We start from the raw sequence: 57,671 nt of genomic DNA on the forward strand, positions 1-57,671 counted from the left end.
CTATGGCTGCCTCGCCTCACACGTAGAACACAGGAGCCGCTTTGCGGAGCGGGCGATCGATCATGCTGAACGCTCGTACGCGACCAGAGGCGCGGGGGAGGAGCGGAGCCGCACGTTTGACGCGATCAGCATCACCACTGGCTACGTCCTCGACGCCCAGCCGGACCGCGCAGCGGCAGCCGGACATCTGGCCGTCGACATGGCCTCGGCTACCGACTCCGTGCGGGCTGGCGATCGACTGCAGGCAATGGCATCCCTGGCGCGTCCGTACGCTACGCATGACGGGGTGAGCGGGATGCTCGAGCGCGTCGATGCGATGGTCAGCACCTAACTGCCACACCGTGATGAACGTTGTGGTGCGAACAAGACGGCAAGATGTTGGGACAGGCTCGAAGGCTCGACTCCGATTCGCGGAAGGCTCCTGCGTCTGAGGTCCGAGCGGCCGACGGAGGCGGAGTACTCCGCCTCCGTCGGCCGCCGATCCAACTACGGCGATCTCAGCCTTGACAGAGAAGAGACCGTCCTCATGGCTCTAGCGAGGACCACGTCGAGTCGGAGGCGGGTGGCGGTGCGACCATTGTCCGGAAGGCCCGCTGTGAGGAGCGAAAGTGTCAGACGATGAAGCAGCCGTACCGACCTGGCATGTCCCACCATGGGTGCAAGTCCCGCACCTAGAAGCCGTGCTGGGTCGCAGGCTGTCCGACTTGACGTGGGCGGATGTGGAGCAGCTCGTCGCCCAGGGCGTATCCGAAGGCCCGACGCTCGAGTTCAAGGGGGAGCCGTACCGGCGCAACGACGATGGCCGCAAGGAGTTGGCCAAGGACGTCGCGGCTTTCGCAAACGCGAGTGGCGGTCTCGTGATCATCGGCCTGACCGAGGACGAAGCTGGGCGCGCGAACGGCGTGCCGAAGGTTGCCCTGCTTGACGACGAGCGCAATCGGATGCGGCTCGTTCTTTCGAGCAGCGTCGCGCCTTTGATACCTGACCTGCAGATCGGCGAGCTGCGTGATCCCGATGAGCCGGGCACCGGAGTGTTTCTGATCCTGGTACCTGCAAGCGGTGCTGCCCCGCACGGTGTCCAGTACAACCAGCGCTTCTACTGGCCAGTACGGGAGGATCGCACGACACGGCCGATGCATGAGCCGGAACTCGCGTCACGGTACCGCGAAAGGTTCGACGGTGCCGACCGGCAATCGGCACGACTGAACACCGTGAATACAGAAGGGCTCGAACGCCTCCTTCAGCCCGAAGGATGGCTGGCGATGAGTCTTGTGCCAGCCAAGCTCGGACGACTCACGGCAGACCGGGAGAGTTACCGTGGGTGGCTCCGATCGTTCTTCGAGACGAGGCCATGGGGAATCGCAGTCGACTCCGGCCTGGCATTGGGACGGCGGCGGGTCATCTTCACTGACCAGTATCAGTTCCAGGGGGAGAGCCACGACCACCATCTGGAGCTTCATTCCGATGGCTCGGGCTTTGCCGCCATCGCCCTGACTTCCCGCGAGCAGAGCCCCGCAGACGCGGCTCGCCTGGATCACCCGGAAGGAACCCAGTACTTCCACGTTGACAAGGTCGCCGTTTGGTCGTTCGTGTTCCTGGAGGTTCTCGCCGCGCATGCGGTCCGTACGGGCGCGGGTGGCGATCTGGCGATTCGGGCGCAACTCGTCGCAGCTGAGCCGGATCCAGTTGGCTTGGCTAACGAAGCCGGAACGCTTGCCGTCCTCGAAAACGTCCGGGACATCGGGATGGCGCGCGTGGTGCCGGGCAGCCGACTGCTCTCAAGAACCACTTCACTCGACGGGACGGTTCCGGCCAGCATCGTCCTATCGTCGAGCGATTTGGTCGCAGCAGCAGCGGATGTTGCCCAGGAACTGGTCGTCGAGTTCGGCGCAGAGCCCACGCGACCACTGCTCCGTACCGACGGGCGCGTCAACGACATGCCGAGTTGGCCCGCATCCACTCTGAGGCAATGGGCCGCCAGCCACGATCTCTTGGCCTCGGACGTTTAATGCGGTCCGGCCCGCCGGACCGACAGTGCCATGTATGCCAGTTCTACCGCGCCGATGGAGGTCAGTCCTCACCGACGTCGACGGCAATCTCGGCGGACAACCGACCGTGATCGGTTTTTGACGTGACCGAAGCAGGCCCTACTGACCGCCCGGATCGGCCGGCGCCGCCGGACCGTCGGGCAGTCGAGGCGTGGATCGAACACAATCCGGGTGCTCAGGCGCGGTTCAGTACGGTCGTTAGCCCCGTAACTGGCCAGGAGATCCTGGTCGTTAACGTGCCGGAACGAGACGAGATGCACCGGGCACGGCAGGAACTGCTCCAGGTCCTCCAGGGCCCGGAGCAGCTACGCGTTCGTCGCTGGCGACCACCCGCGGAGGAGCTCGACCGGATCATGCGCTGGGCATTGGACACCCTGCTCCCACTCCATGGCGCCAGCACCTCCGTGACGTCAGTAGGCCCGGATCCCGAATCGGGACTGGTCATGATCACGCTCGGCACAGTCGACGCCGCCTACGCAACAGAGCTGGAGACCGCAACCGACGGGCTCGCATTCGTGGCCGTCGACCCCGACCTTCCCGAAGCCCCAGTTGGGCCCCCCAAGCCTGGCGGGTGAGCTGGTCGCCCGACGATTGCTGGGTACTGTGGCTGGCGGAGATGCTGGCACCACCATGATGTGCCTCCATGGAGACCGCAGTTCGGCTCGAGCTGCCTGCGGGTGGTCGATGACGAGCATCGGCATTATGTCTCAGACGGCGCCGATTCGTTGACCGGGCGGGACGCCGTACTGGTCCGCAGCCCATCTCATCGGCGATGATTCTCGACGACCTGACAGTTGGCGTCATCTGGGCCGCGACGAATACAGATGTCGCGCTGCTGGCCGACGATGCACAGTTGGCACACAGTCAAGCAAGGGCTTGCGCACTACGAACGGCGGCGCGCGTCCGACGTACCGCTGACCGAGGTGCCGAGGCTGAATCCGGTCGCTGGCCAGTGGCTGGGGTCTCGATTCTGCGCCCGGCACATCACCCGCAACTTCGATCGGTTATCGGAGCAGCTGTTCTTCTGGACCCGGGAGAGTCGGGGCGAGGAGGCGATGTCCTGGTCGCTGTGGCGGCACAAGTTTGAATACCTCCGTCGTTGATCACGTTGGTTCCCGGAGATGCGCCGAGGGTTATGCATCTCGGAGGCAGATGTCGCGGACTCCCCGAGGTACGAACGAGTCCTGCTGTTGCTCGCGATGGCGTTGATGGAGGCGTTCGGGATCACCGTTGTGCTGAGCCCCGAGCACGCGACGGTCGAGGGATTCGTGCTCGGTAATGAGGCGATCGTCGCGAACTGGCTCGGCGGTTCCGGGCTCTGGCACGTAGATGCGAGCGCGCCGCCGTCCCGAGATCTGTCTTCCGCGACGTAGCCGGCCAGGTGTCCGCCGCCTCAGTGGCCGCGGAGCACGCCTCCGGACGCCGTCTGGAGGCGATCGCCGGCTGTCTGAACATCCCCTGGACTTGGTTCCAGCGCCGATGCGAGGAGCTTTCGGCTGCGGGTATCGACGACCTTGCTAACCCGCGGAGCCGTCGACACGCTCGACCGGGCCCGGCTCGCATCACGTCCGCGTTGCTCCCGCTCGGGTTCGCCGTCTGGGTGCGGGTTCAGGTCATGGGCTCATGCAGGACTGGGAATTTCTGAACCCACACGACGAAGGAAAGCGGTTCGGATTCTCCGACACTCGCCGTCACCCGCTAACAACCAGACACCGACCAGTAGAGACCGCTTGGGACGAATCAGCGCGCTTGCGTCGGCCGAACGGGGGACATCCGTCGTCTTGCTTTGTCATCCGATTACCCGCTTACCAGCTCTCCACGCATGACGGACTCTGTTCCCGGAGGCTCACCACGGCTTTGCTGCCCAGGTCGCGGTCCAGCTCCAACGGCTGCCATGTACGCCAATGCCCAGATTGGGGGACTGAACGGTGACAGACCAGAGCGACAGGGCCATACAGGTGCGTGCCTCCCAGCAGCGCTCGGCCGACGTCCGTCGTGAGATCGATCTCAAATACGGCAGGGCCGAGATCTCGGATCGCGCCGCGGTGACCGTGGCCAGCTGGCATGCCTCGAGTGGCACCGCCCTTGCTGGCTTCGCCTCCGGCGCCCTGGTCGAGGAGCAGGATCTGCTGAACGACATCGCGCGCGTCCGCGTGAAGTGCACGGCGAACGAGAGCACTGCGGACGCCCGGGCGCTGGACATGCTCACCAGCTACGTGCGCAACACCAGCGTCGCGAGTCGGGTACCTACGGCCGGTGGCCGCCCGCTGCTTCTCGTGTTTCTCGTGATCGCCCTGATCTTCGGGCTCGCCTGGGTGTCCAGCCGGCTGGCCCCTGAGCCCACGTCAACCGGGAGCGTAGGAGGAGGCTCAGCCCTCGACGTACGCACCGCCACCTGCTCGGAGGTAATGGCGCTCCCGCAGGTAGCGGACGTCGAGAAGCGGACCCTGAGGACGATGGCCGACAACGAGGGCCTGACAGTGACGACACAGATGCAAAACGCCTTCATCGCCGAGGTCAACTCGCTATGCGGCCGGAACCCAAGCACCGTCTACGCGGTGGCGGCCTCATCCGCCTACGTCGACGTGACCGGGGGCCCGTGAGCGCGGCGGCAATCCCGGCACCTGCCGCCGTAGGCTCCCCGTGGGCCTGCCAAACCGCCCGCCGCCCGGAAAGAGGTCACGGTTCGTTGAGTGTCTGGGCATTGTGGTCGCCGCAACCGGGGAGCTCGGTTTCAGTCGGGCCAGCGGGCGGTCACGTCGGTGAACGTCCGGGCCGGAGAGGAAGTCCTTCAGCCTTAGGGCTGTCGTGTCCTGGACGACCTCGCTGCCGACGCCGAAGGTCGGCGGTAGGTCCCAAGCGTCGGGGTCGATGATGTGGTCTCGCATCGTGCGCCGAATGCGCAGCTCCGCGGCGACGACTTGCTGATGGGGCGCTCGCAAGACCTCGATCGCCTCACAGCCCGCGCTGAGGTGTGCGTGGACGCGGTTCCCGTCGCCGTGGCCGAACTTGAGTAGATCGAGATACCGGATCAGGTAGAGCAGCTGAGGTTGGTCTATCTTCGCACGATGCGTCCGTGAGTCGGCCGCCGGCGGGCAGGTCCGGCACTCCGGGCGAGCCATGCCGATCTTCTGCACCGTCCCGCAGACCTCGTGAGTCGCCCACGTTCCGTGCGACCTGCTGGGATCAGGAGATCCCCATGGCATGCCGGCGCAGTCGCCGGCAAGGACAGTCCAGCCCGGCCGGGTGAACTCATCCTCGCGCTGCGCGAGCCACAACACCGACTGTGCCATCAGTAGTTGCTCTGCGGTGACATCCGCGGCAGGGATTTCGAAGGTCTCCGCGGCAAGAGCGCGGAACGCTGGTTCAGTCTCTGCATGGTCCTCGAGGTTCTGAACGACCGCCTTACCCGGCGACGTGCGACTGTCCAGGCAAATCGGGCACCGCGTGCGCCATCCCGGGCGGCATGCCCGCGTGGACCGACACGATCTGCATTCCCAGATTACGATGGGCGCCCCGCCAGGTCTGTCCTCGACGATCACGATCGAGTCCTCCACCAGCCGCGCACAGTCTCGGCAGTGGCACATCCACGCGATGTCCGGTCCACGCGAACCTGTGTTCGCCCGTGCTGGTAGCGGGATCTGGCAGTTCGCGCACCGCTTAGGCAGCCTGGACATGAAACCTCTCTACACCGACACCAGGCCAATATCGGCACCGCCTACTGCACACCGTCATCGACGATCGCTCCCGCGTCGCCTTCGCCGAGATCCACACCGACGAGAAACAGGCCCGGCCCGTCGGCCGCCGAGGACTGGACCGCTGGTCTATTCGCTGAGTTCTTTGCTGGTGCGCACTGCGTCGGCGAGGGTTGGTTGGACGAGTAGTTGGTCGAGCAGGCACCAGACGCGGCCGGTGGCGTAGGTGCCCTTGGTGCTGATCGCTGGAATCGGGATGTCGGGGCCCAGGTCGTAGACGATGTGCGGCCCGTCCTCTGCGGGTGTGACTGCCGGCCAGCGGTCGCTCAGGTGCGGGACGACCTCGAAGCGCTCGACGCGATTGACCTGCCGCACCCGACCTCCCCACCGGAAGCAAAGCAGGTTCGGCGCCCTCTTCGGCCACGTGTTGTTTCCCCCGAACGGATGAAAGTAGACCCGTTCGTGCAGGACGTAGTCCCGAAAGGTCATGCCGCCGAAAAGGGTGTCGGAGACAACGACGCAGAACACCCACTGGCTGTCGTACGGCCTCGTCGAGGTTGCCCTGCCCATGTAGGCCTCCAGTTCTTCCAGCCAGAGCCGCTCCCGGCCGTGGGCGGTGCCCAGGCTGGTCCGGATCGCGGCCCGGACAGTGTCCCAGGGGACATGTCGCACCGGGATTCCGTCGAGGTCCGGCGGGAGCTGATCGCGGGCCCACCGTTGCGAGGAGTCCGACATGCTCACCAGCAGGCGGTGCTCGAACCCGTCGAAGCGCCCCCGGTACTTGGTGAGCTGTTCCTCGCCCGGCACCAGCCAGCCCTGCTTGGCCTCGATCACAACCTTGGTCGCCGGGGCGGTCAGCTCGATGTCGGTCCGGCCCTGCGCGTCGGCGACCTCCAGTGCCACGGCGACCTGGTCCGCGTTGACCTCGAGGCAGAGCTGCTCGGCGACGACGCCGAGCATGGTCGGCGAGTGCGCCAGGACCCAGCCGAGCGCCGCCGTCAGGTCGACCTCGTTACGACCGAGCAGGTCGAAGACTGATCCCGCACCCATGCCGTACCTGCTCAACACAGGGATCCCAAGGCCCGAACTGCGGTTCGAACGGACGCCGTGGGTGCTGGTGTTGGTCACCGCGATCTCACAGGCCTGTCGCGCCGAGGGCGGCCTCTAGGTCGCGGAACTCGTCGCGCTGCTTTCTGCGGAAGTGCAACTGGCACCTGGCACCGTCCTTGGTCGTGATGACGAGGTTGCCGTTGACCAGCGCGCTGGCCTTCTTGAACGTGACCGCCTCCAGGTCGTCGCGGGTGAGGACGAGCGGCCCGTCGCCGTGCGCGTGTCCGCGCGGCGCCACTCGAGAGGCGGTCGTCGTACCCGTGACTGTCAGGGTCGGGTCGTTCCAGTCGAGAAGTGGCGCATTCACCAGGGCCACGATCGAGTACCCCACAGCGCGATCGCTGCGGTCGCTGCGAGCAACAGGACCAGAACGCCAAGAATGCCGCCCCCAGCGCCCGGTTGCCCGGGCCGCCCGGCTCTACCTCGCCCACCACAACCGCCTCCCGTGACACCACCCCCGAGGTCCATCTCGGATGCTGCCAACCGAATCGCCAAGTTGGAAGGAGATACCAACCCCGGCGGCGAATTCTGCAGGTTGTTGCCACGTCAGGCTGCCCTGGGTGACGCTGCGGTGATCAGCAGTTTGCCGTTGTCAGCCGCTGGCGTTCAGTCCTTCCAGTGCCAGTCCTGGATCGTGACATCGGTGGAAGCGGCGGAGATCTTCGTGATCAGGACCCCGGTCAGGTGACGGTCCTTCGAGTTTCCCCAGGTGACACACAGTTGCATCGGTGGCCGGAGGGTAGTCCACTGGAACGTCTTCTCGTCGTAGTCGTCCGCCGACTCGCATCGTTCGTAGGCGTTGGAACCGAAGACGGGGTTTGTGCTGACGCTGGCGGCCTCCGTTGCGCCGGTGAAGGTTATCGCTTGCCGGGTTACGCGCGCCGTCGGCGCCATCTCGTCGCCCGGGACCAGCGAACGATTCGTGCCGAACTTCAGCGTCAACGGCCGGGCGGGACCGACGGTGACGTCCTTGTCGCCGGCGAGGTGCAGTGAGCGGTCGTCGGACTCCCGCTGCGGCTCGTGCTTCCAGGGATTCGCGTGGTAGACGATGACCGCAGCGGTGACGAGGACGAGCACAAACATCAAGAAGCACCCGAAACCCGGGCCTTGGTCCCCGCCTGCACGCCGTCGCTCAGCCGCTTTGCGGTTGAGATTGGCGAGCTCCCACTTCGCGTTTGAACGGTCTTGCCACGACTGGTTTCCGGACATGCACTCACCTCTCGACGATGACTCTCCTTGCTCACCTCATCGATCCGGCCGCTGAGCTAGGTGCCGGTCACCACATTCGAGATCTCGAACGACGAGCCCCAAACCCTGATGAGCTGGCCGCCGCAGCTGTTGTTCTGCGTGACCTAGCGAGCGACTACCGAACCGTCGATGGACCTCCTGATGGTCGTCCCCTGTGCGTGAACCTCCACGTGGCGAGGTCAGCCGTCGGAAGTAATCACCGGTCGCACCGTCAGCCTGTCTGTTTGGCCACCGCAATGGACATCGCGAGAGCCCCGATGGGGGCCGGGGCCCTCGCGGCGGACTTGATGGTGTTTATCGCTTCGGGATGACGGCGAGGAAGGCTTTGGCGTAGGCGAACTGGCCGTCGGTGTTCGGGTGGAAACTCCGACGGTCGGGGTGGTGATTCGAGCCGTTGAAGATGGCGCCGTTGATCCAGTTGTCGTTCGCGTCGCAGAGGCGATGGCTGTGGAAGTAGCGGTCCGCCGGCGCGTAGACAACCGAGACTCCGAAAGGCTTGAGAGCCGCGTTGGCTTCGATCGCCGCGTTCTCGATCAACTGGTCGCCTCTGTCGATGATCGAGTTGATCCACTTCGCGTCCTTGTACTCGATGCCGACGCGGTAGATCCTGCTTCCCACCACCTTGACGCGACCGACGACGCATGCGGCGTACGCGACGCGCCCGCTCGACGTAGGGAGCAGGTCGTACCTCGTGATGTTCTCGCCGAAGAAGCGCGGATAGCCGCTCACGATCAGCTTCCCGCCTGGTGCCATCCGGAGACCGATCGCTGTGTAGAGCTTCGTCAGCCGCCCATCGCCCATGTCCTGCAGACCAGCCTCGGCGCGGTTGTAGCCGAGACGACCCGGCTTGCGGCAGCCCGGTCGGCCATCACCTACATCCCCGGGATCGTAGGTGCAGTCGGTCACGATGTCGGTGAAACCCACATCGTTTCCACCCATCGTCATCGTCACGTACTTGGTCGACTGTGGGGACACTGCGGCGATCTGCGGACCTTCGACCTCCATCGGGTAGCTGGAGTTGGCGCCGAACACGTTCTTGATCTCCGCACCCGAGCAGGCCACGAACTGCCACTTGGCGCCTGGCAGGCCAAGCCGTGAGGCCACCGCGAGCGGGTAGGCCGTCTTGGAACGGTGGCAGCCTGTCTGGCCGCCGGTCTCGGGGTCGTAGAACGAGGTTTCGGGGAAGTACGCGTCGTTGGGCGCACCTTCCCCCGACGAATAGGAGTCGCCCATGCCGACATAGACCGCACCCGAGGCCGGCGGCGAACCGGGCGCACCGAACGACCAGCTGGTCACGTCGGTGTCCTGGTAATTGCTGCCCGTACCCCCAGTGAAGCCGGCGTACGCCGGTGCGGTCCCGAGCACCGAGCCGACGTCCACCGTCGTCGACACGACCGGCGAAGCCGGCTTGACCGAGCTCGGCGACGCGTAAACGGAGAGCACGTGGGCCGTCGCGTCGTAGCTCACCCAGGCCGTCAACGGCGTGCCATACAGCTGGAACGGCGGCGGAGCCAGCACCAACGGTGTCGACACCTCGCCGTTGGTGCTGATCGCGATGTGGTTGGCGTCCGGATCCCACTCGTTCTGCCAGTCGTCGAACTCGACGTCGACGCTCGGGCTGATCCCGCTGTAGCCGATGCCGGCGCCGTACTCACCGACGGTGGATGTGCCTGTCGCGGCGGACTGGATCACGAACGCCAGCCCGTCGGCGGGAAGATCCGGACCGCCGTGCTGCATCGCGACGGTGAACTTCGACTCAAAGGACTGCGTGCCGTCGACGGCGGTGCCGTGCCATGCCGACCGTGACTCGTAGCCGTTCTGGTCACTCAGTCTCAGGGCCGAACCGACGATCACCGCTCCGGCGTTCATAATCAAGTCACTCGGATTCGAGAAGTTCGGATAGTTGAAAGAGACCTGGGTGGTCGCGGCAATTGCCGGCTCGACCTCCCCGATCGCCGCCCCGGTCAAGAACACACTCAGCGCCAGCGCGAAAAACCCCCCACGAGTCATCGACCCGTTCCCCCCTTTGGTTAGATGCTGCGACACTCGGTTCCCCTCGACCGAGTTGTCTCCCTTCCCCAAAGGGTTAATCGCCGACCTGTACGCAGCGTTACAGCAACGATGTGGTGCGGGCGCACGTGGCTCCAGGCCCCGATTCGAAAGAGCTTTGGTCCGCGGAGCTGACCTCGTCCCTGCTGGGTTCTGGAAAGCTCGAACGGGGTTCGAGATGAGTCGGCGCGGTGTCCGGCCAGGCGTTCAGGACGGTGACTGGCGTAACGGACCAGCGCGTGCGGCCGATAGGTCGGTCGGGGGAGGGGGTGGAAAAATGCTTTGCGAGAATCCGCGGCCGTCCAACAGGTCACACGCATGTCGGGGTTGATCGTTGGTCCCATCGTCCTGGTCATATCGGCATGCGGCGGCACAAGCCACCCGTCCACCGTGGACACAGGACCATCGCCTTCGAACAAGGTCGATAAATACACGGTCGAGTTCAAGGCCTGGATACCTCAGTTGACTGCGCCTGCCGGACCCGGGTCTCCGTCGGTGTGTCCGGAGGGCGCCTATATCAACGGGCCTGAGGAATGGAACAGCGAGCGATACGGAGGCGACGGTCATGTCGGCTACGCCGGCTCCCACCGCGTACTGATCACATACTCCTTCAACTGGGATGGCTCAGTGATGGCCGACCTCGACGGCGATGGACCCATCACCCAGATCGGCGCGACGCACCTCTTCGAAGACGGCTGTGATGCTCCCCTGGTCAAGCAGGCGACAAAGGACGGAGGCGTGAAGGCTATCTCGCCGACGACCGCGGAGCTGTGGATCTCCTCGGCCAACCCGATTCAGGCGCACTCGCCCGCGATCGACGGTGCGGCCAGATTCGCCTTCACGTCTCCGGATCGGTTGCAGGTAACGATGGAGACCGACAAGTTCCCGAGCTACGGCTTCGATATCAAGAAGAACGGCCGCGAGATCTACAACAGCGTCGACTTCGATGCCTCCTGCAAGAGCAGCGCTGCGGACATCGCGGCCGGGCTGACAGCCGGTCTGCGGAACGAACCGCACAGACGCCTCTACGTGATCGACACCGCCATTCCAAACCAAAGCGCCTTCTACGCCTGTGAACAGAACTCTCCATCGCCTGCACCGACCAACCCACAGTTGGCCTTCGAGCCTTTCGGCTTCTCAAGGCAGCGATTCGAGTGGTCCTACGACGGCTCCGGCCTGCGGATCGATCCGCCGGAAGTGAACCCGTACGAGGCGCTGTGGGGAGTCATCGACGCTGAGAACCGTTGCCGCGTCGACATCAGTTTCGACGAGGTCGTCGCCGAGAAAACGGACCTCGGAAACTACGGATTCGCGGTCGCTCCGAGAGCGTCGGTTGTGAATGACCAGCCGCAGGGCGCCTCCATCCAATACGAGCACGAGGCCCGGCCGGACTTCGAGGCGGCGGGCAGCTTCGTCCGTCCGGCGGAGCTTCCGGCCGGCGCCTGGTCCGTCGAGGTTAGGCCTGCCGTCGCGCCAGACATCAGGCAACCACATCACATCGAGATCCATGCGACCGGGAGCCACATGACGATGACGATCGACGGTACTCTCGCAGGTGCGTTCAGCGGCTCGGCCGAGTTCGGTGCTATGGCGATCAGGACCTGGGGTTCCGCGTTCAGTTTCACCAACCTCAAGGTCACAGACTGAGGCCTGGATCAGGGGCGGGCACAGAGGAAGGCTCGCCCCGGGAGTGACGGGACGAGCCTGAGTTTGGATCTCGGGAGGCGGTCGGTCGGCTCACTCCTTGTCGGCCGGGTAAAGGTGACAGAGCAGCTCTGATGCGCCACTGATCAGTAGGAGTCCTACGCCCGGGAGCAGAGGCAGGATCGTCAAGGTCAACGTTGCGTGCGAGGTCACGGGCTGGGGTGCCAAGGCTGGAAGGGTCGGAGCTGCGGTGAACGCGACGAATCCGAGGATCGCCGTGCAGATCTTGGAGAACCGGATGCGTTCTGCGGTGAGTTTCGCTGCCGCACCCGCCATCAAAGAGCAGGCGAGGTAGGCGACCCCCACGACCCAGGGGTTGGCCAAGCCGACGGTGTGGAACGTCGTGCGCGTGAGGCCCGCAGTGCCCACATAGAACACGAGTGAGGTCCAGTTGGATCGGCCGCCGCTCAGCCAGAACGGATTCTTCCCGGAACCGAGCCAGGGAAGGTCTCGCCTCCAGCGGTCCTTCAGCCTATTGTGTTTCTCGGGAGAGTCACCCATGTCAGTGTCCTTTCACTGGGGTGGTGGAGGGCGCCGGCTCCGACTGCTGATCAGGGCTCGGTGTCTTTGGCTCTCGTCGCGACCCCTTTCGGCCAGTGGCTGAGGGGGTCGCTTCATTTAGAGTGCCTGAATACGGAGAATGCGCACAAGCCTCGGCGCACTGATACAGGTCACGTTTCCGCAGGTCAGAGGCATATTGGTGTGCGGAATGATCCGGCCGGTTGAAGAAGGTACAACGTGGCCCTGGTGTACGCACAACAACAGCGCTAAGTTCGCACAATGAATGGGCTGCCAGGAAACAAGGGACTAGAGCGAGACGTTAGCGACGTGAGTAGTCCTGACCAGCTCATAAGCTTTGCCGTTGCGACACAGCTCGCTGGGCTTGAGGAACGAGGCATCGCGCAGAACGTGGTGGCGAGGACCGGAGGGCCAGGTACGGGGCGAGCTGGAGACCTTTCTCGGATACGAAACGGTAAGAAGCACGCGACGGATCGTTGGTTGTGGGAGCTCGACGAGACGGTTGTTGCCCTGGCTGGCGACCTCAGTGGCGCCGGCAGCTTGACGTCACTTGCGAGTCGCCTGCGGCGGATCACGGATCGAAAGATGCTCACCGCCCAGACTCCGCCGGAGTGGACCAGGCAGTTGCTGTTGACCGACACCAAGAATGACTTCGGTGTCTTGATTCGGTCGTCCGCGTTGCTGGCAGCTTTCGATACGGCTAGCCGTGCTCCGAATAGTGCTGAGCGTATTGAGGCTGTCCGCGGCCGATACGCCGACAGCATGCGCCGATTAATCAAACAACTGATTCTGATTGGTGCGGCCCCGCCGACCTTCAGGAACTTCGATGCTCTGATCATGCTTGGCAGCCTTGGGCCGTACGCATTCACGCTGGTTAATGACGAATTGGAGCACGCCTTGCTCCAATCCCCGTTGGGATTCAGAGTTTGGCGTGCCTACACCAAGCTCGTTCGGCTCGCAGAGCGCGACCCGAGCGGTGCGCCCGTGGACTCCGCGGGAAACCGGGCTCTACTGTCCACGGTAAGACGACTTCTCACCGAGAGCGCGAAGACGCTCCGCAAGGTCAGCCTGTACCCCGGCAGATCACTGGACCTCGAGCTGGCGATCGCCGTCCCGCACGAATGGTCGCCCGCAGCAGATGACTGGGTCACGCATGTCCTCCTAGGGCGCGCGCGCAACCAGGATGCGACCCTGAGAGAACGCTGCACGGCAGCTCACGGAGTGTGGCAGAGGGCCGTCCAGGGCCCCAGCCACACCACGCGCGCCAAGCGGACCCCCGAGGCCAAGCGCGCCCTCAACGCCAAGCGGGCCCTCGAGCTCGAGCAGGCCAGACGCACCCTCGAGCCATTGATCTCCGACTTCCGCACCAGCGAAGCCAGGCACCGGCCGGACATCGCCCACGGACTGGAATGGGGCGCCGCGACTCTGGAGTACGTCGTCGAGACGAAAGTTGCTACTTGCAACGCTTGGCCGGACGTCCGTCACCCGTGGCTTGCCGAGATCAAGGCGATCGCGCAGTCGCTCGACCACACCGCGATCCCGTCGGTCCTGTTGCCCGGAACCAAAACACTGTTCCTGCACACCCTGCTGCAGAACGCCGGGGTCGAACGGCGCAAGGCCATCGACACCCTGGTCGCCGGCGGCATGACCGGCCCGATCGTGACGGCGATGGGTAAGGTTCTCGAGGAACTGGGTGACGAGGACGCCTGGCTGCGGATCCGCGCTATCTTCGCCGTCGGATTCCTGCAGAACACGTCGCAGGCCACCATTCGAATTCTTGCCGGTGCGTTCATTCGTGCCCACGATCGCGCGATGCGCGACGGGCCAAGTCATGCGGATCTCACCGAACTGCACGCATCACTGTTCGCGATCGGCGACTGTCTCGGCGCCCAGAGCTCAAGAGATGGAATCGACGATCTGCGCGAGATGATCGACAGTCGGCTGCAACTCCTGGCCGCAAGCCGCCAGCTGCAGTCGCCGGAGTTCTACCCTGCCGCACGAGCCATGGCCTACATGCTGACCGTCACGGCACAACCCCGCACCGAGTCGGCGCGGAACGACCTATCTCAGGATCTCCTTGAGAAGCTCGAACAACATCCCGACAACGTGACGAGCGCCCTCAGCCGCAAAGCACGCGCCAACCGATTCGCGCTCGACGGCAGCATAAACAGCGTTCTTGAGTCGCCCCCTTGGTAGGCCTGGCCACTCTTCCCGCGGCTCCGCATACTGCTCGATCAGGCTGGTGCGAAGCTCGGGCCGTTGCCTCTCCGCTAACCTCACGGTTGATCCGTGACCGCCCTAGACGGTATGACGTGACGCCGTCGTCGTGGCGGGGTTGCGGGCCGGGGCCTCACTCACACAGATTGGACCTGGCCCGTTTTGAGGGACATCCGAGATCGGGAGCGGTTGCTCCGGAAGGATGTTCATCATGGAGTCCATGGGCAAGAAGAAGCCAAGGCCTCGTCGTTCGTTCACGCCTGAGTCAAGGCCGAGATCGTGGAGTTGTGTCAGCGCGGTGAGCGGACGGTGGGTCAGGTCGCGAAGGATTTCGATCTGACCGAGACCGCGGTCCGCGCATGGGTAAAGCAGGCCGAACTCGATGCCGGCACCCCCGACGACGGCATGACCACGACCGAGCGCGACGAGCTGGCGCAGCTTCGGCGCGAGAACCGCCGGCTGCGTGAGGATGTCGAGATCCTCAAGCGGGCCACGGCTTTCTTCGTGTCAAGGAGACCCGGTGAACGTCTACCCGTTCATCGAGGCGGAAAGCAGGGCAACCACAACGTCAAACGGGCGTGTGAGCTGCTGAAGGTCTCTCGTTCCGCCTACTACACCGCCCGCGCCGCCGGCCCGTCACGTCGTTATCTGCGCGATGCGGAGCTGACCGTCAAGATCATCGAGATCCACGACGACTCGAAGTCGACCTACGGCTCACCGCGGGTCCATCACGAACTGCGTGCCCAAGGCGAGCGGTGTTCCCGCAAGCGGGTCGGGCGCCTGATGCGAGCCGCCGGCCGGTACAGGCGAGCACCCAGACAGTGGAAGAAGACCACCACCCCCGACCCGCCCGCCGCCAGACGCCCGGACCTGATCGGCCGCGCCTTCGGCCTCGACCCCGCCCAGCCCGCGCCGCCGGATACCCGCTGGTGTGGCGACATCACCTACATCCAGACCTGGCAAGGCTGGCTCTACCTGGCCACCGTCATCGACCTCGCCTCCCGCCGGGTCGTCGGCTGGGCCGTCGCCGATCATCTGCGCACCGACCTGGTCGCCGACGCCCTCACCAACGCAGTCACCAGACGCCGCCCTACACCCGGCGTGGTCTTTCACTCCGATCGTGGCTGTCAGTACACATCGACTCAATACGCCAACCTGGCAAGAGATCTAGGCATCACCTTGTCGGTCGGCCGCCGCGGCCAGTGCTGGGACAACGCTGTCGCCGAGTCATTCTTCGCGACCCTGAAAACCGAACTGATCCACCGCCACACCTGGCCGACCCACACAGCCGCAACCAGCGCGATCTTCGACTACATCGAGACATCTCACCAACTCAACTTGTCAAGCCGCAGTTGATTGATCTTCGGTTGGCATCCGTGGTGGAAACGCAGTGGAGGCGTCGTAGACCTGACCGGTAGCCAGGCAATGGTGCAGCTTGCCGAGCATGAGGTTGAACAGGTTGCGCAGCGCGGCGGCGTGCCGGTCACCTGCGGCCCGGCGGGCCCGGTAGCGGGCCTCCCAGTCGGGGTCATGCCGGATGGCCGCGAGAGCCCAGACGTATCCGGTCGCGGCGATCCGGTCGTTCTTGGCTCGCCGAGCGTGTACGAAGCTGGACTTGCCCGACGCCCGCGTGACCGGCGCGGCGCCAGCGAATGCCTTCAGCCCCCGCGCATCAGCAAACCGAGTGCGGTCATCGCCGATCTCGGCCAGAAGCCGAGCACCGAGCGCGGTCCCCAGACCAGGAAAGCTGGCCACAACCTTGGCATCGGGATGCGCGCCGAACGCGAGATCGATCTGTTCCTCCAATTCGGCCAGGACCTGACAGACCGCGTCCAACTGCCGCACCAGACCCCGTAGTTGCATGCCCATGGCCTGTTCGACATTCTCCGGCTGACGAATCTGTTCGCTGCGCAACAACTCGCGGAGCAGCAGGGCCTCGGCGTCGATGCCGCGTTGCCGACCGGCACGCCTGAGCAGCGCCGCCAGCTGCCCTGTCGACAGTGCCCGGGCGGCCTGCGGTGTGCACGCCGCAGCCAGGATCACGCGGCAGGGAGCCGAATCCAGACGATGCCTACCACCACGCTCGAACGCTGCGATCGCGGCCGGGAAGAATGTCTTGAGCAGAGATCGGATCCGGTTGGTTAACGTGATCTTGTCCCAGATCACGTCCTGCTGCGCGCGGGTCAGTACCTGAAGTGCCTGCGCTCCAACGCTGTCGGTTGGCAAGGGCCGGTGCGCGTCGCGGTCGGTGCGCATGATGTTGGCCAACACCATGGCGTCGAAGGCATCCGATTTCCCTCGCGACGACCGGTAACGATCCCTATAGCGCGACACCGCCAAAGGGTTGATCGCAAATACCCGGCGGCCGGCCGCACGTAGCCCTGCGACGAGCAGACCTTTGCTGGTCTCGATCGCTACGGCCAGTGCGCCTTCGATCGGGTCGTGTTCGGTCAGAATCTCCAGCAACCGCGCCAATCCCGCAGCGTCATTGTTGATCCGCTCAGCCACGATGACCGCACCGTGTTGGTCCACGATCGCCACATCGTGGTGGGCTTCTGCCCAGTCGATCCCACATCCTGCTGCCGGCACCCGAATCTCCTCGTCGTTGGATCCCTAGCGGGGCACCGGCGCCCTAATGGACAGTGCTCTGGGCACGACATCTCACCAGCCGTCTCGCCCCGCAACCAGCAGCGCCCGAACTCGTTCGAGACTCGAGGTCTAATGAAGATGATGGCTGGTCCCTGCTGGTGTCAAGGATGCGATCATCCTCGCGGCAGGGGTGCTGCCACCGGCATCTTGCCCTGGTGATGCACGACGTCCGGGCTCAGCCCTGGTCACCGGGTTCCACGCCGGCAACAGCACTCCGTCCGCAAAGGCGCCGCTCTCGATGCCCTGACTCGGTGGCCACTGGCTGGTATAGGCGTCCCCGCGGTTGCCATTAAGGCTGGTACAACACCCGCCGCCGACACTCCACCCTCGGCTACCTCAGCCCCGCCACCTACGAGACCACCATCGCCACCACCGCACAAGTAGCGTGAACCAGCCACATCAAACCTGTCCGTCAAAACGGGTCAACGCCATCCCGGCAGTGTCCGTGGCTAAGCAGCATCAGGGATCGCTCCGAGGTCGTCAGCGAGCCACTCGTGCCAGTCAGACCCGCCGGGGCAGCCCCAGTCAAGCGCCACAGATGTCGGAAATGTCCACGGGTGGGGTCGCGATGTCTTGCGCACGTGGGAAGTCTGGAGGACCAGCAGACATGAGCGCACTCGGCAGCCGTCGAGGCACGCACTGACCAGACTAGAGAGGTACGCCGTTGTCTCGATCCGGAGCTGGCGGGCACTGCCACCAATGCGAACACGAGGGCTGCCACTGGACATCGCCTGGGCTACGCCAGCGTCTCGCGGAGCAACGGGTTCATGAGTTGCTGAGAAGACACATGTGCCCGGCGCCGGGCCGGGTCGCTGTAGTAGGCCGAGGGCCTGGAAGCGATGTGAGTCGGCTGCTTCGGGACGGCTATGAGGCTGAGGTTCTCGGGGTTGCGGATGAGATCTCCAATGGACTGGGGATGAAGCGGTCGGGCACGCAAGGTCCGTTGCCGTGGAAGCGAGACAGCGTCGACGTCGTCTTGATGACAGGTCCGATGTACTCCCTCGGAGAGTTCTCTGAGCGCTCTTCCGTGATCCGAGAGGCCGCCAGGGTCCTCCGGCCGGGCGGCCTACTTGCTGTCGTCGCGATCAACCGAATGGCTCGTCTCATCGGAGCGACGCTGACCAACCTCCTGCTGCAGCCATCGAGCTCCGAGTCCACCGACTGGGACATCCCCGAACGGACCGCGGCGTGTCATACCGTCGCTGAGTTGGAAGCCGAGCTCAGCCCAGTGAGTTCCAAGATCGACATATACGGCCTCACAGGCCCTGGCGGCTGGCTGCTCGATGTGTTGGACGCGCACTTCAGCACGACTTGCCTTCCAGCAAGCCTGCAAAGCCCATCTCCCCTGGCGACTGCACTCGCGTCGGCTGAGTTCGCGGACCCTTTGCCTGAGCTGACATATGCCAGTCCGCTGCTCTTCGCGGTAGGACAGCGGAACGGGCACAGCCCGGCCTAGAACGAGCCTCAGCGTCCAGTCCTCGGGCGCGGCATCGACTGGTGGTTCGTCAGCGTGTCACGGTCTGGATTTCGCTGACCGTGACCTGGCGTGTCGCGGTATTGGTAGGGCCAGTGAGGTCTTGCTGGCGTGCACCGGCGAGCCACCACTGGACCGTCCAGCCAACGCTGGCGGTCAGCGTGTAGCTGCCGCTCTGCTCGTAGGTGACGGTGCAGGCTGCGGGGTCGTCTGCGGCGGAGGCGGACCATGGGATCCCGGCGCCGTCGCAGGGCTGCGATGGGCCGCGGTCGCCGGGGGCCAGGTTGATCTGCGGGACGATGCGCCACTGCAGTGCGTAGCCTTCGAGCCTGATCGTCTTTGTCTTCTGCTCGTAGCGAGTCGGCACGTAGTGGCCCTGGTCGTCGGTGAGCCAGACCCAGGTGGGGACTCCGATGACTTGCCGGGTCGCGATCGGGTTCACAGCTAGGTAGGTCTTCGGGAATGGCAACGAGTCGACCACTGACTGCATGACCTGCAAGGGCGTCCGTCGCGGTACCGCCGGCGGTGTCTTGAAGAATCGGATCTCGAGCCCGGCCCGGCGGATGAGTCCGTTCTGCCGGGTGTTCGCGACATCGATGTTCGCAAGGGCGCGCTGCAAGTCGGCGATCGTCTTGTACTGCCCGAAGGCGCGGAACTTCTGATACCAGTGACCGCCGTGGCCCTCGACCGGTTCACTTGGCAGGCCCTGGTAGTCCGGCTTGGGCACCCAGACGCACGCTGGCTTGCCGTGGCTGGTCGACCTGGTGTTCTTGCCGTTCTGCGGGATTGTTCTTTGTGGGAGATCCTGGGCAGTCCAGGTTCGCAGTGCTGGTGTCCTGGTTGCTGAGGATCGAGCCGCTAGGAGCATCGCACGTCACGCTTGCAGATGCCGGCAGCCATTGCATCGCCGCGCCGGCGATCACTCCGACACCTACGAGAGTGAAGGGTTTGATCAGGCGCATCCGGGCGCTCCCTTGTTGAGCGAATGCGTCTCGGTCGTTTTCCACCGTCCACCGACGAGCACCAGTTGGTCGTGCGTGGACAGTTGAATGCCCCCTGACCTTCTGATCTTGCCGCTCTTACTGGTCGCAGTCAGGTTGTCGATGACGCAGCCGTAGACGGTCGCCGTGGCCGGTTTGGACTTCAGATTCAGGGCCGCGACGTGGCCTTTGACGAAGCGGATGCTGCCGCCATACGTCGTCCCGCCGAGATAGGCACCAGTGAGTAGGGATTTCAAGACCGACAGTGCGTTACCCGTCATGACCTGTTCATACGGATAGGACGGCTTGTTGGTCACCGTTCCGTTTGATCGCGCTGCGACATATGCCTTGTAGTCGGCCATGATCTTGGCCTTCGCAGCCACGGTCGGGTCGGCCGGTGCCGGTGACGGACGCACGGAGGTCGGTGAACTGCTGGTCGGAACCAGCGGCGTCTCAGGCGCCTGCGCAGCAGTGTCAGCCTGGCCGCCGCACGCTCCCAGGCCAGTGACAAGCCCAGCCGCAAGAACTGCGCCGCTCAACGTCCGAGCTAACGACATCCCGCTCTCCCCGTATCGATGCAACCTAGATTGTAGTTACCGAGGGGTCACGGCCCGTGATCATTGTGTCTGGCCAGCAACTATCCCATGCCGTCACGAATCGCAACCTGAGAATTGCAGGAAGTTGCAAGACGGAGAGAGGCGGAACTCACCGACTCGGCTGCCTGTCGCCTTCTGCTGCCTGGTACTCGCGGTGATCCGGGCTCAGCTCACGCGCTGGGCAGTCGTTCGGCCGGGCAGGAGCTCCTCGATCAGAGACTGGGTCTCCGAGCTGAGCGTCAGTCCCTGAGCCTGTGCCGATTCACCCAGAAGCTGCACAACCTGCTCAGCGGCCGCGTGACCGCCGTTGCGGTACTCGGCGACCAACAAGTCCTGCCAGAGGCGCTCGGAGTTCACGGCGAGCCGTATGCCGGCCCGGGCAGCGTTTGCGGCGCCGGCGGGGTCGTCGTCGCCGAGAGAGAGCTCCGCAAGTCGGTGCGCCGCGTGGATGACCAGATCGGGTACGACGCGCTCGAGGTGCACCCTCGCGAGCCAGGAGTAGGTCGCAGCGTTGCGATTGCTGAGGAAAGAGCCACGGACGAGATGCATCGCCCTTCGGAGCAGTTCTCGTTCGTCACGTGTGGTTTGCGCAGTTCTGCTGCGGCGTACCAGCTCACAAAAGCAGTCCCAATCGACGGCCACTTCCGGCCCCAGATGCAGGCGACCGGTCGCGTCGGCTCGCAACTGGTGCGCGCCTTGTGAGTCAGTGCCGAGCCATTCCCGGACCCGCTGCACGGTTGCATCGCGCACCTCGGCCGTGACCCCACTCGGCCATACCGAGGCTGCGAGCACACTCGGGTGAACACCGCCGGGGTGCAGCGCGAGGAACGTGGCAACTTCGGTTGCCAGCGGCAACCGAGCAGGCTCGATCACATTGGGAGACCGTACATCGAGTCGACCGAGGACCCCTACCCGGACGTTGGCGGTGACCCAACTCGAATCATCGCCGGCCCGTCCGCTCTGCGGGACGCGTAGCTGCCCAGTCGGATCTGCGGCTGTGGTGCTTCGTGCGGAGGCCAGCAGGTCGGTCACCAGGTCGAGTGAGTTCTCGGTCAGGCGGCTCGCGCGGACGATGAGGTCGAGAGCCGGAACTCGCAGCATCCCGGACTCGTCGACGAAGAGTTGCCACCGGGAGCCGGTCACCGCACCTGCGACGAGCACGCCGAATCCGCTCCGGCGGCGGCTCGCGAGTGCTGCGAGCCGGGCGGCGGTGTCGTCGCTGGGTGGGGCGCCGAGAACGACGTACTGCGGGATCTCGTCGTTGGCTCGTGCGACCTGGCCGGTCAGCACGTCGGGCTGCTCATCGGCCTGTTCGAGTTCAGGCAGCAGCGCGTCGAGGTCGCGGATGACCCGGAGCCGGTCGCTCAGGATCTCGTCGAGCCCGTCGGGCAACGACCAGGCGGCGACTTCGAGCAGGTCGGCCCATGGGTTGGTCGCGAGCTGCACTGCAACCGAGTTGGCGACCTCGCGGGCGACCACCGCGTCACCGTGGATGCTGACGGCGCCGCTCGCCGCCTCGAGGTCGACGAGTACGTCGCGCCCGTCCTCGTCACGGCCGAGACAGACGAGCGCCGGGTACGGCGCCGGCCCGCCGACGTCCGGTCCGAGCTCGGAGCGTGCGATCCGCCACCGCCGGCCGTCGTCGACGTCCTGCCATGGCCATGGAGCGTTGCCCTGCGCGGGCGCGAGGAGAAGCTCGATCCACTCGTCGTCGACGAGCACCGCGAAGAGCGGCGGCAGCGACACGCCGCTCGACTCACAGAGGTCTCCAAGAGCGCGGAGGGCGTGGTCGAGTGCGAGAGATCGGCTCGGGTCGCCGCCGACCCGGATGGCGACTTCGGCTGTTGTCGCCGACTGATCCGGGTCGCTGCCGCGGCGTCGGCGACGCTCTGCGAGGAGGAGCGCGAGCAGGCCGGCGGTGAGCAGGCCGCCACCGAGTAGGTCGGAAGGAAGCCGGAATCGTGCATCGGTCTGGACGACGCCGGAATCGCTTCCTGCCTGGTCTTCGTGACTCGCCTGGCTGCCGTGCTCGTCGGCGGTGACGCGGTGGTGCACCTCAGCCGAGCCCTTTGTTCGTGTCTCTTCGGGATGCTGTTCCTGAACGTGCTGCACCGGGATCCGCGACACACCCACCGCGTCCTCAGGCATGATGAGATTCCAGCCCGGCATGATCAGGCGCGCGAGGTGCAGTCGTTGTCCGTCGGGTTGCACCCGTTCCTTGTTGAGTTCGTAGATCTCGGTGTATCGGCGGCCGTCCCCGAGATGCTTTTCCGCGATGTCCCACAAGCTGTCGTGGCGATGCGTGTGGGGTGCCTTGACGACGTACACCTTCTTGCCCGCCAGTGGGTTGTTGCTGGTGGCCACGGCTTGTACCGAGTCGACCTGGTGCTCGGACGTTGTTCCGGCACTTTGCGCCGTTTGATGGGTGACAGACACCGTGTGAGTCGGTCGCGGTGCCGGTTCGTGCCCTGTGGTTCCGGCAGACGCCTGGCCAGCTGCGATCCCGGTGACGATCAGCGCGCTGACCAGGACCCGCGCAATGCGCTGACTGCCTCCGCCGAGAGGAATCGATCGTGGGACCCCCCGTCCCCGAATGGCGCTACTGAACTCGGCGACGACGCAGACTACGAAATGGAGCCACGCGAGCCACACAACAAAGGTGAGGATCGTCAGAAGGGTATCTACGCCAATCGGGCTTGTGAGGGTGTCCCTCGTCGGCCAACTGTGCGGAAACGGCGGTGGGCCGGTGAAGGCGACCAATGCGACCGGGACTGCGACCACGAGTAGGAGCAGGACCAGCACTGCGAGCAGGGCCTGGCCGACTGAGCGTTCTTTCCGCGGCTCATGCTCGGCCTGGAGGAATCGCTCTGGGCTTGGCGTTCGACTCATGATGCCTTCCTACCGTCCCTCGACAGCTTCTGCGGTTGCTTCGCCCCGGACCGTGAACGAGTTGATACCGACCAACGAGAGCAGTGCGGTGTCGACGCTGCCTTCCGCGGAGGTTGTCACCTTGTCGCCGTCGACCGAGACGGAGATGTTGCGGTATCCCTTGTCGGCCATGAACGAAGTTGCTCTCGCAACAGCAGCGTCCGTGTCGACCACCACCTGTCCTTGACCGCGCAATGACGCCTCGTCGATGGCGTTGGCGCCGTACCGGGATGCCTGTTCGGCGTCATCGGCGATGCGCTGGCGGCCGTTCAGTGCGAGTCCGCCGTCGATGACCAGGCCGGCGCCGACCAGCAGTACGGTGGCGAAACCGAGCAGGAAGATGGTCGCCGATCCGTGCTCACTCCGCCGCCTCATCCGGTCCTCCGGTAGGTGTCCAGCGGCGCGGAACTGGTCGCGCTGAGCCGCTTCGATCCGGGTATTCCGATCAGTCCCAGACCGTCGTATGAGACATCGCAGGTCACGGTGGCGGTTATGGTGCCTCCGGCAATGAAATCACCGCTCAACTGAACCCGCTGGCAGCGCTCGGGATGTTCCAGTGCAGCCGCTGCGACTCCGTCGGCTGCTCGCTCGGCAGCGTCCTGCGTGCGCTCCAGCGAGGCGGCCCGGACGGCATCGCGGCTGGCGGCCTCAATATCGCCGCGGACCGCGACATAACGCCCGCAGGCCACGACCAGCAAGGTGAAAGCCACCATCACTGGGAACAGGATGACGAGTTCCACCGACATCGAGCCGCGGTCGCGGCGACGGTCAGCGGTCTTCACGGAACTCCTCCAAGGGGCCTTGGACGACCTGTTTCACAGTCGGCGGATCGATGAACGGCGTGATCTTGAGTGCGTGTCCGGTAACTACCACCCGGACCTGTTGGGTACCGACCGGCTCGACGGTGACGGTGACATCCTCGAGAATGCCGTTGCCGATCTTCGCCGAATAGTCGGAGCCGGCTGCCTCGGCAGCGTTTCGATCTAGAGTGGTACGAGCGGTTCGTGCCGCCTCCCGGGCTGCCGAGGCAGCCGCTTGGTTCCCGAGGAAGATCAGCGAGAACTGGATCGTGAGGAAGATGGACAGCATCAGGATCGGTGCGTAGATCACCAGCTCGATGGTGCTCGTCCCGCGCTCCGAATGCAGCCGGCCCCGTCGTCGTACCATCGTCGAACCGCTCGCAGTCAGCCGAGCGGCAGGTTCTCAGCCTTGCCGGTCAGCTTCTTGTAGAGGATGTAGCCAACGCCGAGTGCGATGCCGGCGACGAGTGCTGAGATCAACACCCACTCGACCACCGAGACACCCTGCTCGGATTTGCGAGCAGTCGCGATACGGCCGCTGATCAGCACCCGGGCGTACAGCAGCGCTTGCTGCGTCGAATATGTCATCGTCGTTCCTTCCTTGGGGTGGTCACAGGCCCATCACCCGGGCCACCGCTGGATATGCCAAGAAGAGCAGAAAGCCGACGCCTAGCAGCATCTGTGCCATCAGCATCGACTGCGACCGGGTCTCGGCCCTGCCTTCGGTTTCGGCCAGTTCGCGGCGCCGCATGGATACCGCCCGGGCAGTCAGCGACTCGCGGACCTTGGCGCCGTCCTCAGCCACCAGTGCGAGCGCGGTCGAGAGATCCCGCAGTTCGTCGATCGACAGCTCGTCCCCGAGTTCGCCCAGCGCGGCCCACGGCGTGATGCCCTGCAGTCTCGCCGTCTCGAGCGTGTCCCGGATCCGGACGAACGCCCAGCCGTCACTGATCCCAGCGGCGGACGACAGTGCCTCTGGTACGCCGCGGCCTCCGGCGAGATTCATTGCAACGAGATCGAGGAACGAGCTGACCACGTGCCGGAAGTCTCTTCGGCGATCAGCCGCCACAGAGCGCAACTGGGCGGTCGGTAACAGGGAACCGAAGATCACTCCGAGCAGTGACAACCAGATCGGAACCACGACGGGAATGCCGCCGGCAAGCACGGTGATCGGTGCCAGCAGCAAGATCGGCACGAAGAACCCGGCGACGCCCGCGGTCAGGGTTGACGCCAGGTGCGTCTCAAGAGAGCGCCCAGTGACGCCGAGGTCAGCACGAACGGACGCAGGAAGCTGAACGCCTCGGGCCTCGAGTTCCCGTCGGAGAGTCGCGCCCAGCCGCCGCATGCGGAGCGACTCCGCTTCGTGCCGCCGGTCAGCTGTGAGGCTGACTTCCTGACGGAACCGGCGCCGGTCCGCGTCGAGCTGCAGGAGCGCAAGCGTGCCCTCCGGCGCGGACCTGTCCACCAGCCGAATCACCAGAAGCAGACCTGCTCCCACGACTGCGCCGCACAACATGATCAGTGTCATCGGCGACCAGCCCCTTCGGCATCAGGAAGGCGGTCGCGTGCGTGCAGGAAGCGTTCAGGCATTTCGAACGTCGCCAGCCGCCGTAGCCAGATGAATCCGATCGCATACAGGCCGAGGATCAGCAGCAACACTCCCTGGCCGATGGGGCTCGAGTACGGCTGGACGTACGCACGGTTGAAGATCGACAGGCCGAACACGAAGGCGAGCGCGACACCGATCACGATCCGTACGCTTCTCCGCGTACTGCGGCGTCCAGCGCTGACTCGCTGGCGCATGTCGAGGGCCGCTCGCGCGGAGTCGGCCAGCGACGTCAGCACGTCCCGAAGACCTGGACCGCGGAGCCTCGAGTTCAGGATGAGGGTCGCGACGATCAGGTCGACGCTGGAGTCGTTCATTTCGTCAGCGAACCGTTGCAGCGCTTGGCCGAGGGGAACGCGCACGCGTAGCCGATCCGCGAGAGCGGTCAACTCTTTGGCGACGGCTGGTGCAGCAGCATGGGCCGTTGCCGGGATTGCCTGCTCGAGCCCGACTGCTCCGGCCACCGTGTCACGCAGGGACTCGGTCCAGCTCGCGACGCCTTCGAGGCGAGCGATGGCGATACGTTCCTCCTGAGCGCCGCCGAAGAGCAGCGGCCAGGCGAAGACCAAGACGCCGCCCGCGATCGCCGCGACCGGCCAGCGGGTGAGGAGCAACAGAAGCAGCGCGACGGCGATCGCGATCGGCAGGCGGATACCGGCTCGTTTCAGTGCCGCCAACAACGCCGAAGGTGGCTTGACCTCGGTCGACTCCGCTCGCGGGATGAGCGCCAGGATCATCACCAGTAGCGCCCCGCCGACAACAGCGCCGGCGAGGACGATCAGGATCAGCGACAAGGACGGAGTCATGATGCCCACCCCGCCGCCGCAGTGCCGCGGTATCCAACCGCCTGCAATTCGGGGAGGCAACTGATCGGCGCTGCGGGAACTGCGATGCCGTTGGTGCCCTGGGCAAAGATCTCACTCGACAGGACCCGGCCGTCGACACCATTGACCTCGCGGACAGAGGTGACGATCCGGCGCAGGGCGCCACCGTCGGCGAACTCGTTGCGGCGTTCGATGAACACGACGAAGTCGATCGCGCCCGCGATTAGCATCATTGTCGCGTCCGCAGGAAGTCGCTCAGCAGACTGGATCGCGTAGGTGCAGATTCGGTTGAAGACCTCGAGCGACGAGTTGGAGTGGATCGTCGAGAGCGATCCGTCGTTGCCCTGGCTCATCGCGTTGAGCATGGTGACGATCTCGTCTCCGAGAACTTCGCCCACGATGACCCGGCTCGGGTTCATACGGAGGCTGCGCCGTACCAGCTCGCCCATGACAATCGCGCCCTGTCCTTCGGAGTTCGGCAGGCGCTCTTCCATGGACAGAACGTTCGGATGTAGATCCTCGAACTCGCCGAGTCCGAGTTCCAGAGCTCGCTCGACAGTGATCAGCCGCTCGTCCGGCGGAATCTCGTTCGCGAGCGCCCGGAGCAACGTGGTCTTCCCTGCGTTGGTGGCACCCGCGATCATGATGTTCTTCCGGGCACTGACCGCCGCCGACAAGAATGCGGCAAGCTCAGGGCTCAAGGTGCCGTACTCGACGAGCGATTCCAGCCTTACTCGAGACAGCCGCGACCGCCGGATCGAGAGTGACGGGCGAGGGACGACACCCATCAGCGCCGAGAGTCGGCTGCCGTCGGGCAGCCGGAGGTCCAGTTGTGGGTTGGCGGCGTCAAACGGGCGGCTGGCGAGTCCCGAGTAAGCGGCCAGTGTCTGGATCAGCTCGACGAGTTCGTCGTCGTTCTCGGCGACGGGTGCGCCGCGTTCCTCACGGCCGTCGGCGTACCCGATGAAGACTCGATCGCAGCCGTTGATATCCACGTTTTCAACCATCGGATCGTCCAGCAGCGGCTGCAGACGTCCAACTCCGAACAGGGCGGCATGGATGCCGTCGGCAAGCTCTTGCTCCTCCGATGCCGTTGGGGGAGTACGGCCGGCGGCAAGCTCGCCCCGGGCGTGTGCTTCGAGGACCCGGCCTACAACTGCGCGGGCGAACTGCCGCTCGTCCTCGGCGTTCATCTGCGGCAAGCCGTTGGCCGTGTCCTCACGGCGCTGGCGGGCCAGTACCTCCGCGACCTCTTCGCGCAGGCTGCGGACGAGAGATTGATCCATCAGAACGGCCCTCCAGCACCGGAAGTCTGCTGCACCGTTCTGTCGACGGCGCCGGAGAGGTCGCGCCGGACGGTCAGGAGCCGGTCTCGGATCTCGGCAGCAGAGCGCGTGAGCAATGAGTTCCGGACCCGTCCGCTGTCTCCGGTGCGGACTGCGGTAGCGGCCTTGGCATCGTCGGCCAGGATCCCGAGAACCGACGCGCGGAGACCGGCCTGATCCAGGATCGACTGAACTTCTGCGGGGGTGCGCGAGTCGCGATAAGACGCGATCAGGGCGACGCCTACCGGAACCGCGTCGTATCCGCCAAGTTGCAGCAGCTCTGCCAGGCCGCGGATCAGTTCGCGGAGGTGCGAGAGTCCTTCCAGGGTTGGCCTCGCCAGCATCAGCACGGCGTCGGCACTCTGCAACACCGGTATGGTCGCCGCACCCGGCGTCAGCCGTCCACAGTCGGCGATCACGTCACGGTCAGGGACCGAACGCAGCGACCGGGCCAGATGCTGCCAGGTCGGACCGAGACCCTGGACCTGGTCCGGGGAGATGACACCGGTCAGGACCTCGAGACCGCCGGCGATCTGCTGCACGTGATCGGACAGTTGGACCTCCGCGACCCCTCGCCGAACGGCGGCACCGAGAGACAGCAATCCACGGTCCGGATCCAGTGGGACTCCGGAGCTGTCTCGATAGCGCAGCGCGATGTCGCCGCCGGCCGGGTCAAGATCGGCCAGAATCGGCTCGCCCGGCCAGATGCTCGCCAGCACAACCGACGACGTAGTGACGCCAGGGGAGCCCTTGGCGGCCGCGAGGACGTAGAGACCCACTACTTGCCCTCCAGCGAGGTTCCCCGCTGCAGGAGCGCAACAGCGATCTTGTTGTTGCCGGAGGCATCAGTCACGGCCTGGACGTCCGTCCGATCGACCAGAACAGTCGCTGTCGGCCCGGAACTCGATGAGGACTGGTCGCCGAGGGCGGAGCTCTTCTCGTTGTCCTGGCTTACAGCCAGGACCGTAGCCTGGGCGATCACGGCGGACGGCACAGAGCCCTGGCCGATGCGCACGAGCTCCACAAGATCTCCCGAAGCCAGACCATCGGCGGGTGTCCGTCCGGCGGCGAGCACGATTCCCACCGCGGCCTTGCCCGGCTGCAAAGGTCCCTGACGTGTCAGCATTGACTTGTCGAGCAGTTGACCCTTGCTTATCGCAACCTTTGCGAAGAGGCCGACGACCTCCTGTGCTCGGGAGGCGGGAACCAGGCCGGGTACGTCCGCGGCCACGCGGGCCTCCGTGAGGTCGGCGGTGGTGATCTTCTGCCCCACACCGACGTCCTGGGAGACCTGGATGACGGCTTGCCTCTCATCCATCCTTACGGCCAGAACGCCCGCGACGAGGGCTCCTCCGACGACAAGTAGCGCGGCCAATGCCGCCACGGCAGGGCGCCGGCGCCGCGGCGCAGTTGGCAATCGGGTGCCTGAGGATCCCGACGTGCCGGCTCTGCGCTGCTCTCGCTGGCGCTGGCGATCAGCGGACTCCGTGCCGACTGTGCTGGACATCTGACCCGCTCTCCTCAAAACATCAGCGGGCACTTCGTCATGACAAATCGCGCCCGCCCCCGCTCGGCGTGCGACTGAGCCTCTGTTCCGAGCCAGGGTATCCCGACTGCCGGTCAGCTCTCGGTCACCAACAGTTGCATCTTCCTGCAACTTTTGGCGACCGCTTGAGGACCAACTGTCACCTACAATCAGGTGTTTGTATCAGACTTTCGGGGAGGCCTGAGTGAACAGGTACCGCGCCACGGCGGTAGCAGTGGGCTTGCTGCTGACCCTCGGAGCCTGCGGCGGCAGCGATAAACCTGTGGTAGCGAGCAACCAAACGCCGATCGTCCCGAGCACCCCGGTTACGGCCCCGACCGCAATCCCGAAGCCGACTCCACTCGATCCGACTACGGCAGCGCGGAAACAGGTTCTCGCGGCTTATGCCGTCTTCTATGCGACCTTCACCAAGGGGCTTCAGTACGGCGGGGCCACCTACCGTTATGACGGTGTGATGGTAGGTCCCGCGCTCACCGCAGCCAGGGACAACCAGACAGTCCTCAAGGGGATTCGCAGGGTCAAGATCACAGGAAGGTCGCTACTGCTCGAGTCGAGGGTCAGCGACATCGACCTGACAGCGAAGCCCGCGACGGCGACCGTTACGGCCTGTGTGGTCGACGGACTCAGGGGTGTCGACAAGAACGGGAAGGTTATCGAGCCAGGCGGAAAGATCTCCAGGCGTGACCTGCTCAAGGTGGTCAAGGGGCGATGGATGGTCTATTCCACCCAGACCGGAGACAAGTCGTACGGATGCACGAAATGAAGGTGGCCCGGATCGGCCTTGCTGTGCTGCTCGTGCTGGGGAGTGTCGTGGCTGCCGATACAGCAGCTGCCGCCTCACAGGCCTGCGATCCAACTCACGGTATTCAGACGTCGGGTAGTTCGGTTGATACAACCTTGCGTTGTCCAGGCAATGGTGGCTCTGATGACCCGAAACACAGGACGACGTGGACCAAGGGCGGATACCCGCCCTTGTGCGTCTGGGTTCCGCAACCTGATTACGTTCCGGAGCCTGGCCAGCCTACGGCAGGCAAGGATGGGCAGTGGTACGTGCGGTTCTGCAGGTTCGGCAGCTACGCGACGTTTGCGCAGTGGGAGGTGGAGACCGGGACCTGGGATGACACGTCCTTCATGAAGCGTCAGAATTTCATGCGCAGGGCGGGGATCGAATTCCGCTTCTTCAAGACACCGCCTCCGACACGGCCGACGCCGGAGCAGATCATGTACTGGGTTGCCGGAACGCTACCGTTCCCGGCGACCCACCTCGCCGTCAGCCCGAAGCCGGGTGCCAACGTGGTGAACGTCCCAACCTGGGTATGGCTGACCGATGCCAAGGGCAACTACAATCCAAGCGCGTACGCCGTGAAGTCGAAGCAGATCGCGTTGTTCGGGTACGCGCTGCGATGGCAGATCGTGCCGAAGGTCGCGATCGATCCTGGCGACGGGGGCACGGCGCCGTCTTGTACAGGCATCGGCGTCCCGTGGTCCAAGGGAGCCGACCCGGCGAATGCGTGCACGGTGTCGTACAGCAAAGCCGGCCGCTACACGATGACCGCAACTGTCAGCTGGACCGTCCAATGGTGGCTGGGCGGCGTCCAGCAGCCAGACATCGACGGTCCCGACAACACGGCCACTGCGGCAATCACAGTCAAGGAGATCCAGGTAGTCGGGCGCTGACCTGTTCAGCTGGACCTTGCCAAGCTGTCCGTCGGGCGACGGTCAGACTCAATGAGAAGAGATGGGGAACTATCGATGGGCGGACCAGCAAGCGGAGGTATGACCGGTGGAGATCTGGCAGGTCTGGATGCGCTGTCGGCGAAGTTGAAGTCGTTCGCGGAGGAGTTGGCCCAGCTGAAGGGGGCGGCAAGCAAGGTCGTCGTGAGTACCCAGTGGACTGGCAGGCACTCGAACGACTTCCGCGCGGCGTGGACTCAATGCCAGAAGAACATCGGCCTCATCGAGACCGACCTCGCGAACGCAGCCTCCGCAGTCCAGAAGAACCGCCAGGCCATCACGATCGCCACCGGCGGCCAATGACGCTGTCATAGCGCAGGTGCTCGAGCGGGACTCGTTGGTAGTCGTCCCGGCGCGACCAATACCACTGCTCGGTCGCGCCGGATGACGGCAATATATCGGCAGTCAACCGGCGTCATTGAAGAATGGCTACCAGCCCGGGCTGGCTGGCAGCGTTGGCGGCGGAGCCGAGGTGGGGCGATTTGGCCGACCGTCGTTGGGGTAACCGGTGGGCCAGGACAGGTCTGGGTGGTTTCGCTTGAACCACGCGACGCAGTCGGCTGGTGGAGTGACATCGACGGCCCGACTAATCGCGATCCAGTTGTTGAATACGTTCTCGCGCGGTCCCTTGAGCCAACTGGCGTAGGGAGTTCGGCCGATCGGGGCTGGCGACGTATCGTCCATGAGGGCTTGCTGAGCACCTGACGCAGGAATGCTCGGCGGCTGGGTCGTCGGTCCGCTTTGGCGCATCACGAGCGTTCGGAGGGCCAATGCAACCTGCGCGCCGAAGAATTGACCGTCGGGGGTGAAGGTGGATTCGTCCCAACCGTCTGAGCAGACACTCGCGCGGAGCTCGCCGCCGCTCACGACGAGCGATCGGATGTAAAGTCTTTCGGTTCCGCCCCCTTGAACCCCGTCGCTCGCCGGCATCAGTTCGCTCAGCAGATCCGCGGACGTTGCTTGTGTGAATCCCGGATACGAGACAGATGCGTTCTGAAAGAGGTTCGCCGACTCGAACCATCCACGCACCGTTCGGGCGTCCTGCGAGTCAATGTTCAGGCCAGACGCGGCAGACCAGATCCAAGATTGGGGCAGGCCTACAGGTTCTGGTGCCGGCGACTTGTCATCCGCATGTGTTGAGCAGCCGGCCAGCACCGGAAACGCCGCCGCAACCAGACCGATCGCCTGCCAGCGTCGACGCCAATTGGCGAGGAGCATGTCAATTGCCCTTCTCTTCCTACTGGCCGAGGATCTTCTCATTGAACTCCTGGGTGCTGTCCGACTGGCAGTTGAGAAGCACCTTCGCTATCGTCGATCGGTATTCGATGAGGTAGCTGGTCAACTTCTCGCTCGCTCTCGGCACCTTCGCTACCGCCTCGATATATAGGGCCTCCAGGTCCTGTTGAAGCAAATTTCCTCGCTCGGCAGGTGAGGTGAGATGAGGGGGGATTCCTTTACTGCGCAAGTCATCTGGTAGATCTTCAACCTTCAGTTGCCCAGACTCGATAAGTGCTTTGGTGAAGTTGTATCTCACAATTAACGGCCCGCCGGTCGCGCCGACAGGATTTACGCCCGCGAACTTCACGGTCTGAGGCTGAGATGGGTCGGCGTGCCCCGAGGTCAGGCGACCGAGCAATTGATCCAAAATGGCAACGGGGTCCAGTCCCGGAAAGGATGGAAGTTCCGCATCCAATCCCTTGGTGACGAAGCCTGTTATGGCGCTGAGCGCTTTGCCTCGAAGTTCGTCAGCCGCGACCTGTGCCTTCGCCTTGTCCTGGTTAAGTTCGAGCGCCACATTAGTCAATGCCGCCTCGAGGAGAGCCTGCAGTCTTCCAGCGGGATCAGCGTCTTTCACATACTGCCCAACACCTGGATGCTTGAGCGTGTTGTGGATACCTGTGACATTGTCGAGGTAGATGGCTCCGGCCAGAGACTCCGCAGCCGCCTTGTCCGTTGCTATCAGCGTGAAGAGCCGGGCGCTGGCAAGGTCCCTGCTGTCATTTGTCGCCAGATCTCGGAGGAACGCGGCAACTCCACGAGCAAGACTGCGCGCGATCTCAGGACTGACGACGCCGAGAGCCGGCGGCGTCACCTTCGCCAGGACATCAGTTCCGCGAGGTTCGCCGGCCGTGATATTGAGTTCGGCATTGACCACCGATGTATCCGTCAGCGTGTCGAAGACGCTTCCCCAGGCCTGGATGGCGAGTAGTTGGCGGGCGCGGCTCGGTGATCGCTTGGCGTCTGCGATCCAGTTGAGAGTTTCGCTCACAGCCTTGCCGCTATCACTCCATACGTGCGTGGTGATGGCCACCAGGAAGTCTTTCGACGTCGTATAGCCCTGGTAGATCCCCTTTGAGATGTCTTCTGGCTGGTCCATGCCTTGACCTGTGAGGAGGTCATGCATGGTCTGCTCGTTGCGGCTGGAAATGTGGAGGAAGACCCGCGCGAGCTGATCACTCTCCGGTGTTGGGACAGAAGTCGGGGTCTGTAGCCGCTTGTAGGCGGGGATCGACTGTGCTGCCGAGATCGCGAGACGTTTGCTGAGCACGAGGCCAGCTCGGTCGACCGGCTCGGACTGTGCAAGGAAGGCAGCGAGTGGCCCGGCTTTGTCCCCGCCGTCTGGTGCCCAACCACCGTCGTGCAGGGGGTAGCCGCCGAGCTTGTCTGCGGCGGCCTCGCGGACGAAGGCTGGGAGGCGGTTCCAGCCGCCTCCGCGGGATTCGTCTGAGAGGGCGAGGAGGCCGCCGCCGGTTGCTGCTGCGAGCTTGGCCCGAACTTTGGCGTCGAGGGCGGTCGGTACGATTTCGCCGGGAGCGTAGCTGGTTCGGGTCGGGGCGATCCAGTTGTTGTCGTCCCTGAAGTAACTCGGCAGCCTGTACACATCCTTGCCGAGATGGCTGTAGTACGTTTCAAGGAAGAGGATGTCGTCGGGGCTCAAGCGTCCCTTCGCGTTGCGGATTCGCTCGAGCGCGTTGCCGGCAGCAATAACCCCGGCGCGGCTGTCGGGTTTGCCGTCGAGTCCCGCCTTGGTGCGGACAACTGCCAGGTCCGCCGCCTGTTTGGTCGCAGCGTCGGAGTCTTCTGGGATGGACAGGAGACTTGTGTTCGGTGTGAAGGTCAGCCCTTGGGAGGCCAGCAGGGCAGCCGCGGCTTGGCGTCGGCGCAGCATTGGCAGCTGCTCATGCAGCCACCGAGCGATTCCTCCGAGGTCGGTGATCGGGCCGGTCGGCACGCCGACCTTGTCGAACTCGGTTTTGAGGCGTGGAACCTCTGCGGTGATCGCGGCCTCGATCGCAGCGAGATCCTTGATGACTCCGCTCAAGACAGTGGGATTGATCCCGCAGAAGCCGTCTCCGTCTCCGGAGCGACCTCCCTCAGCTTTATCGGCCACGATGCCCCCCGAGCTTGGCGCGCCAACGAGCGGCCTCTTCTTCCGTGCACATCGCAGGCGTGCGGCGTAGCAGCTCCTCGACTCCGTCGTTCAGAGCCCGCACGCTCACTACGTACTTGGCCGCCTGTTTCGAGAACTCGCCGGCCCAGAGAGTGGCTGTCGTACTCGACCAGGCGGAGCCGTTTGCGATCGCCACAGCCGGCCGTTGCTGCTTGTTGTGCAGCCGTTCTTGAGCTGTCTGCACACGCTTCAGAAGGTCGCTCAGATAGGTGTGCAGAGGGTTCGGTACCGTGCCACCGGCCGACGAACTGGCGGTTTCATCTGATGTCTGGGCCACTTCAGCGCACCCCTACCAGTTCAATCCCCGCTCGGCGCATTGCGGCACTCATCCTTCCCCGACGTTCTCGCAAACGACCGACCTCAGACTACACAGCGCCACGGGTCGCGACAGATTGAGTCGTGGCGCCGCGGTCGGACGCATAGTTACACAACGTGCTGGCTCGGTGCGACCTGGTTGCACGAACCTGCAAACTTGCGGGCCTTATGCCGGCTTGGTGACCTGGATGCGTTCCCACTTGCCGGCGGCGATCATTACGGCGCGGCCGGGTGGTGAGCCGGTGGGTAGGCCTGTGGGCAGCATGACGCCGAGGATCTCGGCGTCGTCGTAATTCTCCGCGGCGAGGACGAGTCCTGCGCGGGACCTCTTGATGGCGGCGGCAGGGCCGACGTACATGCTGTTCAGTTGGGCAGTAGTGCCCGCGGCGATGACGAGGTTGCCGGTGTCGCGGTACTGGCCGACGCGAGATTCGATGGTTTCGGCTAGGGGCGTGTGCTCGCCGATGAGCTCGAGGTCGTCGATCACGAGTGCGTGAGGCGTCCGCAGACCGTCAAGGACCGCATTGACTTCGTCGCTGTCGGCGTCTGCTCCGAAAACACGGACCACGCCCTCGGTACCAGGGAGGTCTAGCAGAGGGCTCCGTCTCGGTGCGATGACGGCGACCTTCCATCCTCGCGAGATCATCGACTCGACCATGGTGAGGAGAGCCGTGCTGCGGCCGGATCGGTTCGGGCCTGCCACGAGAATCCCGGGTCCGTGCACTTGTGCGTCGAAAGCCCGGATGCCGAGTGTGTCGCCGCCGACGCCCACAAGGATCTCGGAGTCCTGGAGTGCTGTTGGACCGAGCGCCAGCGCGCTCGTCGAGTCGACCGTGACGGGTAGCGGGTCCACGCGGAACGGGCGTCGCTCGAAGGGGATGTCGGCTAGCGGTGTGGAGTGCGCCGCTATCTCGTGCAACGCCGCGACCTGTGCGGTGCCTGCGTCGTCGTCGGTCAGGAGTGCTACCTGCGTCTCGCGTGAACCTTGAGCCCGGAATCCGCGACCTGGCGGAAATGACTGAGGTACGTCCTTGATCGCCATCCCGATCGTCATGAAGTCAGATGGCTCGGCCATGCGGAGCATCAGTTTGTCCTCGAGATGAGTCGAGATCGGGCCGACGAGTGCCGACTTGTCAGCGGTCAGGATGGTCTTTACGCCAATGGCGGCGCCTTCCTGCAAAATTTGGAACCAGCCGTCGTAGAGCTTGCCGCCGGCTGTTTGCTCGAACGCAGCTTTGAACGCCTCCCAGCGGTCAAGGAGGATCACGATGTAAGGCAAGCGGTCCGCCGGCGTGCTTCGGCGGCGTTGCTCAGCGATGTCCGCGAATCCGCTCGCCGCCAATTGTTGCTGGCGCCGGCTGATTTCTGCGTTCAACCGGTCGGTGAGGCGCATCAAGCGGTCGAGTTGATCACGGGCCACCACCGCGCCTGTGTGAGGGAGGCTAATGAGTGGGAGCAGGGCGTTGTTGCCGCAGTCGACGCCATAAAGGTGTACGTCGGAAGGCTCGGCGATCTGCGCAATCGATGCAGCGATGGCACGAAGCGTGGCCGAGCGGCCGCTGCGCTGCATACCGATGATGCCGAACGGACCCGACGAGTTGAGGTCGTACGTCGCTGCCGCACGGGTTTGTTCATGTGGGAGGTCGCTCAGGCCGAATGGGGCCGGCGGTATGTGTCCGCTGTCCTCAACCTGACCCGGCTCGAGTTGGCTGAGAATGACGCGAGTGGGCAACGGTGGAAGCCATGGGCTCGGTGGCGTTGCCGCGCCCGTCAAACGAGCCGACTCCTGCAAGGTCCGGACCAGAAGGGCCAGGTCGGTAGGAGTCATTGGGTCGTCATCGGCGCCCGAATCGAGTTCGAACGCGATAGGCCGGCCGAGGTCGTGCCACGGCACTGAACGAGTCATGACAGACGCCGCAACGAGCGTCGGGGGTCGTCCACCAACACGAGACGTCTGGAAGGGAACCAACGAGGAGTGCCCAAGGCGCGCGTAGCCGCGGCCAGGTGTCGACTTCGAGATGTGGGCTGCTTCCGGTGCTTCGATCACATCTGTGCTGTCGCCGGCGTCGGTGACGCGGAGCGCGATCCGCAGGTTGGTGTTCGCCTTGATGTCGTTTGTCACGACGCCGGCGGGTCGTTGCGTTGCGAGGATTAGGTGCACGCCGAGGGAGCGGCCGCGTCGGGCAATGTCGACGATGCCGGTGACGAAGTCAGGGAGCTCGGTGACCATCGCGGCGAACTCGTCGATGACGATCAGCAACCTGGGCATCGGCTCGTCGCCCGGGCTCATCCGTTCGAGGTATTCCTCAATGTCCTTGGCGTCTGCTGCCTTTAACAGACGTTCACGGCGATGGAGCTCAGCGGCCAATGACGCCAGTGCCCGGGTTGTCAGGTGGCCGTCGAGATCGGTGACCATACCGACTGTGTGCGGCAGGTGGTTGCAGTCCTTGAATGCTGCGCCGCCCTTGTAGTCGACCAGGACGAAGTTCATCTCGTCCGGTCTATTGCCGATGGCAAGCGAAGCGATCAGCGTTTGGAGCAGCTCGGACTTGCCAGCGCCAGTGGTTCCGGCGACGAGGCCGTGTGGACCGTCCCGAACGATATCGATGACGAAGTTGCCATCGATCCCTTCTCCGATCAAAGCCTGCGTCGTACGGCCCTGAACTCTCCACAGTGCTGCGACCTGCTCAGGTTTGGGCGGGTCCATTCCCAACACAGACAGGAGTCTGCTGCTATCGGGGAGAGCGGCGCTGCTCTCGCCTCCAGAGACATCTCTGATGGGCGAGAGGGATCGGGCCAGCCGATCCAGCCACTGGGGAGTGACTAGGTCGGCTCGAATACCGTCGATCGTCTGCGCACCCGTGCGCCGCAGGCGCCACCACGAGCCGTGCGGTGTGACTACCGCCTTGGCCTCGTCCGGTAATTGACGTTCGTCGGCGTCCATGCAGATGAATCGGACGCCGACGGAAGGGCCGTCGCGTAGGAGGGCCACAACTCCGGGCAGCAAACGGAGGCGTCGGGCTCCGTCCATGATGACGACGACCTGATTCGAGAAGACCGGGAGTTCGGAGAGTGTGCTGCCCAGCGCTTTGCGGCGACCCTCGACGAGTGCAGTGAGCTCCGCGATCCGTCGCATAGTCGTCTCGTCATCGTTGCCTACAGCATTGAGGTAGCTCTCGTCTTCGCCCCCGCGCAGATGCGGTAGCCAGCGCGTCCAGCTCCAGTCTGCGGTTGTGGGCGGAGGACACAGGACCATGAGTCGAAGCGTTTGGGGGCTGTGCAAAGTTGCCAGCTGCCCGGTCAACCAGGCGCCCAGGCGCTGTGAGTCGCCGTTGGGCGCCGCGATCCCCAGGACACCGACTGATGCCAGTGAGACCGTCGCTGGGACGTCGGGAGCAGTCCATGTACGCCGCCGTACATGGCTGTCTTGTGACGCGTCCTCGACGACAACCTCGCTGGCCAAGTCCGCGGTGCCGAGCCTGAGCTCTAGCCAGTCCGGATCGGTCGGCCGGCGCTCCCAGAGCCTGGATCGTGGGCCTGTTGCGAGCAGGAGGAGGGTCGCCGCGTCTGGTAGGTCATACCGACGGGCCTTGCGTTCGTCGTCCAAGGCGTCCATTGCAGCAGCTTCGATCCGACGCTTCCGGTCGCGGAAGTCAGCCATTTGCTGTTTGTACGTGGTCTTGCCTTCGCGACGGCTCTGGAAGTACTGGCCGAGATAGAGGACCGGCGAGAGCAGTCCAAAGAGCAGCATGCCTGGCTGCCGCATGAACAGCGCTATCGCGACCGATGCGACGAGCGGCAACGCCATCATCATCAACGGAAAGCTCTGCCGGCGCGGCTTCTCGGGCTCGGCCGGCAGACTGAATTCGGTCAACCGCGGTGGAGGTAGGAGCCGCGGTGGGCGATTGAAATCGAGGGTCCCGCCGTTGGGGTTATGGGAGAGTGACGCGTCGGCCGGCTGGACGGCGGCCAACTCGAGAACGACTGGTCCCACTGTTACCTGCGAACCTGGCGCCCATGGGTTGGCAGACCATCGGTTCGTGGAGCTCTGTGGGCGCCGGTCGACTTCGAGCATCGCTGATCGATGTCCGGGCTGAAGCATCTGAGTCGACTTGTCGGTGCCAGAGAGCACGATCGGGCCTGCCGAAGCATCGTGCGGCCTGTCCGGCGCCTGAGCGGACTCTGGTACGTCGGATCGAAAGTTCACATCACCAGCCGTCGTCACGGTCACAGTGCCGACCGAATCTGGAATCCCGGCGCCGACGAGACGAACGGCTGAGTCCTTGGTGGTGCCGATCGTGTAGCTTCCGATGCCCAGCCGGTGAACGGCGCCCGCTCCGGGGCCGCTGACGAGTCGAATCTCGACGAGGCCCTGTGGTTCCCGGGGCAGACAGCCTCGCGAGTCCCCAAGGCTGACGATCGCGCCCTCGCGCAGCGGCGAGTCGGCAATCGAGGTGCTCTGATCGACCAGGGTGCCGTCAACGTAGATCGGGGGATCAATGCGAGGCCTGTGAAGACTGGTCACCGAAGCGGTTCCTGGAGTCGACGACAACCCGCTCAGCGCCGATACAAGTTGGGGCACAACCGCAGATACCTTGGCCCCCGCGTCGGCCCTCACGAGGACATCCGCACTCACACCCAGAACGGGGTCCACCACGGTGAGCACAACATGCATCCGACTATTACCCCGTTCGTCGCACAGACTGTCAGACAGAGACTACGACCTGTCAGGATCGATTGCTCGCGTCGTGCCTAGATGCGAGGCCAGGTAACGGCTGGCAAGCTATGCGGGTGGCGCGACCCGACGAAACCCCAGGTGGGATGGTCGCGGAATCGCGTGCCTCGCGGTATGAACGCCTGCTTGGTGAGCCAATTGTGATGGCTGACCCTTGTATCACAGGTGCGCAGGTTTCACGCCTGCTCGGGATCACGAGCGCCCAGGTGCGGAGCCTGGTCGCACGGGGGCGACTCACGAGATATGCCGACCGTGGCAAGGCTCGACAGTTTCGTTTGTCTGACGTGATCGGCCTAGAAACCACGCTCACAGTCGAGGAGGCGGCGGAGATCTGGTCCTGCAGCCGCGAAGATGCCGGTGAGATAGTCGCTCGCGGCCCCTTCCCCGCAACGGGCGATGCGCAGCGGCCAATAAGGCGCGTCGACGTCGACCTTGAGCAAGGGCGCCGCTGGACGCGGTCAGATCCCGCGCATCCAGGCCGGGTCGAGGTCGAGTGCCGGCTCTGGTCGGCCAAACGACGACGAGCGAGCGGCTGGATGGGCACGACGGAGGGAGCCGAGATCCTCGGGATTGCACCGTCGTATGCGAGGCGGCTCGCCGTGAGTGGTCGCCTGCCGGCCGAGCAGGACGCCTTTGGCCGGTGGTGGTTCGAGGCCGATCGCATCCAGTTGATAGCCAATGGCCGCGCGTTTCGGCGAGAACACGGCATGTCGACGTCGAGGTGGCCATTCACATGAGTTCAGCCGAAGACAGGCAGTGGCCTGGCGCAGCCCGGGATGCTGGTGGCAACTCGGATCGTGACGGCTCCACTCGACCGCTGAGCCGGACGATCGAGTGTTCCATGCGAGGCTTGGAGTATGGCCGCTGACCAGGACCACGATCTCGGCGAGGTGCCGATCGATCCGCTGCTCGGTCAACCGAGGCTGGTCGACGACCCGCGGATCTCGATCGCACAGGGCGCAACTGTGCTCGGCAAGACGGTCGCGCAGGTCCACCGACTGGTCCGCCTCGGCAGGCTGCCACGCCACGGCCCTGGCAAGAATGGTCGGCCGCTACTGCTCTCGGAGGTCGAGGCGCTGCGCGCCAAGGGCGATCCGATCCCTGTGAAAGCCGCGGCACGGACGCTCCGTCGCTCAATCGTTGCCACCTTTGAATTGGTCGCTGGAGGCCAATTGCCACTGGTCCCCGGAACCAAGGTGATGGTCTATCCGTGCGACGTGGCTGCGCTTGCGGTTCAGACGCGGGTTGCTAAGACGGCTGCGCAGAAGGCGGCAAGGGAGGCTGCAGAGGCGCGGAGCCTGCCTCGCCTGAAGGGACCTCCCGGCTACCTCAACTCGAAGCAGACTGGGGAGCGATTGGGGCTCACCTCCGTCTACGTAACGCAGATGGCCGCCGAGGAAAAGGTCCCGGCCATCTTTCAAGACGGCCAATGGTGGTTCGACCGGCTATAGAGCGGGCTATAGAAGGGGCTACAGGGCGATCCAGGTGGCGGTGCCGTCGCCGGCGCGGATCGCGTCGAGGCGTTGCCGCAGCGCGGCCGCGTGCGGCGGGCTGTCGGGCGGATGACGCCAGAGCAGGGCGCGCGCCTCCTTGGTTCCGAGCTGCTCGAGCCCTATCCGTGCCCAGTCACGTATGGATTCGTCTGGACTGGCGAGGGCCTCGCGCAGCACGGGGAGCGCCTCGGCAGAGCGAGCCTCGCCGATCAACTCCAGCAGCCAGCAGCGCAATCCATGATCCTCCTCGCCTGAGTAGGCCGTGATCAGGTCGGCGACGTGTTCGTGTGCGACCTGCTTCACGAGCCCGAACCCATCTTCCTGGATCTGAGGATTGTGCTTTCGCATCATCCCCATGCCTCGTGTGAACTGGTCGACCACAGCACGACTCTACGGCCGCTTGCTGCTGGTCGGCGGCTGGCCTACCGACGTCCGCGCTTCGGCTAGATCCGGAAGGACATGCCGTGCACGCCGGGCCGAAGAAGTGTCACCACCAAGCGCCCCGGGAGCGTCACCGATGTCCTGATACAGAACTGTCACCGATGTCTTGAGACATGACAGTTCACCGCGTCACTAACCACCGGCCCACTAGAACATGCTTTCGAATGTGTCGTATTCTGGCGGCATGGTGGGACGGTTCAATGCGCGTGAGGGCACCGGCGAGACGGGCCCGGGTTGGATCGTTTCGACAACGCCGCCAACGGAAATCGTGGCTCGGGGCTGTCCGAGGATGCCGCGCACCTGCTGGCCGCGGATCTCGAGCTGCAGTACGACGTGTACGGGCCGCGTTCGCCGGATCATGTCCAGCGGGTGGATCCGCCGGTGCCGGTGGAGAAGGCCTGGATGCCGGCGGGCTTCGTGGATGCGTGGGTTTTCGAGCAGGGGATCTGGGTCGGCCGGGTGAAGGACCGGAACGGCCGGTACTCCTGGATCCCGGGGATCGAACTTCGCCGGGCCGACTTCTGATGCCCGGGCCGACGTCGACGACCAGGGGACCGGTGATCCGGTTGCAGGGCGGCCCGCGAGACCGGTGGGAGTACTACGAGCAGGACTTCCTGGACTGTGTCCGGTCCGCGCAGGTGATGGGCCAGCTGCACGGCCGGCCGATCGATCACCCGGCGAGCTGGCCGCTGTCGTACCAGCGCCCTGTGTCTGGGCCTATCTGGGTGTGGCAGCAGGGGGAGAACTGCCACCCACGTCCTGTCGAATGAGGAGTCGCTGGTTCATCGAGTCCCATCGGAACTCACACCTATCAGATGGTCATCTGATGGGGAGGGTCTCGTCGGGCGTTGGCTTGGGTCTAGTCACGCTCGGAACTGTGCTGATCGTGCTCACCCCTGCTGAAGGACTACCGCACGCACGCTGAGGGCAAGCCGCTGATCCCAGGTCTGGCGCAGGCGCGGCGGTGGGTCGGTGCCGTCGCCGGCGTGGCCGAATGGTCAGTCAAACCCCAGCCGGCCGACCTTGTCGAGGAACTCGAGGTCGCCTGTGGTCAGCTCGGCACCGAAGAGCCGCTGCAGCTCGTTCTGCATTGCTTTCGCCTTGTTTGCTGCACGGATCGTTCGCCCGATCAGCGCGACCTTGCGGCCGTACGACCATCGCCGCAATAGGTCTGGAGTCCGGACTGCGGTCTTGCCGACGGAGGTCCCAAGACTGACGAACGATGTCGCGGTCGGGTCGAGCGCTGCCTTGGTTCCGTCGGCTGCAAGAGACCAGAGCACATCGGCAGTTCCGGTGCCCCCGCTGCCGTACTCGCGGCGGAGCAGATCGGAGTATCGTGCGCTGTCTCGAACGAGTGCCGAGATGTCTCCGTCCGCCTGGGCCGCCGCCAGGTCGGTCATCGCCTTGCGGAAGCGTCGAGCGTCGGCCGAATCGCGGATCTGCAGAGTCCTTGCCACGATCTCGGTGGGCTTGGAGCTGGTGGCTAGTACCCGGCCGAGAAACAGGGGCAGCGCTGTCAAGACGGGTCGGCCGATGAGCTGGTTAGCAGACTCGACCCTGGCACGTGCTGTGGCGTCGGCCAGGTCGACCATCCGTTCATCGATGGTGAGGTCGGCGAAGGGGCCGCGTTCGAAGAACTTCCAGCAGATCGGAGCGCGCAACACGTCTGGCCGGTAGGGCGCAGCAAACACCTCTGAGGCGAGAAGGTAGAAGTGCGTTCGCATGAGCAGAGCTGGCGTGAACTCTGTGAGATAGGTCTCCCGAGAGCGGCGGGCTGCATTCCAGAGAGTCTCACGGCGATAGTTATGACGCTTGACAAAGTCCGAGAACGCCGCCGCGGTCGAGCCTGCAGCGGCAAGCTCGCGGAGCTCGGTCCGGTCCGCGATCCCGACGTTGGCTGCTATGTTGACGCGAGGCTGGGTCGACTCAGCCAGACGCATGCCGTGCCCATCCGAATTCAGGACCGGTTCAGTTCGACCAACTCTCGGCCACCCGCTCGAGCCGTGCTCGAACTGTTCGCGATGCACCGCATCTAGCATCTCCAGATAACCGCGGAGCTCCCCGTGCTTGTCGCGAGCCCCATTCGCCAACAGCGCGTACAGCTGCATCGAAGCGTCTTCGGCGGCCGCGAAGTGTGGTGGCATCTTGCCGCTCCCAGACCATTCCGCCGGAGGACCGTGATTGAGATCGTCGGGCGTCAGCCAGTTCAGCATGGCGTAGCGCTCGACGATGTCCTCCGTGCTGCGGTTCTCAACCCACACGGCATCACCGAATGCGCTCGCTGCCTGGGAGAGCCGGTCGTCATCAGGCAGCGTGTTCAGGACGATGAGCTCAGCGTGGAGGATTAGGCTCTCGATCAGGAGCGAGAGCGAGTACACGTTGAGCGCGCTTGGCGGGTCGTCACCAGCCAGCAGTCGAGTCGCCGACATCAGAGTCGTGCCGTCCAGTAGAACCCGCTCCATGGGCCGCCATCCTCCCGTACAAGCCTCATTGTCATCCGATACGTCTGGCGTCAGCCAGGGTGTCAGCAGGCCGTCCTACTTCCGCACCTCCTCTCGCCGGTCACAGACCATCAGTATGCGTTCGTCCATCAGCACTGTCGCCTCTCTCACGACGTGTACGGGCCGCGGTCGCCGGATCATGTCCGGCGGGTAGATCCGCCGGTGGCGATGGAGATGGCCTGGGTGCCACTCAGTCGGGGCGGTTGTAGGTGTTGGCGCAGCTGCGGCCTTCAGAGGCGGGGTTTATGTCGGTGGTGTAGATCGTCGGGTGCCGCCGGCCGGGCCGGCGGGGGATCGCTCGTTCACGGCGTGCCCGGCGGGCGCGCCGCACCATCTCGATGTGGCCGGGGTCGTACCACCATTGGCCGTCCTGGAAGACGGCCTTGATCTTTTCCTCGGCGGCCAACTGGGTCACGTAGGGGCCGGTGAGCCCGAGACGTTCGGCGGCGTGCTTGGTGTCGATATAGCCGTCTGGGCCTTGGGGCTGCCGGATCCGGCGTGGCGTGAGCGTCTTGCGGATCGCGGCGATGTCGGCCGGGTAGACCATCGTTTTGGTGCCGGGTACGAGCGGTAGTTCGCCGTCGGCGACGAGCTCCAGCGTCGCGGCGATCGACCGCCCGAGCTTGCGGGCGGCGACCTTCAGCGAGATGGGCTCGCCCTTGTCGCGCAGTGCCTCGACGTCGGACAGCAGGACCGGCCGGAAGTTGTTCGGTGGGCCGTGCCGGGGGAGCCGGCCCATGGTGATGTACCGGCGGACCTGAGTAGGGGTCTTGTTCAGCACGGCGGCGGCCTGGGCGACCGTGATGCGTGGGTCGTCGACCATGCGTGGTTGCCCGAGCAGCGGGTCGATCGGCAGGTCGTCGCCGTCGTGCTTTTGTTGCTCCGCCACCATTTGCCCAGCCTCGCATGGAACCTTCGGGGCGAGGCACCGGCTCATTCCGGGCCGCACTGCAAGTAGATGCAATCTGCGGGACCCGGTCCCCGGGCTGCCGGCCGATGCCGGCGGAATCACTGGTCGAGGTCGGCGAGCCGGTGCTGGCTGGCGTCGCGGCGCTGCTGGGCGGCGGTCGCGTTGCGGGTCGTGCGGTTCAGTTCGACTTGGAGAGCGCGGGTACGGCGGTGGGCGGCGCGCAGCTGCTGCCGGGCCTGGTCGAGCTGTTCGATGAGTTGCTCGATCGTGGTCTCGAGGTCGGCGAGGTGGTGTTCGTGCGCGTCGAGATCGGCCTGCGCCTGGGCGCGTTCGGTCTCGGCGTCGGCGTACTCGCGTTCGGCATGCTGGGCGCGGCCCCGGAGCTCGGTCGTGCGGTTCCGCTGACCGGCCGCGGCACCATCGACAGCTGACGGTGCTGCCGGCGCGCGGCGCCGGGCGGTTTTGCGGGTGGGTTTGGTCGCGGGTGCCGGGGGAGCGCTGCGTACGACGCGGGGTTTGACAGGGGCGAGCTCGGCGGGCTCGCCGGTCTCATCGACGACGCCGAAACCGACGTGACGTAGGGCGCTGGTGAGCTGGCCGGTGCGGAGCAGCTGCGCGGCGCCGAGGTCGATGACCACGGCGTCGAGGGTCTCGGTGAGCCGCTGTTCGGTCGTCGTACTGACGGTGTGGCCTTGGGCGCGGGCCTGTGCCCGGGCGGCGAGGACGAGTCGCCGGACGAGTCCGTGCCGGGTAAGCGTGAGCTCGCGCAGGCGGCGGCCGTCGCCTGCGCGGTGCGCGTCGCGCAGCTGCTCGCCGAGCTCGGTGAGCTCGTCGACGCCGCCGGGGTCGGCCCGGACGAGAGTGTTGGCGAGCCAGGCGGCGAGCGTGGGCTTGCGCAGCGCTTTCAGCGCAGCACTGGCTCGGGTGTCGCCGGCGTCCTTGGCCTGCTGGACGTACTGGTTGCGGGCAGCAATGAACTCTTCGGGTGGCAACCCGTAGAGCTGCAGCGCGGCCGCGGTGACGTCCATGTCACCCACCATGCGGTCGTGCAGTTGTCGTGGGCAACGCCGATCGTCTGGGCACATGCTGGTGTCGTGGCCGAGTGGCGCTGCGGGAAGTGCGAGGGGGCCAAGGTCCCGGAGCATAAATGGGAGGAATTGCATCCGATTCAACACTCCGCCTGATGACGGGACGACTCTTTGCGCTGGTCAAGTGGCTCTGCTGAGCCACTCCTGTAGCTTCACATCGGGCCATGACCTGGGGAGCGACCCTGGAAGCAACATTGATGCATCTGATACAACAAGTCGTCGACCCCTTAAAAGTCACCCGCTGGCGTCGCTGGCGTCGGTCGGTGCCGCCGCCTGCGCCGGCAATGTGCGGAACACGTGGCCGTCGACTCTGACCTCCTCGGCGGCGTCGGTAGCGGTGAGCCCGGCGGCCAGGGCTGGCACGAGCTTCTCGAGGGTGTCTGCGACGCCCGACGTCGTCCGGGTCAGCTCCTGCGCGGCGTCGCCGTAGCGGGCGGCCGCCGCGACGAGGTCGGCGAGCACCTCGGGAGACGGGGGGTCGGGCCAGTTCTTGAGGTCGAACACCTTGGCCAGTAGCGCGTTCCGGTACACCCCCACCTGCCAGAGGGCGTCCGCGTTGCAGCGCTCGACGTCCCGGTACCACTGCTGGCTCATCGCGTAGCTACGGGTGCGCGGCGCGACCGTCGTGGTGGTGTTGACCAGGCCCGGGATGACGCTCATGCCAGCCTCTGACAGCACCGTTTTCACCTCGAAGCCCTCGGTGTTGCCGGGGAAGTCGAGGTTCACGATGTCCAGCTGGCTCGTCGTCGCGGAGTCCGTCACGGTGCACCAGAGCTGCAGCGGTACGTCGTCCTGCGCTGGTTCGCCCGTGCCCGGCCGGGTGTCGACGACCCGCACCCGCACGGTCACCTGCTGGGCAGGCCCGCGGGTGACCCGGGTACCGCCGACGAACCACAGGAAGGTCGGCGCGAACGAGCCCGGGGCCCGTGCCGTGATGCTGACCCGCGTCGTCACGTTGAGCACATGGTATTCGTACGACGCGTTGGGGCAGTCCGGGCCTGGCTTGAGGCTCGCCATGTGCAGCCCGTCGTTGCGAGGGGCCGAGTGGGAGGTGCCGTAGGTCTCGTAGAGCAGCACCGTCGGGTGCGTCCGTAGCGGAAAGACGCTCTCGCGCGGTGGTACGAGGGTGGTGCCGGGCGGCAGGTGCGCGTCGAGGATGTCGGCGAACTCGGGGAACGCGCTTTGCTGCGGTCGCCCGGTGAGCTCGGCGAAGGTCTGGGCTAGGTGGTCGCCGTTCGAGCTGGCGATCTGCTTCCAGGAGTACCGCAGCTGGTCGTGCAGGTAGTAGAGGAAGAGGATGCCGCAACCGAACGAGCGGACGTCTTTGTCGGTGCCGAGGGACAGCGTCACGAAGTCGTAGCGGTCCTCGTCGATACCGTCGGGCTGGGCGGCGCGGCGGCGCCAGGGCAGCTGTAACCACTCGGTCGAGTACGGGCCGTTGTTCGGCGAGCCCGCGGGGCGGTAGTAGCCGGTCGGGTGCAGCTCCGCCCCGGCCACCCGCGACAGGGCCTCGCCGGCGCTGTTGTGCGGGCTCCAGTTGGTAGGCGCGGCGTGCATGAACAGCTCCGCCAGCTCGAAGACGAACATCGCCCGGGCGAGCTCGTCGCGGATCGTCGCGCTGCCGCCGGAGTTGGCGAGGGTGGCCCCCCACAGCGTGATGCGCGGCGACTGGTTCCCGTAGAACCAGTCGCTGGCGGCGTGCGGCGAGGCGTCGTCGCCGACCGAGACCCAGGGCCCGTACGGCTGGTCGCTCCATCGGTAACTGAACCAGTCCTCGAGCGTGGCGAGGTCTTGTGCAGCGCAGGCTAGGATCGCCTCGGCGCCAGCACGCGTCTGCGGACTGTCGGGCGCGACGGTCACGAGGAAGGGACCGGCACTGCCGACCACGGCCTGACCGCAGAAGGTCTTGGGAAGTGCCACGAGATCATCGTCCGGCAGCCCCGGGGCGTCGTCTACACCCTGGCGGACCACGGCGAGTTTGAGCCGTACCCTCCTCAGAAAGCGCTAGCTCGACCCGGCGCCGCTGTGGACGCCGGCCGGCAGGGCCTGTCGACGGCCGCCTGATCCGGCTGCGTGCGGATCGCTGGCTGGCGTCGCCACGACCTCGGCAGCGAATCTCAGAGCGGCGCGGCCATCGTCACACCGGGAAGACTCTCGCTCCGCGCTGCCAGCACGCGGCATAGTCGATGGGGAGCGCCGGTAGGGCAACAGACACGGCCGAGCCAGGGTCGTCCTCCCCGAGGATCACCCCTGCCGTCGGCATGATGAAACCTGACTTCGTGACCGGAAGCACGAGATGCCGGTCATGCAAATGATGCCGATCGAAGCGAGCCATGAACCGGACTTCGACCGCCGTGACACCATCAAGATCGGCGGCGATCTCAGCCGCCAGGGTCGGGTGGTCGTGATCCCTACTGACAAGGATCCGTAGGCGAGCAGTCGTGAACTTTCGCAACTCATCCAGGAATCGCCTTGTGATTGTAGGCCTGCTGAACGCGTAGCGGTCCACCCAGATCGCGTCGTCTGCCCCTGCTAGAAGACTCGCGAATCTACGAACCGACTCCCCGCGAGATGCAGGCCACCCAGGGCTGCTCAGGCGGATCTCTTCCAAGAGGCGGGACTCGGCAACAAGGGCGGCGAGTTCGAATTCGGTGTCGCCGTTCTGCGATCCCAGACAACGGAGGGCTTCCTGGCTCACTGGATCCGCCTCCCTGTAGGCACGTGCGCCGACCAAAACTTCAACGGCCCCCGCTGGAAGCGCGGCGGCAATCCGCCGGCGATCGTTGTTGAGGTGTTCGACGACGCTAAGACGGGCCTCGTGCGCCGAGCGTGCTAGGAAGCGCCGCGCCAGCCAGGTCGAGTCCCCGGCTTGACGACGGAGGTCGCCGAACGGGACACCTACTGCAAGCGCGTCTTCCTCAGACAGAGAAGGCAGACTCACCATTTCCGCACGGCTAAGGAGTGGGCTTCCTGCGAAGTTCAGGTCCAGCATGTCGCCAGATCGAGCGATCAAGAGAGCTCCGATGTCACGAGCGTCCTGGCTGTCTACAAGCAGTCGGTAGAGCATGGAGTGGAGAGCCCCGCCTTGCGACCGCCGGATCGCGTGACCGTAGTCATCGAAGACCAGCTGCGCGAATCCCTCTTCTGCCACAGCTGCTGCCACGTCACCATCGAGCATCACGCGCGCTGCCTTCTGAGACAACTCGGTGAAAGACCGACTTGCCACGAGAACAGCGCTATCGCCAAGCGCGCCGGCTATCGACGCACATGCCGTTGAAAGACCCCATCGGGGCAATGCGCGGGCAAGAACGATGTCGCCACTCAGAAGTCTCTCGGCGACGCGGTCGAGCCAATGCTGTTCACTGGGCAGCCAGTTACTTGTCGATGCCACGCACGGCTCTTTCGATCGCACGGATCCGTGGCGTCGTGGTTTCGTCGATCACGAGGCCATACGGTCCGGCGTGCGCCACGCGGCGAGGATCCTCTTCGTACACGAGCTGGGCTAGCTCACGCTCCTCAGAGTCGCCAGACCACAGTTCCCGCAAAAGGGCTGCCTCGTCAGGGAACCACTGTCCGAAGGACATCAGAATCTCGGCAGCTTGCCGGAACGGCGAGCCATCGCCATCTTGAGCTGCGGCCGACTGGACGGCGACGAGAGACATGTGCCATGGGATCTCATCTCGGGATCGCTCCTTGGATGCCAACGAGCAGGCTTTCCTCGTGAGAAGGGCATGGCCGCCGTACTCCTTGAACAGGAAGTCGATCACCTCGTGCTCGCGCACTCGTATTCCCATGCGCCGCCCCAGATCCCGCACCATCTCGGCCATCTCGTCGCGGGTAAGTGGCGCGAGGAACATTAGACGGACGAGCTTGTACAGCAGATTGTCGGCTCCAGAACTCAAGAGCGGCCGCTCGAACAACGCCGGATCGACACCGGCGCACACCAGCACCATGCCCGAGTCCACCTCAGCGCTCTGGATCATGCCGCGCAGTTGCGTAACAGCGATGAGTAGTTCGTTTGCGATCGGGCCCAAGTGCGACCGGTCTGGATGCAGCTGGTCGACCTCATCGATGAAGACTTCAAGTCTTTGACCTAGGTGCTGCGATAGCGTTTCAAGGTCTCGGAGCCAGTGCAGCCGCATCAGTTGTGGGGAAACCTTCAGTTCGCCGTTGCGATTCAATGTCCGGAGCCGTGGGAGTTCTTCTCGCTCTGCGGTGAGGGTCGCTACTCGTTTCCAAGTCTTCTCGAGAAGCCGGACACGGAAGTCGTCGGCATCGGACAGCCCGCTGATATCAACCCACACCACTGGCCGATCGGCGTCGCGCCTGCGACCGGCGACGTAGTTCAGCAGCGAGGTCTTGCCCGTCTTTCGCAAGCCGAATACCCCAACCGACTGTCCGCGCTCGAGCGCGGAGATGATCTCCTGGAACTCCTGAGCACGCCCGAAAAAGCCACTGGGATCGTGAACCGGGGTAGTCATGTCGTAGTGATCCACCGCGGTGAGCACCTCCGACATACGGTGCCGAACATCGGGCGCGTCGCTGCCGAGGTCGCCCAGGTGAAGGTCGATGGCTGCGAACGACCCCCGGCGACGACGGAGAAGGCGCTCCACGTCTTGGTCGAGACTTGCGATGATGAACAACGCGTGATCGATACGTGCGTTCTTCGCCATTCGCCCCTGGACCAGTTCCAGCAGACGGGGCTCGACCTGCGTGTACTCGGCGTAGACCAGCTGGATCTCCAAGTGGGCATCAAACATCTCCGCCACATTCGCAGGAAGGGTGACGTTGAGCCACCAGCGACGCCGGTCCGCTTGATCCTGCTCACATCGCCAGACTCCGCAGCCTGAGCGGGCGAGGTATGCGAGGAGTTCCGTTCCGTGATTGGTCGCGTCGCCGAACCTCAATTTGTATCGCTCAAGGTCATGCTGCCTCGCCGTGTGCGGGGTTAAATCGCCACGGCCATATCGGGCCTCATCGCTCACAGTCAGGCCTCCTCGCTGAAATTAGTACCGTGTTCATGGATGTCCGCGTCACATCAGCCCGAAGAACCGGTCGAAGAAGGCCGCGAGCTTGTCGAGCACGGCTCGCTTCTTGAGGGCGTGGTTGTCGGCCGCGAATCGCGAGACGGGTGGCAGGATCTTGGTGAAAGCAGTGCCGGTCCGTCGGGATGGCGACGTCGCGGAAGGCGCTGGCGACGAAGGCGCGGGTCTCGTCGGGCTTGAGACCTTCCGATGCAATGAGGTCTTCGAGTTCCTCTGTTCTCCGCTTCTCGACGAAGCGCCGCCAGTCATGACCATCGCGAAGTCCGGCTGCCGTACTAGAACGTCGACGCTCCGTCCGCGGACTCAGATGGCGCTGTCAGCAGCCTGCGTTCCACGGCGGGTGGCAGAGTTGCCTTCGCCACCTCCGCGACTTCAGTGAGCTTTGCCCGCCCTGACTTGACCGTCCTCATATGTCGTTGGTCGTTGTTCCCTCCGATGACCAGGCCGTCGGTCCGCAGTCGATCAAGCCACCCGCGACTGTTCGTCATCTTCGAGGCCTCGGCGACTGCCTTGAGCTGTTCTAGGAGTTCCTGATGCTGTCCCTCCAGCTTGGCCAGCCGGTCCTTCGCGGCGGCTACTTCGGCCTCGGACAGTTCTCCAGCCCCGTACTTCCGCAGCAGCAGGAGTTCATTCCATCCTCGGAGGCCACCGACAAGCATCCGGTGCGCCCGCACGAGATCATGTACGCGTTCCGGCTTGATCGCCTTCATCTGATCGGCGTCACTCTTCGGGCTCTTGCCGAACCTCCGCCCGCCGAGCAACCTCGCGAGTTCGTTGGTCACAGCCTTGAGTTGGCTCTCTAGTTCGAACTCCACACCTGTTAGGCGGTCCCAGTCAGTCTGCGTGATCGCACCGGTCTGCCGCGCCCGATCGTGAAGCTCTCGAAGGATCTGGAGCGCGGTTTCCACCCGTGAACGCTGCTGGAGCTCCAAGAAGCCGACGACATCGGTGACCGACGCCGCGATGTCGCCCAGCGTGTCTTCGATGCGGGACAGCTGTGCCTGAATGGCAGCCATCTGGGCGGCGGCAAGTGCATCGAAGCCTGCTGGCGCTGGAGCGGCGTGCACCTCGCGTAACTGGATCTGGTGCGCAATGCGGCCATCTGCGTCGCGCAGTACGCCCCGGAAGTAGCTCCCTATTTCGTCACGATGTGCACCACGCAGCTGGCGCTGCGAGTCGGGACTGAGCTCGTACAGACGCGCACCACTTCTACCTCCATGCTTGAGAACAGCACCAATCAGCGGGCCGACGGCCTCGATCAGCGTCGAGACATCGATCTCCGCCGAGGAGTTCTCCTGCGCAGCGACCGGTATGGTTAGAACGGCGTCGTCGCCGATGGGAACGAGGAAGACTTCCTCGTCGCTCCCGTCAGTCGTCATCCTGGTTGTCCTCGGCGGGCTTGGTCTTGCCGAGATGGTCGCCAAGCGCTCGCCCGGCAGCCGCACCAGCCGCTGCCCCGGCGGCTGCTCCCGCCGGGCCGCCAACGACAAGGCCTGCTGCAACACCGATCGCCGCGCCAGCCGCGGTACCAGTCTTCTTGCTGTCCATCGTTTCTCCGATCTTTCCGGGGAAGTATCGCACGCAGGTCCGACATAGCGCCCACACTGGAATGTCCTGACAGCGAGGTCACGCATCACCCCCATCCAGGCAGAACCCGAGCCACGCCACACCTCACTCGGCGTGTGGCGGCGTCCACCGCGGCCGCGGTGAGCCGTAGTTCGCGAACGTCTCGGCCCACCGACAGCGCGCGGCGATGCGCAAGCAGCTGCGAGGACTGGATCGTCTGGGGCCGCGTCGATGGACCGCGCGGCAGCAGCACGTTGATCCTGCTGGGCGCCGCCGAGGCGGCCGAGGAGTTGCGGTACCGGGCCGCCTGGATGGTGGACGAGGGACGCAGGGCCGCCGACTCCGCGGCCGGCGTACTGGACGCCTGGGTGCGTGAGAACGGGGAGTGGATCGGCCGGGTCCGCGACGTCGACGGCAGGTACCTGTGGCTCTCCACACCGAGGTTGCTTCTGAGCTGGTGCAGCGGCTGCAGATGATGGCGCCGGAGTTCTTGGAGAAGGCGATCCTTCGGCTGCTGGTGGCGATGGGCTACGGCAGCAGCGACGAGGCGGCGGTCCACATGGGTGGGCCGGGTGATGGTGGGTTCGATGGTGTGATCAACCAGGACCAGCTAGGAATCGGTCGGATCTACATCCAGGCCAAGCGGTACGCCGACGAAAACGCCGTCGGGCGACCAGCCATCCAAGGCTTCGTGGGGGCGCTGCACCACGTGGGCGCCGCCGGGGGCGTGTTCATCACAACGAGCCGATTCAGCGCGGATGCGGTGGACTTCGCAAGGTCGATCACGCCGCGGGTGGTGATGATCGACGGCGTGCGCCTGGGGGAGTTGCTGGTCACGCACGGCGTAGGCGTTCAGGAGCGGCAGGTGTTCCGGGTGGTGGAGACGGATGAGGACTTCTTCGACGAGGCCTGATGCCTGACCGACCGGGTCGGCTTCCAGGTTCGCGCAGGCCTTGAAGGCCGTGCCTCTCTCGGTCTTGGGCTGCAGTGATGCCGCGCCCGCGTGGCCGGCACCGCCCGTCGCGGTGACCTCTCGCGCGACGTAACGGCCGAGCGGTCGCGCGCGGTGCCGACGCCGAACAAGGCGACCCGCAAGCTCGACCTCACCCCATAGTACGGCGGCCACGGCGTCGAGCCCTCTGCCTATTCTTACGACTTCGGACCTCTGCGGTGGGCTCGGCGCTGCTGGACACTCTTGTTTCGGCGGCCGGAGCTTGCCGACCAGCCACCAGATGTACAAAAGAAGCAACAGCAGCCCAGCCGCGAAGGCTGCGATCGCCGCCCCACGTACGAACGGACCATCTGGCACAGGGCGCAGGCTCATCATCACCATTGGGAAGAGGATCCCGACGACGGAGAAGATCATGAGGACGAGAACGCCCACACCGACACCTTCGGGACTTCCAAATCGGCGTATCTCGGTTTGCACGAAGTCGCGTTCATGCATGAGTGCATCGACATCAGCCCGAAGCCGCAGTTCGCCCTTGATCCGCGCATCCTGCCGCTGAACAGCGATCTGTGGCGTGATCGTCCCAAACCACCACGGTCTGAGCGCAATGGGGCTGATGCCGAACGGACAAAGCTTCCGACGCTCGCGCAGGATCTTGCCAACCCTCTGGTAGATCGTGACGTCTTCCTCTTCTATGTCCGGGGTGTGCCCGCGCAGATGATCGATGCGTCCGCTGGGAAGCTCGGCTCCATGAAAGGCCGCCGCAGTCCGCTCAAAGGCGGACCTGATCCGCTCCGCTAACTCTTCGGCAACTGGGCGCATTTCGTCCGCCGACGACCCGACTGGCAGGAAGTCTTGAAGGCAGGGTCGATGTCCACGGCACCACGTGCCTTGATGAAGTTCTCGAAGTGACTGTCTATGAACTAATCCATTCTCACGGCGAAGCGCTCTGAGTACGCTTCGCGCCACCTCCGCTCGGCGAGGTCGAGCGAGACGCCAAGTTCCTTCACTCTCTGCTCCAGCGAACCTCGCTCCGACGACAGCGCGACAGCCGGCTCACCAAGAAGCCGCCAACGATCGCCACCTGCGCCGCCGTGGCCTGAGCTGCAGTCGAGAACAGCACACTCGGGTCGGTAGTAGTCACGGCTGAAAATCCCGCACGTTGGACGAAATTCACAGCCAGTGTTGCTGCATCCTTCGTCTATGCGTCGCCGTTGGGCAGCGAGCTCCGGATGTTTGGCTATTGTTTGCCGGTGATGAGCAGTAACACCGTGTGCCCCGGATGCGGGCGACCCGTTGCACCCGTGGATGGTTGCTCGCAGCTGTCGCACCGCGCGTCGTACTGCCGGGAGTGCACGCGTGGCATGCGCGCCCGACAGGTGCCAGGCTTCCCGGTCGACATCCTGACCTGCTCGACGTGTGGGATTCGGGTCGCCGTGCATCGCGGCCAGCGGCTGCCCTGCGATCATGTCAAGCTCTACAAGTGGGCGCAGGTTGACGAAGACCGGTACCGGGCGAGGGAACTGGCTGCCGGTTTCGAGTTCGTGGCCCGAAGCCACCACCACCTGCTGAACACCGGGGGCAGGTCGCCGCATAACACCGTGCACTGGCTACGTCACCTGGTCTGTGGGCAGATTGTGCCGCGCTGGCAGCGCTTGAAGACCGATAACAAGACCGGCGAGGTTGCGCCGCCGTACTGCATCCATTGCGGCGGCGAGCCATGGCGACCGACAACCGCGATCGACCTCGCCGCCTGCGACCTGCTCTACCTCGTGCAGTTCCACGCGCGAGGCGTCCGATTCCTCAAGATCGGACGCACCCTTGCCGGGATGGACCGTCTGCCAGGTTGGCTGCGGTACGGCGCGCGTGTCGTCCAGGTGGTCGAGGCGCGGCACGACAAGGTGCAGCCAGCGGAACTGCACATCATCCGCGCCTGCGAGGAGTACCGGATGACCACCCACCCGTTCGCCGAGCATTTCACCACCCGCGAGACGTTCCGCATGGGCGCGCGTACCGTCATCGGAAACCTCACCGGCTGGGTCGGCACCGGAGCCCGCGACCGCACGACCGAGTGGGTCGAGCGCTACACGCTGCGGCGTGCCACCTAGTGGCCCACACAGCCACGACCGAACGCGCACCCCGAGGTGCTATAACACTCCGTGTTCGCTGGCCGATAGTCACCGTGTTACCCGCGCCGAACGGCGCAGGGTTCAGGACCACGGGGGAAGTTCAACCATGTCCCAGAACATCAGGCGGCGACCGCGAGTCACGGCCGCGAAGATCGTCTCGACGCTCGCCATCGCCATCAGCGCACCCCTCCTTGTGGGTTGCGGCAAAGATGGTGACAGCCTGGCTGCCGATGTGACGCGGGCGCTTCAATCGCAGCGAGGCGTGACGGCCACGGACGTGACCTGCGAGGACTTCAAGCCAGCCAAGGGCGTCATCGTGGACTGCGAGGCGACGGTCAACGGTCGGCGAACCGGCTTGCGGGTGACGTTCGACGATGAGCGCCACTTCACCGTCGATCCGCAGGACCCAGGTCACTGAGGACCCGCGCAGATTCTTGCCTGCAGCAACGACTAGAGATGTAGTCGCACACCGACGCCACCGCCCGGGGCGGGGTATGACCGACCCGCGGGTTGGAGATCACGGTCGACCAAGGGCAATCCTTCGCCAAGGACCCCACGTGATCACTGATCGTGCCGTCGTGCATCCCAACGATCGGGCATCGCAACGGACACGTGCGTCCTCTGCCCGCTGCGCCGCCAGTAGGTCCTGGCGGTAACGGCGCGGGCGATCCCGCGATGTACGCGGTGGAGGTGTCAGATGTCCGAGAGCTCGATCGACATGTCAGCGCTACTGAAGGCGTTGAAAGAATTTGAAGGGCTAGCGAGGGGTGGGCGAGCCCTGACGCAGACAGCGGGCCGCAGGCGGACTGAGTTGCGCGCAGTGCTTTGCGAACTGACTGGCGAGTCGAAATTTTCGAAGGCGCTCAAGCGAGCACGCCAGTTGAGGAAGGGGACGAAGTCGCCTCGCCGGTATCGCTCTCGAAAAGATCGCGCCTTCGGAGCGAGCGAGATAGCGCCAGGCCTGGCTACGCCGAAGCCGTTCAACGCTACGCACGTCCGGCAAATCGTCTCGAGTTCGATCGAAGCCAATCGGAGGCGGCACTAGCTGCGGCGAAGCTGTCGGCCCTGCTGTGTAAGTCCTCGTGACCGCACACCAGTCCCACGACGAGTACCTGCAATCGCAGCTCGCAGCGTGAATAACCAATCAAAGAGCTGTCCGGAAAGCGCGGGGCTCATCACGAAGCCCTGAGTCAATTCACCCGGCCATCATCCCTTGTCGACTCGCTGGCAGGCATCGTCAAGCCGGTGGTCTTCAAGTGCCGACGTCGACGTTCGAGATCGAAGATCGGCGAGGAGTGGCCGGCTGCGCTGACCGGCGCGGTGCCGTGACTCGTGTGCGGCCGACGCTCTGGCGCCTCCCTGGCCTGCGCCGATTTGTCGGTGGCTGCAGATAGGCTCTGGGCATTTAGCCCCGCATGGACCACCCTGGTCTTGCGTGCCGGGGGCTGTCGTGTTCCAGGAAGGACGAGCTGTCTGATGCCTCGCCTGACGTTGCCGCAGCTGGAGCGGCATCTGTTCGCTGCCGCTGACGTGCTCCGCGGCTCCATGGAGGCCTCGGCCTACAAGGAATATATCTTCGGGATGCTGTTCCTGAAGTACGCCTCCGATCAGTTCGAGGCGGAGCAGCAGCAGGTCATCGCCGACCAGCTGGCTCGTGGCCGCTCGCAGGCGGAAGCCGAGCAGCGGGCCGAGGCTCCGACGTTCTACAAGACCTTCTACGTCCCGCAGCGCGCCCGCTGGGAGCAGATCCGCGACCACCTCCACAAGACGGTCGGCAGTGGCCTCAACAAGGCACTGGAGGACCTGGAGCACAGCAACCGCTCACTCGACGGCGTGTTGCAGCACATCGACTTCAACCGCAAGATCGGCCAGTCGTCGATGTCAGACAAGAAGCTGCGTGAGTTGATCATGCACTTCAACAAGGTGCCGCTGCGGCAGAAGGACTTCGAGTTCCCCGACCTGCTCGGGGCGGCCTACGAGTACCTGATCCGCGACT

Annotated in this window: 53 protein-coding genes and 1 pseudogene (2 of these 54 only partly in view); 23 read left to right on the forward strand and 31 right to left on the reverse strand. The window is 64.9% G+C overall.

The window, feature by feature from the left end; translation table 11 throughout:
* The 6 genes from ACQPYH_RS06160 to ACQPYH_RS06185 all read left to right on the forward strand — a co-directional run.
* On the forward strand, positions 1-331 hold the end of the coding sequence (locus ACQPYH_RS06160; RefSeq protein WP_432887842.1) for a helix-turn-helix domain-containing protein. 1,037 nt of this gene lie to the left of the window's left edge; 331 of the gene's 1,368 nt are visible here — the last part of the coding sequence; its start codon lies off the left edge, out of view; its stop codon occupies positions 329-331.
* Between the two features lie 388 nt (positions 332-719).
* Entirely contained in the window at positions 720-2,009 is a 1,290-nt protein-coding gene (locus ACQPYH_RS06165) for an AlbA family DNA-binding domain-containing protein (RefSeq protein WP_432887845.1), read from the forward strand.
* A gap of 293 nt (positions 2,010-2,302) precedes the next feature.
* A complete protein-coding gene (locus ACQPYH_RS06170; RefSeq protein ID WP_432887848.1) occupies positions 2,303-2,623 on the forward strand; it encodes a hypothetical protein in 321 nt (106 codons plus the stop codon).
* Between the two features lie 249 nt (positions 2,624-2,872).
* Positions 2,873-3,151, forward strand: a complete 279-nt coding sequence (locus tag ACQPYH_RS06175) for a hypothetical protein (protein ID WP_432887851.1) — start codon at positions 2,873-2,875, stop codon at positions 3,149-3,151.
* Between the two features lie 18 nt (positions 3,152-3,169).
* On the forward strand, positions 3,170-3,421 hold the full coding sequence (locus tag ACQPYH_RS06180; RefSeq protein ID WP_432887854.1) for a hypothetical protein: 252 nt from the start codon (positions 3,170-3,172) through the stop codon (positions 3,419-3,421).
* 555 nt (positions 3,422-3,976) lie between these two features.
* A complete protein-coding gene (locus ACQPYH_RS06185) occupies positions 3,977-4,651 on the forward strand; it encodes a hypothetical protein (RefSeq protein WP_432887857.1) in 675 nt (224 codons plus the stop codon).
* Here ACQPYH_RS06185 and ACQPYH_RS06190 read toward each other — a convergent pair.
* The 5 genes from ACQPYH_RS06190 to ACQPYH_RS06210 all read right to left on the reverse strand — a co-directional run bounded on the left by ACQPYH_RS06190 (position 4,616) and on the right by ACQPYH_RS06210 (position 10,111).
* Positions 4,616-5,590, reverse strand: coding sequence for a hypothetical protein (locus tag ACQPYH_RS06190; protein WP_432887860.1), 975 nt, complete (start codon positions 5,588-5,590; stop codon positions 4,616-4,618). The two genes, ACQPYH_RS06185 and ACQPYH_RS06190, sit on opposite strands and share 36 nt — an antisense overlap.
* Before the next feature lie 282 nt (positions 5,591-5,872).
* Complete coding sequence (locus tag ACQPYH_RS06195; RefSeq protein ID WP_432887863.1) at positions 5,873-6,793, reverse strand: hypothetical protein; 921 nt, start codon at positions 6,791-6,793, stop codon at positions 5,873-5,875.
* A gap of 85 nt (positions 6,794-6,878) precedes the next feature.
* Positions 6,879-7,160 (reverse strand): hypothetical protein, encoded by a 282-nt coding sequence (locus ACQPYH_RS06200; protein WP_432887866.1) that lies wholly within the window; start codon positions 7,158-7,160, stop codon positions 6,879-6,881.
* Between the two features lie 299 nt (positions 7,161-7,459).
* Positions 7,460-7,936: a hypothetical protein gene (locus tag ACQPYH_RS06205; RefSeq protein ID WP_432887869.1), complete on the reverse strand. Its 477-nt coding sequence runs from the start codon at positions 7,934-7,936 to the stop codon at positions 7,460-7,462.
* 459 nt (positions 7,937-8,395) lie between these two features.
* Positions 8,396-10,111, reverse strand: a complete 1,716-nt coding sequence (locus ACQPYH_RS06210) for a lectin-like domain-containing protein (protein ID WP_432887872.1) — start codon at positions 10,109-10,111, stop codon at positions 8,396-8,398.
* 669 nt (positions 10,112-10,780) lie between these two features.
* Here ACQPYH_RS06210 and ACQPYH_RS06215 point away from each other — a divergent pair.
* The gene (locus ACQPYH_RS06215; RefSeq protein WP_432887875.1) at positions 10,781-11,797 is read left to right on the forward strand and encodes a hypothetical protein; all 1,017 of its coding nucleotides are present in this window, start codon (positions 10,781-10,783) and stop codon (positions 11,795-11,797) included.
* Between the two features lie 90 nt (positions 11,798-11,887).
* On the opposite strand, the gene ACQPYH_RS06220 is transcribed toward ACQPYH_RS06215, so the two are convergent.
* Positions 11,888-12,355 carry a hypothetical protein gene (locus ACQPYH_RS06220; protein WP_432887878.1) on the reverse strand — a complete coding sequence of 156 codons (468 nt, stop codon included), beginning with the start codon at positions 12,353-12,355 and terminating at the stop codon, positions 11,888-11,890.
* A 498-nt stretch (positions 12,356-12,853) separates the two neighbouring features.
* On the opposite strand from ACQPYH_RS06220, the gene ACQPYH_RS06225 reads away from it, so the two are divergent.
* Both ACQPYH_RS06225 and ACQPYH_RS06230 read left to right on the forward strand, forming a co-directional pair.
* Complete coding sequence (locus tag ACQPYH_RS06225; protein WP_432887881.1) at positions 12,854-14,569, forward strand: hypothetical protein; 1,716 nt, start codon at positions 12,854-12,856, stop codon at positions 14,567-14,569.
* A gap of 330 nt (positions 14,570-14,899) precedes the next feature.
* Entirely contained in the window at positions 14,900-15,946 is a 1,047-nt protein-coding gene (locus tag ACQPYH_RS06230) for an IS3 family transposase (protein WP_432887884.1), read from the forward strand.
* Here the strand turns inward: ACQPYH_RS06230 and ACQPYH_RS06235 are convergent.
* The gene (locus tag ACQPYH_RS06235; RefSeq protein ID WP_432875104.1) at positions 15,932-17,179 is read right to left on the reverse strand and encodes an IS110 family transposase; all 1,248 of its coding nucleotides are present in this window, start codon (positions 17,177-17,179) and stop codon (positions 15,932-15,934) included. The two genes, ACQPYH_RS06230 and ACQPYH_RS06235, sit on opposite strands and share 15 nt — an antisense overlap.
* Before the next feature lie 383 nt (positions 17,180-17,562).
* On the opposite strand from ACQPYH_RS06235, the pseudogene ACQPYH_RS06240 reads away from it, so the two are divergent.
* A pseudogene (locus ACQPYH_RS06240) lies at positions 17,563-17,628 on the forward strand (hypothetical protein); the annotation flags it as partial.
* Positions 17,629-18,332: 704 nt separating this feature from the next.
* Positions 18,333-18,695 carry a hypothetical protein gene (locus ACQPYH_RS06245; protein ID WP_432894698.1) on the forward strand — a complete coding sequence of 121 codons (363 nt, stop codon included), beginning with the start codon at positions 18,333-18,335 and terminating at the stop codon, positions 18,693-18,695.
* A gap of 49 nt (positions 18,696-18,744) precedes the next feature.
* On the opposite strand, the gene ACQPYH_RS06250 is transcribed toward ACQPYH_RS06245, so the two are convergent.
* The 12 genes from ACQPYH_RS06250 to ACQPYH_RS06305 all read right to left on the reverse strand — a co-directional run bounded on the left by ACQPYH_RS06250 (position 18,745) and on the right by ACQPYH_RS06305 (position 29,090).
* Entirely contained in the window at positions 18,745-19,440 is a 696-nt protein-coding gene (locus tag ACQPYH_RS06250) for a hypothetical protein (protein WP_432887887.1), read from the reverse strand.
* 225 nt (positions 19,441-19,665) lie between these two features.
* Positions 19,666-20,232 carry a hypothetical protein gene (locus tag ACQPYH_RS06255; RefSeq protein WP_432887890.1) on the reverse strand — a complete coding sequence of 189 codons (567 nt, stop codon included), beginning with the start codon at positions 20,230-20,232 and terminating at the stop codon, positions 19,666-19,668.
* Between the two features lie 222 nt (positions 20,233-20,454).
* On the reverse strand, positions 20,455-22,653 hold the full coding sequence (locus ACQPYH_RS06260; RefSeq protein ID WP_432887893.1) for a BTAD domain-containing putative transcriptional regulator: 2,199 nt from the start codon (positions 22,651-22,653) through the stop codon (positions 20,455-20,457).
* Between the two features lie 534 nt (positions 22,654-23,187).
* Positions 23,188-23,592: a pilus assembly protein TadG-related protein gene (locus ACQPYH_RS06265; protein WP_432887896.1), complete on the reverse strand. Its 405-nt coding sequence runs from the start codon at positions 23,590-23,592 to the stop codon at positions 23,188-23,190.
* Positions 23,589-23,999, reverse strand: a complete 411-nt coding sequence (locus tag ACQPYH_RS06270; protein WP_432887899.1) for a TadE/TadG family type IV pilus assembly protein — start codon at positions 23,997-23,999, stop codon at positions 23,589-23,591. Before ACQPYH_RS06270 ends, ACQPYH_RS06265 begins: the two co-directional genes overlap by 4 nt.
* A complete protein-coding gene (locus tag ACQPYH_RS06275; protein WP_432887902.1) occupies positions 23,986-24,384 on the reverse strand; it encodes a TadE/TadG family type IV pilus assembly protein in 399 nt (132 codons plus the stop codon). The genes ACQPYH_RS06270 and ACQPYH_RS06275 overlap by 14 nt, the downstream gene beginning before the upstream one ends.
* Positions 24,385-24,401: 17 nt before the next feature.
* Positions 24,402-24,605, reverse strand: coding sequence for a hypothetical protein (locus tag ACQPYH_RS06280; RefSeq protein WP_432887905.1), 204 nt, complete (start codon positions 24,603-24,605; stop codon positions 24,402-24,404).
* A 22-nt stretch (positions 24,606-24,627) separates the two neighbouring features.
* Positions 24,628-25,545: a type II secretion system F family protein gene (locus ACQPYH_RS06285; protein ID WP_432887908.1), complete on the reverse strand. Its 918-nt coding sequence runs from the start codon at positions 25,543-25,545 to the stop codon at positions 24,628-24,630.
* The gene (locus ACQPYH_RS06290; RefSeq protein WP_432887911.1) at positions 25,542-26,429 is read right to left on the reverse strand and encodes a type II secretion system F family protein; all 888 of its coding nucleotides are present in this window, start codon (positions 26,427-26,429) and stop codon (positions 25,542-25,544) included. The genes ACQPYH_RS06285 and ACQPYH_RS06290 overlap by 4 nt, the downstream gene beginning before the upstream one ends.
* Positions 26,426-27,733, reverse strand: coding sequence for a CpaF family protein (locus ACQPYH_RS06295; protein ID WP_432887914.1), 1,308 nt, complete (start codon positions 27,731-27,733; stop codon positions 26,426-26,428). Before ACQPYH_RS06295 ends, ACQPYH_RS06290 begins: the two co-directional genes overlap by 4 nt.
* Complete coding sequence (locus tag ACQPYH_RS06300; RefSeq protein ID WP_432887917.1) at positions 27,733-28,551, reverse strand: hypothetical protein; 819 nt, start codon at positions 28,549-28,551, stop codon at positions 27,733-27,735. Before ACQPYH_RS06300 ends, ACQPYH_RS06295 begins: the two co-directional genes overlap by 1 nt.
* Positions 28,551-29,090: an SAF domain-containing protein gene (locus ACQPYH_RS06305; protein WP_432887920.1), complete on the reverse strand. Its 540-nt coding sequence runs from the start codon at positions 29,088-29,090 to the stop codon at positions 28,551-28,553. The genes ACQPYH_RS06300 and ACQPYH_RS06305 overlap by 1 nt, the downstream gene beginning before the upstream one ends.
* Positions 29,091-29,502: 412 nt before the next feature.
* On the opposite strand from ACQPYH_RS06305, the gene ACQPYH_RS06310 reads away from it, so the two are divergent.
* From ACQPYH_RS06310 to ACQPYH_RS06320, 3 genes are all read left to right on the forward strand, one after another.
* The gene (locus ACQPYH_RS06310) at positions 29,503-30,081 is read left to right on the forward strand and encodes a hypothetical protein (protein ID WP_432887923.1); all 579 of its coding nucleotides are present in this window, start codon (positions 29,503-29,505) and stop codon (positions 30,079-30,081) included.
* On the forward strand, positions 30,078-30,995 hold the full coding sequence (locus tag ACQPYH_RS06315) for a hypothetical protein (protein ID WP_432887926.1): 918 nt from the start codon (positions 30,078-30,080) through the stop codon (positions 30,993-30,995). The genes ACQPYH_RS06310 and ACQPYH_RS06315 overlap by 4 nt, the downstream gene beginning before the upstream one ends.
* Before the next feature lie 99 nt (positions 30,996-31,094).
* A complete protein-coding gene (locus tag ACQPYH_RS06320) occupies positions 31,095-31,355 on the forward strand; it encodes a hypothetical protein (RefSeq protein WP_432887929.1) in 261 nt (86 codons plus the stop codon).
* A 126-nt stretch (positions 31,356-31,481) separates the two neighbouring features.
* On the opposite strand, the gene ACQPYH_RS06325 is transcribed toward ACQPYH_RS06320, so the two are convergent.
* The 3 genes from ACQPYH_RS06325 to ACQPYH_RS06335 all read right to left on the reverse strand — a co-directional run bounded on the left by ACQPYH_RS06325 (position 31,482) and on the right by ACQPYH_RS06335 (position 39,484).
* Positions 31,482-32,270, reverse strand: a complete 789-nt coding sequence (locus ACQPYH_RS06325) for a hypothetical protein (protein WP_432887932.1) — start codon at positions 32,268-32,270, stop codon at positions 31,482-31,484.
* A 19-nt stretch (positions 32,271-32,289) separates the two neighbouring features.
* Positions 32,290-34,374 carry a hypothetical protein gene (locus ACQPYH_RS06330; RefSeq protein WP_432887933.1) on the reverse strand — a complete coding sequence of 695 codons (2,085 nt, stop codon included), beginning with the start codon at positions 34,372-34,374 and terminating at the stop codon, positions 32,290-32,292.
* Between the two features lie 610 nt (positions 34,375-34,984).
* Positions 34,985-39,484, reverse strand: a complete 4,500-nt coding sequence (locus ACQPYH_RS06335) for an FtsK/SpoIIIE domain-containing protein (protein WP_432887936.1) — start codon at positions 39,482-39,484, stop codon at positions 34,985-34,987.
* 344 nt (positions 39,485-39,828) lie between these two features.
* Between ACQPYH_RS06335 and ACQPYH_RS06340 the strand changes: the two genes are divergently transcribed.
* Complete coding sequence (locus tag ACQPYH_RS06340) at positions 39,829-40,290, forward strand: hypothetical protein (protein ID WP_432887939.1); 462 nt, start codon at positions 39,829-39,831, stop codon at positions 40,288-40,290.
* A gap of 120 nt (positions 40,291-40,410) precedes the next feature.
* Positions 40,411-41,004 carry a hypothetical protein gene (locus ACQPYH_RS06345; protein WP_432887941.1) on the forward strand — a complete coding sequence of 198 codons (594 nt, stop codon included), beginning with the start codon at positions 40,411-40,413 and terminating at the stop codon, positions 41,002-41,004.
* Positions 41,005-41,022: 18 nt separating this feature from the next.
* Here the strand turns inward: ACQPYH_RS06345 and ACQPYH_RS06350 are convergent, their stop codons facing one another.
* Positions 41,023-41,427, reverse strand: a complete 405-nt coding sequence (locus ACQPYH_RS06350; RefSeq protein WP_432887944.1) for a HEAT repeat domain-containing protein — start codon at positions 41,425-41,427, stop codon at positions 41,023-41,025.
* A 294-nt stretch (positions 41,428-41,721) separates the two neighbouring features.
* On the opposite strand from ACQPYH_RS06350, the gene ACQPYH_RS06355 reads away from it, so the two are divergent.
* Positions 41,722-42,012 (forward strand): hypothetical protein, encoded by a 291-nt coding sequence (locus ACQPYH_RS06355; RefSeq protein WP_432887947.1) that lies wholly within the window; start codon positions 41,722-41,724, stop codon positions 42,010-42,012.
* 473 nt (positions 42,013-42,485) lie between these two features.
* Here the strand turns inward: ACQPYH_RS06355 and ACQPYH_RS06360 are convergent, their stop codons facing one another.
* The 8 genes from ACQPYH_RS06360 to ACQPYH_RS06395 all read right to left on the reverse strand — a co-directional run bounded on the left by ACQPYH_RS06360 (position 42,486) and on the right by ACQPYH_RS06395 (position 52,579).
* Positions 42,486-43,865 carry a hypothetical protein gene (locus ACQPYH_RS06360; RefSeq protein WP_432887950.1) on the reverse strand — a complete coding sequence of 460 codons (1,380 nt, stop codon included), beginning with the start codon at positions 43,863-43,865 and terminating at the stop codon, positions 42,486-42,488.
* A gap of 313 nt (positions 43,866-44,178) precedes the next feature.
* Complete coding sequence (locus ACQPYH_RS06365; protein ID WP_432887953.1) at positions 44,179-44,880, reverse strand: helix-turn-helix domain-containing protein; 702 nt, start codon at positions 44,878-44,880, stop codon at positions 44,179-44,181.
* Positions 44,881-44,996: 116 nt separating this feature from the next.
* Positions 44,997-45,926 carry a hypothetical protein gene (locus ACQPYH_RS06370; RefSeq protein WP_432887956.1) on the reverse strand — a complete coding sequence of 310 codons (930 nt, stop codon included), beginning with the start codon at positions 45,924-45,926 and terminating at the stop codon, positions 44,997-44,999.
* Positions 45,927-46,220: 294 nt separating this feature from the next.
* Positions 46,221-47,906 carry a hypothetical protein gene (locus ACQPYH_RS06375; protein WP_432887959.1) on the reverse strand — a complete coding sequence of 562 codons (1,686 nt, stop codon included), beginning with the start codon at positions 47,904-47,906 and terminating at the stop codon, positions 46,221-46,223.
* A gap of 217 nt (positions 47,907-48,123) precedes the next feature.
* Positions 48,124-49,167 (reverse strand): hypothetical protein, encoded by a 1,044-nt coding sequence (locus ACQPYH_RS06380; protein ID WP_432887962.1) that lies wholly within the window; start codon positions 49,165-49,167, stop codon positions 48,124-48,126.
* A 193-nt stretch (positions 49,168-49,360) separates the two neighbouring features.
* Positions 49,361-50,971, reverse strand: a complete 1,611-nt coding sequence (locus ACQPYH_RS06385) for a hypothetical protein (protein WP_432887965.1) — start codon at positions 50,969-50,971, stop codon at positions 49,361-49,363.
* Positions 50,972-51,306: 335 nt separating this feature from the next.
* Complete coding sequence (locus ACQPYH_RS06390; RefSeq protein ID WP_432887968.1) at positions 51,307-52,410, reverse strand: hypothetical protein; 1,104 nt, start codon at positions 52,408-52,410, stop codon at positions 51,307-51,309.
* Entirely contained in the window at positions 52,400-52,579 is a 180-nt protein-coding gene (locus ACQPYH_RS06395) for a glycine zipper domain-containing protein (protein WP_432887970.1), read from the reverse strand. The genes ACQPYH_RS06390 and ACQPYH_RS06395 overlap by 11 nt, the downstream gene beginning before the upstream one ends.
* A gap of 134 nt (positions 52,580-52,713) precedes the next feature.
* Here ACQPYH_RS06395 and ACQPYH_RS06400 point away from each other — a divergent pair, with 134 nt between their 5' ends.
* The 6 genes from ACQPYH_RS06400 to ACQPYH_RS06425 form a co-directional block, all read left to right on the forward strand.
* A complete protein-coding gene (locus ACQPYH_RS06400; protein ID WP_432887973.1) occupies positions 52,714-53,073 on the forward strand; it encodes a hypothetical protein in 360 nt (119 codons plus the stop codon).
* The gene (locus ACQPYH_RS06405) at positions 53,055-53,510 is read left to right on the forward strand and encodes a restriction endonuclease (RefSeq protein ID WP_432887976.1); all 456 of its coding nucleotides are present in this window, start codon (positions 53,055-53,057) and stop codon (positions 53,508-53,510) included. Before ACQPYH_RS06400 ends, ACQPYH_RS06405 begins: the two co-directional genes overlap by 19 nt.
* Positions 53,511-53,792: 282 nt before the next feature.
* Positions 53,793-54,347: a hypothetical protein gene (locus ACQPYH_RS06410; protein WP_432887979.1), complete on the forward strand. Its 555-nt coding sequence runs from the start codon at positions 53,793-53,795 to the stop codon at positions 54,345-54,347.
* 563 nt (positions 54,348-54,910) lie between these two features.
* Entirely contained in the window at positions 54,911-55,654 is a 744-nt protein-coding gene (locus ACQPYH_RS06415) for a hypothetical protein (protein WP_432887981.1), read from the forward strand.
* 127 nt (positions 55,655-55,781) lie between these two features.
* Complete coding sequence (locus ACQPYH_RS06420) at positions 55,782-56,093, forward strand: DUF4333 domain-containing protein (protein WP_432887984.1); 312 nt, start codon at positions 55,782-55,784, stop codon at positions 56,091-56,093.
* Between the two features lie 1,058 nt (positions 56,094-57,151).
* On the forward strand, positions 57,152-57,671 hold the start of the coding sequence (locus ACQPYH_RS06425; protein ID WP_432887987.1) for an N-6 DNA methylase. It continues 1,886 nt past the right edge of the window; 520 of the gene's 2,406 nt are visible here — the first part of the coding sequence; its start codon is at positions 57,152-57,154; its stop codon lies off the right edge, out of view.

It is taken from the genome of Kribbella sp. CA-245084 (assembly GCF_050942355.1).
Classification (GTDB): domain Bacteria; phylum Actinomycetota; class Actinomycetes; order Propionibacteriales; family Kribbellaceae; genus Kribbella.

Coding starts and splice junctions, on each gene's coding strand:
- ACQPYH_RS06370 (WP_432887956.1), bottom strand. CDS start 45,926: ATGGACGTCACCGCGGCCGCGCTGCAGCTCTACGGGTTGCCACCCGAA.
- ACQPYH_RS06290 (WP_432887911.1), bottom strand. CDS start 26,429: ATGACTCCGTCCTTGTCGCTGATCCTGATCGTCCTCGCCGGCGCTGTT.
- ACQPYH_RS06325 (WP_432887932.1), bottom strand. CDS start 32,270: ATGCTCCTCGCCAATTGGCGTCGACGCTGGCAGGCGATCGGTCTGGTT.
- ACQPYH_RS06315 (WP_432887926.1), top strand. CDS start 30,078: ATGAAGGTGGCCCGGATCGGCCTTGCTGTGCTGCTCGTGCTGGGGAGT.
- ACQPYH_RS06210 (WP_432887872.1), bottom strand. CDS start 10,111: ATGACTCGTGGGGGGTTTTTCGCGCTGGCGCTGAGTGTGTTCTTGACC.
- ACQPYH_RS06180 (WP_432887854.1), top strand. CDS start 3,170: ATGCGCCGAGGGTTATGCATCTCGGAGGCAGATGTCGCGGACTCCCCG.
- ACQPYH_RS06415 (WP_432887981.1), top strand. CDS start 54,911: ATGCGCGCCCGACAGGTGCCAGGCTTCCCGGTCGACATCCTGACCTGC.
- ACQPYH_RS06295 (WP_432887914.1), bottom strand. CDS start 27,733: ATGGATCAATCTCTCGTCCGCAGCCTGCGCGAAGAGGTCGCGGAGGTA.
- ACQPYH_RS06395 (WP_432887970.1), bottom strand. CDS start 52,579: ATGGACAGCAAGAAGACTGGTACCGCGGCTGGCGCGGCGATCGGTGTT.
- ACQPYH_RS06275 (WP_432887902.1), bottom strand. CDS start 24,384: ATGGTACGACGACGGGGCCGGCTGCATTCGGAGCGCGGGACGAGCACC.
- ACQPYH_RS06420 (WP_432887984.1), top strand. CDS start 55,782: ATGTCCCAGAACATCAGGCGGCGACCGCGAGTCACGGCCGCGAAGATC.
- ACQPYH_RS06345 (WP_432887941.1), top strand. CDS start 40,411: ATGGCCGCTGACCAGGACCACGATCTCGGCGAGGTGCCGATCGATCCG.
- ACQPYH_RS06170 (WP_432887848.1), top strand. CDS start 2,303: ATGCACCGGGCACGGCAGGAACTGCTCCAGGTCCTCCAGGGCCCGGAG.
- ACQPYH_RS06265 (WP_432887896.1), bottom strand. CDS start 23,592: ATGAGGCGGCGGAGTGAGCACGGATCGGCGACCATCTTCCTGCTCGGT.
- ACQPYH_RS06195 (WP_432887863.1), bottom strand. CDS start 6,793: ATGGGTGCGGGATCAGTCTTCGACCTGCTCGGTCGTAACGAGGTCGAC.
- ACQPYH_RS06390 (WP_432887968.1), bottom strand. CDS start 52,410: ATGACGACTGACGGGAGCGACGAGGAAGTCTTCCTCGTTCCCATCGGC.
- ACQPYH_RS06205 (WP_432887869.1), bottom strand. CDS start 7,936: ATGTTTGTGCTCGTCCTCGTCACCGCTGCGGTCATCGTCTACCACGCG.
- ACQPYH_RS06285 (WP_432887908.1), bottom strand. CDS start 25,545: ATGACACTGATCATGTTGTGCGGCGCAGTCGTGGGAGCAGGTCTGCTT.
- ACQPYH_RS06320 (WP_432887929.1), top strand. CDS start 31,095: ATGACCGGTGGAGATCTGGCAGGTCTGGATGCGCTGTCGGCGAAGTTG.
- ACQPYH_RS06215 (WP_432887875.1), top strand. CDS start 10,781: ATGGCCGACCTCGACGGCGATGGACCCATCACCCAGATCGGCGCGACG.
- ACQPYH_RS06280 (WP_432887905.1), bottom strand. CDS start 24,605: ATGACATATTCGACGCAGCAAGCGCTGCTGTACGCCCGGGTGCTGATC.
- ACQPYH_RS06365 (WP_432887953.1), bottom strand. CDS start 44,880: ATGGTGGCGGAGCAACAAAAGCACGACGGCGACGACCTGCCGATCGAC.
- ACQPYH_RS06220 (WP_432887878.1), bottom strand. CDS start 12,355: ATGGGTGACTCTCCCGAGAAACACAATAGGCTGAAGGACCGCTGGAGG.
- ACQPYH_RS06245 (WP_432894698.1), top strand. CDS start 18,333: ATGGCTCGTCTCATCGGAGCGACGCTGACCAACCTCCTGCTGCAGCCA.
- ACQPYH_RS06175 (WP_432887851.1), top strand. CDS start 2,873: ATGTCGCGCTGCTGGCCGACGATGCACAGTTGGCACACAGTCAAGCAA.
- ACQPYH_RS06305 (WP_432887920.1), bottom strand. CDS start 29,090: ATGGATGAGAGGCAAGCCGTCATCCAGGTCTCCCAGGACGTCGGTGTG.